Raw genomic sequence first — 55,845 nt, 5'->3', positions numbered from 1 at the left:
GTTAATACCACCTGTGCGCCAAGCGCGCGTAAATGGAAGATCTTCTCACGGCTCATTTTGTCCGGCACGACCAGCGTCAGGGCATAACCTTTTTGCGCGGCGATCAGCGCCAGCCCCAGCCCGGTGTTGCCCGCCGTCGCTTCAATAATCGTGCCGCCGGGTTTTAGCAGCCCCTGTCTTTCCGCTTCATTGATCATAGAAAGTGCGACGCGATCTTTAATCGAACCGCCTGGATTCTGGTTCTCCAGTTTCAAAAAGAGTTCGCTTACGCCGCTATTCAGCTTATGCAACTGAAGCAGCGGCGTATTGCCAATCAGTTCCGTTACGGAGTGAAACGTTGTCATGGTGAATATCCGTCAGTGAATAACATGACGAAATAATAGGGTTGCCAAAATGCACGCCTAAAGAATGTTTGTCTGTGAATAAGAACAGAATGGAATATAAAACGCTATTTGGATGGCAGGACGTTTAGCCGTGCAGTCGTCTGGCGGTGTTGATGGCCGAATTACCCTGTTTTTGTCGATTAATTCAACAGTTTACGCTGCTCGCGTTAAGGATAATGCCGCTCCCCGCATAAAGGTTGCCGAAATTGTACTAAAGCCATTTTCCCGCGCTGCGCCTCTCTTATTCCTTGTGGATATATCAAATTCCTTTTTGGTCATTTAAAAGCAGAAACACCCTGATTACACTCGTTTGGACATCCATACTGCTAAACAGCTAAAAGCACTGGCAGGATAACCATAAGCAGCAGCGGATACGATAACGATATGATCGTCCTGAAAAATATTTCGAAAGTTTTTACGCCCGGCAAGCTGTCCATTACCGCAGTGGATAACGTTAATCTGACGGTTGAACAGGGACAAATTTACGGGATTATTGGCTACAGCGGCGCCGGAAAGAGTACGTTGATTCGTTTGCTGAACGGTCTGGAAAAACCGACCGTGGGCAGCGTGACCATCAATGGTCATGATATTTCAGCGGCGACAGGAGAGTCCCTGCGCCAGGCGAGGCTGAAAATCAGCATGGTGTTTCAGCACTTTAATTTGCTGTGGTCGCGTACCGTCAGCGAAAACATCGCTTTTTCTATGCAAATCGCGGGCGCGCCAAAAGCAAAAATCAAGGCGCGGGTGGCGGAGCTGATCGACCTGGTGGGGTTAACCGGGCGTGAGAATGCTTACCCATCCCAACTGAGCGGCGGGCAAAAGCAACGTGTGGGGATTGCCCGTGCGCTGGCAAATAACCCGGATGTGCTGCTCTGCGACGAGGCGACTTCCGCGCTGGACCCGCAAACCACCGATCAGATTCTGGATCTGCTGCTCGATATTAATCGCCGCTTCCAGCTCACGATTGTGCTTATTACCCACGAGATGCATGTGGTGCGCAAAATCTGCGATCGCGTTGCGGTGATGGAAAACGGCAGAGTGGTGGAGGAAGGCGATGTGCTGAACGTCTTTACTCATCCGCAACAGCCGATTACCCGGCAGTTTGTCCGCCAGGTAAGTCAGTATGCCGAAGAGGAGGCGTTTAACCCGCAGCTGGCGAGCGAGCTGGGCGGGACGGTGATTAAGCTGACCTTCACCGGGCACAGTACGCATCAGCCGATCGTAGGGGAGCTTACCCTGCGTTACGGCCTGCCTTTCAATATCTTACACGGCAAGATGACGCAAACCGCGCATGGCGTGTTTGGCCAACTGTGGCTGCACGTCGTGGCGACGGAAGAGCAACTGAATAATATTCTGGCGGATTTGCGGCAGAGCGATATTGAAGGTGAGGTAGTACAACATGGTTGAGAATCTGTTTCCCCATCTGAAATGGGAACAACTTTTTGCGGCAACGCAGGAAACGCTCTATATGACGGCGCTTTCCGGTATCGCGACGTTTGTGCTGGGGATTGTACTGGGGCTGGCGCTATTTTTGACCGCGCGCGGCGGGCTGTTTCAGAACCGCACGCTGTATAGCGTCATTTCGCTGGTGGTGAATATTTTCCGCTCGATCCCGTTCATCATTTTGATCGTCTTACTGATCCCGTTTACCAAGGCGCTGGTCGGCACCATTCTCGGCGCGAACGCTGCGCTGCCAGCGCTGATTGTCGGGGCGGCGCCGTTTTATGCGCGTCTGGTTGAAATCGCACTGCGCGAGGTCGACAGAGGCGTGATTGAAGCCACGCGTTCGATGGGCGCACGTCTCAGCACACTTATTTTTCGGGTTTTACTGCCTGAATCATCACCCGCACTGGTGTCCGGGATCACCGTGACGCTGATTGCGCTGGTCAGTTACAGCGCGATGGCCGGAGTGATTGGGGCAGGCGGTTTAGGGAACTTGGCTTATCTGGAAGGATTCCAGCGCAACCACAACGACGTCACGCTGGTGGCGACGGTGACTATCCTGATCATCGTCTTCATTATCCAGTTCTGCGGCGATGTGATCACCTCTCTGTTAGATAAACGCTAATAAAATACGGAAACCATTATCATGAAAAAATCACTGACATTACTCGCCGCAGCAACCTTAAGCGCCCTGAGCTTTGCCTCCTGGGCGGATACGCTGACCGTTGGCGCCTCTAACGTACCGCATGCGGAAATCCTTGAGCAGGCGAAACCGATTCTGGCGAAACAGGGGATCGATCTGGAGATTAAACCTTTCCAGGATTACATTCTGCCGAATACCGCGCTGGCCGGTCGTGAAATCGACGCCAACTACTTCCAGCATATCCCGTACCTGAATAGCGTGCTGAAAGATCATGCGGGTGATAAAACCTATGATTTCGTCAGCGCCGGGGCGATTCATATTGAGCCGATCGGCATCTACTCTAAAAAATACAAATCGCTGAAAGATCTGCCGGAAGGCGGCAGGATCATTATGCGTGACGCGGTCTCTGAAGAGGGACGTATTCTGTCGATTTTTGAAAAAGAGGGCGTGATCAAACTGAAGCCGGACGTGGATAAGGTCAGCGCGCGCATCAGCGACATCGTGGATAACCCGAAAAAACTGAAGTTCCTGCCGAACGTGGAAGCGGCGCTGTTACCACAGATGTACAACAACGATGAAGGCGATGCGGTGGTGATTAACGCCAACTACGCTATCGACGCAGGTCTGGACCCGGTTAACGATCCGATCGCCGTTGAGAGCGGAGAAAACAATCCGTACGCCAACATCATTACCGTACATCGTGGCGACGAGAAGAAAAAAGACATCGTGGCGCTGGTTGACGTTCTGCACTCAAAAGAGATTCAGGACTGGATCCGCACGAAGTACAAAGGCGCGGTGATTCCGGTCAATAACTAATACCACGTAGTGCCGGATAGCGTGACGCTTATCCGGCCTATAAAAGAGCCTGGCCGAACGGGTGAGCAAGTTACAGAGTGTGAGGTGACGGATATCGGTTAAGTTGAATAGTCACTCTGTTTATTTGTTTGATTTATTTGAGTTTTGTCTTCATGGTTAGAGTGATATATGCTGTTTGTTTGTGCTGGCGATGAGAGACAATAATGGGAAACCTGACAAAAGACGACGAACTGTACCGTGAGATGTGCAGAGTGGTTGGCAAAGTGGTTCTGGAGATGCGCGACCTGGGGCAAGAGCCAAAGCATATCGTGATTGCGGGAGTGTTACGAACCGCCATGGCGAACCAGCGACTCCAGCGCAGCGAACTTGAAAAACAGGCGATGGAAACGGTTATCAAAGCCCTGGCAGGATAATTCTCTCAGGGATGGCGCTCGCTTCGTCATCCCTTATTCCCGGTATTTAAATTCTTCACCTTGTAAATAATCAGATATCGCGTTTATATTAATATCGATATGTATATTAATATATAACGAAGGCGATTGATATTAATAATGGGAACGAGGTCACATTATTAATTATTAATAGATTGCCGTGTTTTATATCCTCTAAATGATAATAAATATCACTCCGCTTTTATTATTTCACTTCCGGTTTTTAATTGATAACGATCAAAGTTAATAGCACTGAATAACCACATTATTTATGTACCTAACTCTTTGGGATTAGTCTATTTGTATTTAATGATATGACGTATGCGATCCGGTTAGGGCAAAACATCGGGTGTTGTCAGCACTGTGTTTGCGAAGAGGATGCGAAATAAATGAACCAGGTCGAACGTCCAATATTAGATTTTGGCTTAACGCGGCTCGAATTTCTGCGTATATCAGGAAAGGGTCTGGCAGGATTAACTATCGCTCCCGCGCTGCTGTCACTTTTTGGCTGCAAACAGGAAGACGTTGATAGCGGTACGGTAGGACTGATAAACACGCCCAAAGGGGTATTAGTGACTCAACGCGCCCGCTGCACAGGCTGCCATCGCTGCGAAATCTCCTGCACCAATTACAACGATGGTGCCGTGGGCTCGTTTTTCTCCCGCATTAAGATTCACCGTAATTACTTCTTTGGCGACAATGGCGTTGGCTCCGGCGGCGGCCTGTATGGCGATTTAAACTACACCGCAGATACCTGTCGCCAGTGTAAGGACCCGCAGTGCATGGAGGTCTGCCCAATCGGCGCAATTACCTGGAAACAGGACGATGGCTGCATCGCGGTTGATCATAAGCGGTGTATTGGCTGTAGCGCCTGCACCACTGCCTGCCCCTGGATGATGGCTACCGTAAACAGCGAAACGAAAAAATCGTCAAAATGTGTTTTATGCGGCGAGTGCGCCAGCGCCTGTCCAACAGGGGCGCTGAAAGTTATCGAGTGGAAAGATATTACTGTTTGAATCTTGCAAAGGAAAACATTATGGCTAACGGTTGGACAGGTAATATATTACGGGTCAATCTTACAACAGGCGATATTACCCTCGAAGATTCCAGTAAATATAAAAAATTTGTCGGTGGAATGGGGTTCGGCTACAAAATTATGTATGACGAAGTCCCGCCAGGCACGAAACCTTTCGATGAAGGAAATAAACTGGTATTTGCCACCGGCCCGCTGACCGGATCTGGCGCGCCCTGTAGTTCCCGCGTCAATATCACTTCGCTCTCTACGTTTACTAAAGGTAATTTGGTTGTCGACGCGCATATGGGCGGCTTCTTTGCGGCACAAATGAAATTTGCCGGGTACGACGCGATTATTATTGAGGGTAAATCCGCTTCGCCTGTGTGGATCAATATTAAAGATGACAAGGTCAGCCTCGAAAAAGCAGATTTTCTGTGGGGCAAAGGGACGCGCGCCACGACCGAAGAGATCTGCCGTATGACCAGTCCGGAGACCTGCGTGGCGGCCATTGGTCAGGCGGGTGAAAACCTGGTGCCGCTCTCCTGTATGCTCAACAGCCGTAACCACAGCGGCGGGGCGGGAACCGGCGCGGTGATGGGGTCGAAAAATCTCAAGGCCATTGCCGTTGAAGGCACCAAAGGGGTCAATATTGCCGATCGCAAAGAGATGAAGCGGCTGAATGACTACATGATGACGGAGCTGATTGGCGCCAATAATAATCATGTTGTGCCGAGCACCCCGCAGGCATGGGCGGAATTTTCCTCACCGGCCTCGCGCTGGACGGCGCGTAAAGGCTTGTTCTGGGGGGCCGCAGAGGGCGGGCCTGTTGAAACCGGCGAGATCCCGCCGGGTAATCAGAATACGGTCGGCTTTCGCACCTATAAATCCGTGTTTGACTTAGGTCCGGCGGCTGAAAAATACACCGTGAAAATGAGCGGTTGCCACTCATGCCCGATCCGCTGCATGTCGCAGCTCAATATTCCACGGGTAAAGGATTTTGGCGTACCGAGCACCGGGGGGAATACCTGCGTGGCAAACTTTGTCCATACCACGATCTTCCCGCACGGCCCGAAAGATTTTGACGACAAGGACGATGGCCGCGTTATCGGCAATCTGATCGGTCTGAACCTGTTTGACGACTACGGTATCTGGTGTAACTACGGGCAGTTGCACCGTGACTTCACGTATTGCTACAGCAAAGGCGTGTTCAAGCGCGTGCTTCCGGCTGAGGAATATGCGGAGATCCGCTGGGATCAACTGGAAGCGGGCGATCCCAACTTTATCAAGGATTTCTACTATCGCCTGGCGCATCGCAAAGGAGAGTTGAGCCATCTTGCGGATGGTTCATACGCCATTGCCGAGCGCTGGAATCTGGGTGAGGAATACTGGGCGTACGATAAAAACAAACTGTGGTCGCCGTTTGGCTATCCGGTACACCATGCTAACGAAGCGTCGGCGCAGGTGGGGGCAATTACCAACTGCATGTTTAACCGTGACTGCATGACCCACACCCACATCAACTTTATTGGTTCTGGTTTACCGCTGAAGCTACAGCGAGAGGTCGCGGCGGAACTGTTTGGTTCTGAAGACGCCTACGACGAGACTAAAAATTACACGCCGATCAACGCGGCGAAAATCAAGTATGCCAAATGGACGCTGCTCAAAGTTTGCCTGCATAACGCCGTGACGCTGTGCAACTGGGTCTGGCCGATGACCGTTTCGCCGTTAAAGAGCCGAAATTATCGTGGGGATCTGGACCTGGAAGCGAAATTTTTCCAGGCGGTGACCGGGGATGAAACCACCCAGGCGAGCCTTGATTTAGCCGCAGAACGTATCTTCACGCTCCATCGCGCCTATACCGTCAAACTGATGCAGACCAAAGACATGCGCAATGAACACGATCTCATCTGTTCGTGGGTTTTTGACAAGGACCCCAACATTCCGGTGTTCACTGAAGGGACTGACAAAATGGATCGCGACGATATGCGTGAATCCCTGACGCTCTTTTATACCGAGATGGGCTGGGACCCTGAACTGGGATGCCCGACGCGAGAAACGTTGCATCGCCTCGGTCTTGAGGATGTCGCCGCCGATCTGGCCGCGCAGAATCTGCTGCCAGCGTAAGGAAGGTGAGATGAGTCATTCAGAGGGCGAACACTCCACGCCTGAGGTGGATATTGAAAAGCGGCAGTGGCTGCAAGGCTTACATCAGCATGAAAGGCGAGTGGATGAACCTGCGCCTCCCGCGAGTCCGGCAGAGATCATGGCGGAGTTCATCCGCCAGCATTCTGCTTCAGGCCAGCTGGTGGCTCGCGCGCTTTTCCTGCAACCGCCGTATTCAGTGGAGGAAGAGGCGTTAATGCCGCTGCTGGAGACGCTGCTTCAGAGCGAGACAGGGGCGGATATCGCCTGCGTGCAGGGTGCTCAGGATGATTATTACTACTCGACGCAAACCATGACCGCTAACTATGCCGACATGTGTGTGCAGGTGGTGGAGAACGATATTTGCCGGGCTATCGCACAGGCGGTGCGTTTTGATTGCCAGACCTATCCGCGACCCTACAAGGTCGCCATGCTGGAACAACCGCCATACCGCTTTGCGCCGCAGCAAATAGAGACAGCCCTTGCCGCGATCGACACGCACCCGGATTACGCGGATATTCGCCGTGTGGCGTCGTCCAACGACGTGCCGTATCTGTTTAGCGAACGTTTTATGAGCTACGGCAAGGCATATGGCTTATGCGAATGGCTTGAGGTTGAGCAGTTTCAGAATCCCTGATTGTTCAGGGTGATGTCATGGAAAGCGTGGGCGATCGCTGCCACCGGATTAGAGGATAACCAGATGTCCTTCACTCGACGAAAATTTGTGCTTGGTATGGGGACGGTGATTTTTTTCAGCGGGCCCGGCCAAAATTTGTTAGCGAACACGAAGAATAGCAAAGCGGTGCGTTATGCCATGATTCATGACGAATCCCGGTGTAACGGCTGCAATCTCTGCGCCCGGGCGTGTCGCAAGACCAACCATGTTCCGGCTCAGGGCAGTCGTTTATCCATCGCGCATATTCCTGTTTCGGATAATGAAAACGAAACCGTTTATCACTATTTCCGCCAGTCCTGCCAGCACTGTGAAGATGCGCCCTGTATCGATGTTTGCCCGACTGGTGCCTCCTGGCGTGATGAGCGCGGTATTGTGCGGGTAGATGAATCGCGTTGTATCGGCTGTAGCTACTGTATAGGCGCTTGTCCGTATCAGGTGCGTTATCTCAATCCACAAACCAAAGTGGCGGATAAATGCGACTTTTGCGCCGAATCTCGCCTGGCAAAGGGGTTCCCGCCGATTTGCGTGAATGCTTGCCCGGAGCACGCATTGATTTTTGGTCGTGAAGACAGCCCGGAAATTCAGACCTGGCTGAAGGAGAACAAATTCTATCAACACCAACTCGCAGGCGCCGGAAAACCGCACCTGTATCGCCGGTTCGGTCAACATTTGATTAAAAAGGAAAATGTATGAACGCGTCGCAGAATGCTGAACAGTTCCATGTCCAACTGGCGAACTATGTCCCCGTGTTTTCTCCCGAATACTGGCCTGTCTGGTTAGTCATCGCCGGACTGATGCTGGTAGCGATGTGGCTGGTGTTGGGGCTGCATGCCATGCTGCGGTTTCGCGCCGCCAACAAAGCCGCGGCCGGTCACGGTGAAAAGGTTTACCTGTACTCAAAAGCGGTGAGATTGTGGCACTGGTCGAACGCGCTACTGTTTGTGCTCCTGCTTGGCAGTGGGCTGATCAATCATTTCTCGCTGGTTGGCGCGTCGGTGATGAAGAGCCTGCTGACGGTGCATGAGATCTGCGGTTTTCTGCTGCTGGCGTGTTGGCTGGGTTTTGTTTTGATCAACATGCTGGGCGGCAACGGACACCATTATATTATTCGCCGCGAGGGCTGGATTGGCCGGGCGATGAAGCAGACCCGCTTCTATCTGTTCGGCATTATGCAGGGTGAGGAACATCCGTTTCCCGCCACCACACAGTCTAAATTCAACCCGTTACAGCAGGCCGCTTATCTCGGGGTGATGTACGGCCTGGTGCCGCTGTTGCTGATAACCGGACTACTGTCGCTTTATCCGCAGGCGGCGGGCGATCTGTTCCCCGGCGTGCGTTACTGGCTGTTGCAGGCGCATTTCGCGCTGGCGATCGTTAGTCTCTTTTTTATCTTCGGTCATCTTTACCTTTGCACGACAGGTCGTACGCCCGGTGAGACCTTCCGCTGCATGGTTGATGGCTATCATCGGCACTAACGGATGATCATTACGCGAGAGGATTTACGTACCTGGCGAGTCGGGCCCGTCATCTATCGTTGGTTTGTCCGTCGTTTTCCGAATGGCGGCAGCTACGCCGACGTGCATCGGGCGCTGAGCAGTGAAGGCTATCTCGACTGGGCAAATAGTCTGGTGGAATATGCCTGGTCGCGCTGGCTGGATGAGGAGAGCTTTGCGCGTCAGGATATCAGCGCGATGGACAGCCTGGTGAATGCGCAGTCGCACCACGGTAATAGCGAACACATTGCCTGCGCGGACGATAACGTTCATCTGGGATGTGCGGGCGATAACGTCAAAATTGCCAGCGTGGGGTACGCTTCGCAGATTGCCAGCGCGGGGTACTGCGCGCGCATTGGCAGCGCAGGCTACAACACGCATATAGGCTGTTCCGGCGATCGCGCGCGGGTGGCGGTGGCTGGGAACTCAACCCGCGTAAGCTGCGCCGGTGACGGGAGTCGTATTGCCAGCGCGGGAATGCGGGTGCGCATCAGCACGCTGGGTGACAGGAGCAATATTGCCAGCAATGGCGATCTGGCGCAGGTTGTCAGCTTTGGCGCCAATGCCAGAATTGCCAACAGCGGAGAGAATGTTCATCTCGTTACCAGCGGTGACAATGCGGTCATCGCCAGCACCGGGCACGTTGACTCCCTGATACTGGGGCCCGGCGGCTGTGCCGCGCTGGCGTATCACGATGGCGAACGTACCCGTTTCGCCGTTGCCATTGAAGGCGAGAACAACATACGCGCCGGGGTAAAATATCGCCTCAACGAACAACATCAGTTTGTTGAGTGTTGAGCCGTTTATCGGATGGCAAATCGTCGACGGGTGAATCTCTCCAGGCCAAAACAGAGCAGGTAATAGACCAGTCCGGTAAAGATAAAAATGGCCGCCGGGTAAATCTGTACCCGGTTATTCACCTGACCGGCGACGGTAGTCAGTTCAGGAACATTAACAATAAACGCCAGCGACGTGTCTTTCAGCAGGCCGATAAAAATGCCGGTCAATGACGGCATTACATTGCGTAGCACCTGGGGAAGCAGAATGAGCCATAATGCCTGAAACGGGCGAAATCCCTGCACTACCGAGGCGTCGTACTGCCCGGCAGGAAGCGCGTTTATGCCAGCATAAACGGAGTGCATCACCGATGCCGCAGTAAACCAGGCCAGCGCCAGCGTGACGGTAACGGCGCCGGGAAGATCGCTTCCGGTAAGCATTGGCAGCAAATACCACATCCAGAAGATCACGAAGATCAGCGGAATGCCGCGAATAAATTCCGCCCAGAGAAACAGCCCATTACGGATAACGCCCGGAAATCGCCAGGCAAGACAGGCGAGAACCACCCCGCCGGGAAGCGCCAGCACGCCAGCACCCAGCGCCATCAACAATGTGAGAAGCACGCCGCCGGGTTGACCATCAGCAGCGCGTCCCCACAGCAGGTAATCCAGATTGTCGGTAATGACCGAAATATTAGCGATCATGGTGTGGACTCCTGAGGCTGAAAATACGCGTTTTGGGCTTCACTCTTTTGGTCGGGGCGGGGTTTAGCCGCGCCAGTAGCAGACCCAATACAATGCCGGTCAGCAAATAGAGCGCGGTGCCGACGGCAAAGGCTTCCAGAGCATGGGCGTTATAGCTTTCAATTTGTCGCACCTGATAGGTCAGTTCGGCAAAGCCGATACCGCTGGCAAGCGATGAAAGTTTCATCAGGTTAAGGTATTGCCCCACGATGGGTTGCCAGGCGTTTGCCAGCCCTTGGGGGAGCAGAATATGGCGGAGGGTCGTCCATGCGGAAAAACCTTGCGATACCGCGGCCTCTCGCTGCCCGGCGGATACCGCCTGCAACCCCGAGGCGATCTCCTCAACCAGGAAGGCCGATGTGAATACCCCCAGACCCCATGCGGAGCAGAGGAATTCTGGCGTCAGCCACCAGACATCGCCAGGCAGGATCGACCAAAAATGGTCGGTATTAACGAAATCAATCACGTCACGGGGCAGAAAATTCCATGCTGCGAAGTACCAGAACATCAACTGCACAAGCAGAGGCGTATTGCGAAACAGCGAGACCCAGGCGGCGACCAGACGGCGACCGAATGCGTTGCCGGAGAGACGTAGCGCGAGCAGGATAATCGCCAGCAGTGTCGACAGCAAAACGCCTGCCAGCGTGACCCAGAGCGTGGTCAAAAAACCCGAGATGACCCATTGCAGAGGTTGCCCGCTCAGCACCCCCTGCCAGTCCAGAGTAAGCATTATAACGATGACTCCTGGTGTAACGGATCGAGCACTTTCTTCAGGAAGCGCTGGGTTCTGGGGTGCTGCGGACGGGTAAAAAATGCTTCAGGCGAGGCGACTTCCAGAATATCGCCGCCGTCGATAAACACGACACGGTCGGCAATTTCGCGCGCGAAGTGCATCTCGTGCGTAACGACGATCATGGTGATCCCGCTGTGGGCAAGGTTCTTCATGACCTGTAAGACTTCGCCGATCATTTCCGGGTCCAGCGCGGATGTTGGCTCATCAAAAAGGATAATTTGCGGAGAGGAGGCCAGCGCGCGGGCAATGGCGACGCGCTGCTGCTGTCCACCAGAGAGCTGGGCGGCAAATGCGTCGGCTTTTTCAGCCAGACCCACCTGGTCCAGCAACTCGCGGGCTCGCTGGCGGGCGGCCTCTTTATTCCAGCCATGCACATATTCCAGCGCCAGCGTAATGTTCTGCTGCGCCGTCAGATGGGCGTAAAGGTTGAATTGCTGGAATACGAATCCGATGCGGCTGCGTAACTGGCGCAGCGCTGCGCCCTTGAGCTGACCAATGGGCTTATCGTCGATAAAAATATCGCCGCCGCTTAATGACTCAAGCTGGTTGATGAGTCGAATAAGCGTGGATTTTCCCGAACCGGATGGCCCAAGGATGGTAACGACTTCTCCGGGTTCCACCGTCAGATTGACACCGTTTAATACCCGGTGCCCGTCGTACTGTTTGATCACATCGCGCAGTTCAACGCGCGCCTGACGCAAATGCGTAAAATCCGCAGCCGAAGCTGCGGAGCGGGTAAACAAACCTGAGAGCATATTACTTCGCTTCTATTTTAAAGGCGCGCGGCTGTGGATTTTTGGTTTCGGGGCCGAACCAGACGTCATAGATTTTAGCCGCCTGTCCGGTGGCCTCGAGCTTCAGCAGTTCATCGTTCACCGCCTTTAACAGCGCGGGTTCGCCTTTTTTCACCCCGACGCCGATTTCCTCTTTGCTCAGCAGGTCGGGTAGGATTTTAAAGTTGGCTTTGTCCGGCGCCCCGCTTAACAGACCCGCCAGAATGGTGCTGTCCTGGGTGATCGCCTGAACGTTGCCATTACGCAGCGCGGTCAGCGCCAGCGGGATATCATCATAGGCCAGCACGCGGGATTGCGGGAAACGCTGGTGCAACGCCTGTTCCCCCGTTGTTCCTTTCACCGCGCCAATTCGCGCGCGGCTGTACTCATCCAGCTTGTCGGGGGAGGTCGCCGGAACCAGGAATTGTTGCCCGGTGACAAAATAGGGAACGGAAAAGTCGATAACCTGGGCGCGCTCCGGGGTGATAGTAATATCTGCGACGATCAGATCGGCCTTACCCGATTGCAGTAACGGGATACGGTTGGCTGGGTTGGTGGCGACCAGCTCCAGTTTGACTCCCAACGATTTGGCCAGCGCTTCGGCAAAATCAACGTCGTAACCAACGATTTTATGCGTTTGCGGATCGACGGAGCCAAACGGCGGATTCGCATCGAACGTGGCCACTTTCACTACGCCGGCGGCTTTAATATCCGCCAGTTGATCGGCCTGGGCGGGTAACGCGGCAATACCGGATGCGAATAGCGCACTTAATGCCAGTAATGTTTTTTTAGTGCTGTGAATTGTCGTTGCCATCATCTTCTTTGATATCCCTGTAGAGACGCTAAATAATTCATGTCGCGGTCAAAAAGGCCGCTGCATTCGCGACATGATTGGGTTTGTCTTTTTACGCTCCCACAACTCGCCGTCGTCACCAAATAAGAAAAGATTCTTATCTATATACAAAAAGATATTAGTAAAACAGATGTTAATGGTCGGTGAATTAAGATGGGCTGGTCTAATGCAATAAATGCACAAGGATGGCAGGATTTCGTATTTCATTTTTTCACGCGAATGCGCTGCAATAAAACGCATCCAGCATACAGACAGAGGGGCGGAGAAGATGAATGGGTTTAAACGTCTTTGGCATACTGTGGTGAAGGCACGTCCACAGACCCGACAGTACGATGCGGAGCCTCATCTTCAGCGTATTGTTGAGTCTGTTCTTCCTGTTGCCAGCCTGTATGGCGTGGATATCGCCAACATTGATCCGGAGTGGTTCCGTGATAAAACAGAACGCTGAACATCGACAAACGCGCGAGGCATACTGGAACGAAATCTGCGCGCTTTCTGCGGCTTAATCCTGAATAAAAAACCGGCATTACGCCGGTTCTGTCGTTATATTTTGCAGGCATCGCCGCAGTCATCATCCGCAATAACCGCCTGGGCTTTTTTATCTGCATCTTCCAGACGTTCAGCGTTACGCTCTTGCGCTTCCTCCAGCCCGTCAAAGACCAGATTGTTGAGATCAATATCCATCAATCACCTGTTTAGTTCAGTGTTTGCCAGCTTTCCAGTATAGGGCAAAATCTGTGATTGATGCACCTTGCGCTATTGGCGATCGGTGCGGTTGCCAGCAGGGAAAGTGGAAATCCCGCCATCCCTGCCAATAGGTTACTGCTCGGTGAGTTCCATATCAGCGATAAAGGGGAGATGATCGCTTGCCGACGACCAGGTGAAAGCAGGGGAGTTATGCGGAATGTCTATCTTCTTCACATCCCATTTTTGCCCCTTGAAAGTGAATATGTGGTCAATATCAATCGCCGGGTTAACCGCAGGCCATGTACGATAATCTGTCCCCTGTTTCTCAACCGGATTAAAGAAATAGCTAATTTCTTTTAACGGCTGTTCGTCACGGGTAGAGTTGAAATCGCCAGCCAGAATTTTTATTGAAGAGGCGATATCTTTAAAATCGGATGACGCATCGCCAATACTGATATCCAGCAGATGGCGGACTTGCTCAATTCGCATGGTGGGATCTTTTTGCCAGTCGAGGTGGGTAACCATGACCAGTACCGGCGTATCGAAACCTGGAACCTCAATTTGCGCCAGTAATGCTACCCGTTGTTCTGCATCGCCTGAGGGTAAATTGATAACCTGAGTATGCTGAATTTTGTATTTCGATAAAATGCCGAGCCCGTATTCACCACCGTCAAAATCCAGCGCCTTACCAAAGGCATAGTGATAGTTATTTGCATCAGCGATCGTTTTCAATTGATCAATCTTTTGGCTTCTTTCGGTTTTATTATCAACCTCTGGAACCGCAATGATATCAGCTGCAATTTTTTTGATAGCGGCGTTAAGCGACGTGAAATCAGCTACATTTTCGGACGCTTCATTTTTGCCGATGTTATAGGTCGCAATTCTTAAATGAGGCTTGTTGCTTTCATAAATCTTATCCGGGACACCGCCTTTCTGAACGGCGAGAATTTCATTACCGGCAAGTTTTTCACTGGCTATAGCGTGCGTGGAAAGGCAGCTTAGCGCGAGGAATGTCAGTGTAAAGATGTTTTTCATAACGAATAGAGGCCTTGTTTATTTGCTGTTGTCGCCACTATAACGCGCATAAAAATAGGTTACTGTGAGACTTTGCACAAACTTATATTGTTTTGCGAAATAAGTGATTAAAGTACATTCACCAGAATTTTAAATGTGAATGAAGGCCGTAACGGTTTACTTGACCCGCAGAGCCTTTCGGGTAACTGTATGTAATGTTGTAAAAATCTGAATTTCACCTGTAAAAAAAGGAATAACGAAGAGATGTATGGCCGTGAGTATCGAAACGGGCGTCGTCGCATGGCGCCGTTTTTAGCGATCTCTTGCATTACTTTGCTGTATGGCGCGAAAGGGTATGCCAGGCCGGATATGGAGCCGCTGGGACCGAATATCGCCGATCGGGGTTCCGCGTTTTACCATTTCAGGGTTGAAAATTTCGACTCCGCCGACGGAAAAAGGCATTACAAGGTCTGGACCGGCGTTCCTGATAAAACGCCGCCAGCGTCGGGTTATCCGGTTCTGTATATGCTGGATGGCAACGCGGTGATGGACCGCCTGACGGAGGACTTGCTGAAACAACTGGCGGAAAAAACGCCCCCCGTTATTGTCGCCATCGGCTACCAGACCCACTTACCCTTTGATCTGAACGGCAGAGCCTATGATTATACGCCCGCGCTGGAAGTGAAAAGCGGGGCGGAGGGACGCTACCGTCGACCGGGTGGCGGCAGTGGGGACTTCCGTCGACTGCTGGAGACGCGTATCGCGCCGCAAACGGAACAAGGACTCAACATCGATCCTGAACGACGCGGCGTATGGGGACACTCCTACGGCGGCTTATTCGTCCTTGATTCGTGGCTGTCGTCGTCATTTTTTCGGTTTTACTACAGCGCCAGCCCATCGCTGGGAAGAGACAATTCCTCGTTGTTAACCCGGTTAACCACAATGGATGCCGCGAAAAATTACCATAAACGTTTATTTTTCATGGAGGGTTCCGCTTCACCGGGGAAAAACGCGCAGACTCCGGTTTCCGATATCCTGAATAAAACCCGCGACGCCGTTTCCGCCCTGCAAAAAAATGGGCTTGCGGTTGCCTGGTGGAATTACCCGGGGTTGACGCACGGGCCGATGTTCACCGCCTCTTTTCAGAGCGCGTTACTGAATATGAGCGCGGAGGAGACTCCCGGGGCAGCGCGCTGCGATTAACCGGGCAGTGAGTGAAGAGGGCGGCGGGAAGCCGCCCTTAGCCATTACACTATGATGCGTGTCTGGTGGTCGTCAGAAGTGCAGTCCCACCTGCATGTAGTAGGTGCGGCCAGGTTCGTTATAGGTGTTCGCACCGGCTCCCCACAGATACGCGCCCGTGGTGGCGTTACCGGTAGTCTGGGCATTTCCTTCACGGAAGTGGCGCTTGTCGAACAGGTTATCGATCCCTGCGGTTACATCCACATATTTCGTCACCGCGTAAGTCGCACTCATGCCCACCAGCGCATAAGGCGATACCTGTCGGGTTTCGCTGCCCGAAGTGGGGTTCCCTTGATAAGTGTATTTTTTCGGTTTCTGGCGGCCATACCACGTCAGCGTACCCTGCACCGACAGATCGTTAGCGGCCTGCCACTCCAGCGTTGAGTTGATGGTGTATTTGGGAATAACCGACAGGTAATCTCCACTCTTCTTATTCTTGTTCTCGATGATATAGGTGAAGTTATTTTTCATCTTCAGCGTATCGGCGAGCGGGAAATTGAACGTCCCTTCCAGCCCCTGAACGACGGCTTTTGGCACGTTTTCCCATTGATAAATATTTGCGGAGGTGGCTTTGCCCGCAACCGAGTCACCGGCTGCAATCTTGTCATGGTAGTCGTTGCGATACCAGGTCAGCCCGGCCTGCACTTCATCATGATTATATTCAATCCCTACCTCTTTATTGACGCTGGTTTCTGCTTTCAGATCGCGGTTGCCTTGCAGATAGCAGGCGCCGCCGCCGTAGCATCCCTGGCCTTTACTGAACAACAGGTAGTTGGGGTTGGTTTGATACAGGTTTGGTGCTTTCCATGCGCGGGCAATACCCAGTTTTAACGTGAAGTCACCGCCCAGTTCCTGGGAGAGGTTCAGTGACGGACTCCAGTTACTGCCGCTAATACTCTGGTGGTTGAAGCGAACGGCAGGGGTCAGACGGGTGCTGTCCGTCAGTTCAAGGTTATCTTCCGCAAAGATGCCGTAAATATCCGCTGAGCTGTATTTGCTGCGCCCGGTATCGGCAATCCCCGGAACCGAGCCCCCGCCGGTGGTGGATTCGGTATTCGACGACGGATCTTTCATCGCCTGGTGGTTAAATTCCGCGCCAAAGGTCAGCGTCTGGCTAACCCACAGGTCAAGCGGGATATTCACTTCCGAGTGCAGGTTGGTGTCATACAACGAAATGGTCGAGAACCCTTCATTTGACGGGCTGAAAATCCCCGAGATGCCGCCAGAGAGGCCTTCATTGAGGCGGGTATTACGCGTTTTTTCAAACTGCACATAGTTATTGGTGGTGACGCCGCTGTCCCAGGCGCCGGTATATTTCAGGCTGAGCGTCTGGCGGTAGAGAACGTTTGTTTCTTTGCCATAATATTTTTTTACCAGCGCGTTGCTGTTGGTGTTTTGCGTATCACCGGCATACAGGTTGCCGTGGCGACTGTAGCCGGCCCCCAGTTCCAGCGCCTGCATCGGCATAAATTCCCAGCGCAGAGCTGAATTGATATCTTTATTGATAAAACCTTCACGGCCAGCGGGGTAGCTACCGGCATAAGAACCGATACGCGGGGTCGTGTGGTTTTCGTTGATATCCTGGGCATCAGCCTGCGTTTTATTCCAGTTACCGTAGACCCGCAGGGTCAGATTATCCGCCAGCGCGCCGCTTAAACTGCCGTTATAGCGTTTGGTGCTGCCTTCGGATTTGTGCTGTGGAAAGTTGTAATAGGTATTTAAACTGCCGTGCCATTCGTCCGTCGCCGGTTTGGTGATGATATTGACGACCCCGCCCATTGCGCCACTGCCGTACATCGCGGCGGCCGGGCCACGGATGACCTCAATGCGCTCGATCATTTCTGGCGGCACCCAGTTGGTGTCGCCACGGGTATCGCGCTCATCGCTCCAGCCATAGCGCACCGAGTTGCGGCTGGAGACAGGCATACCGTCAATCAGAATCAGAGTGTTCTCCGGCCCCATGCCGCGGATATCAATCTGGCGGTTATTCCCGCGTTGTCCGCTGTTAGAGTTCCCGGTGAGATTGACGCCCGGCATGGTGCGAATGATCTCAGCGACGTCGCGCTGTATTGGCCGTTTTTTAATGGCCTCGCTGTCAATGATAGAGACGCCGGGGGCCTGGAGCGTCTGTTCTTTGGCCGTCACGACCATGGTTTCGCCGCTGTTTATTTCTTTGTCGCGGGCAGCCTGTTTCTCCGGTGGGTTACTGGCGTTTGTTTGTTCTGCTTTCTGGTTTGCCGCTGTTTTGATGTCGTCAGCCTGTACCGCAGGAATTGCCAGACTCCCTGCAATAAGCGAACTCAAAAGCGATAATTTATATGCCTTTTTTATCATGATATTAATCACTTGCCATTGTTAAAAGAGAAATTGCGTGAAATAAATTATTAGCAATATTTCTCATTTGCAACACAATAATGATTATCATTTACATTTTTAGGCGTGTGAGCGCGCTGCCGTTAGCGGCAATTTCAGGTTATTAAATAGAATAAAATCAGTAAGATAATTAATATCAGGGCAGCAGGCGTGAAGGGACAGTTGCGGTTGTTGGTCTGTACAACGGTCAAACCATGAATTCAGGAAAGATTTGTGGGGACAATGCGCTGTGGGAACAATGTGCTGTGTGGATAAAGAATGGTGCGTCTGAATGGACTCGAACCATCGACCCCCACCATGTCAAGGTGGTGCTCTAACCAACTGAGCTACAGACGCAGGATGGTGCGTTCAATTGGACTCGAACCAACGACCCCCACCATGTCAAGGTGGTGCTCTAACCAACTGAGCTATGAACGCAATGTTGCAGGTGACAACGGGGACGAATATTAGCGGCAGAGCCGGAATGAGGCAAGAGGGAAAACGTAATTTTCTTCCTGATTTCACTCGATTGCAGAGGAAACGCGCAAAATGTCGAGAGAATAGCCGCCATCCGGCGGCTATTGCTGATTTATCGCGCAGCGCGCTGCAAAATAATCGCTGATGACTGGCGTTGCAGGTATCGCATACGCAGCATCATCATAATAGCCGCAGACGTCAGGCCGATAATAAAGCCCATCCAGAACCCGGCCGGTCCCATGCGATCCACCACCAGATCGGTCAGCGCGAGGATATAACCGCTCGGTAATCCCAGCACCCAGTAAGCTGTAAAGGTAATAAAGAAAATCGATCGCGTATCTTTATAACCACGCAAAATACCGCTGCCGATAACCTGGATCGAATCGGAAATTTGATACACCGCCGCCAGCAGCATCAGTTGCGCGGCGAGCGTGACCACTTCAGGATTGTCGTTATAGAGCAGGGCGATAGGCTCACGCAGCGTCACGGTAAAAATTGCGGTGATAACGGCCATGCAAACCCCGACGCCCAGTCCGGTTCTGGCGGCTGTCTGGGCATCCAGCGTTGAGCCCTGGCCAAGTCGATAGCCCACGCGGATGGTAACCGCAGCCGCTAGCGACATCGGCAATACGAACATCAGCGAACTGAAGTTCAGGGCAATCTGGTGGCCTGCGACATCCACAATACCCAGCGGTGAAACCAACAGCGCCACCACGGCAAACAGGGTGACTTCAAAAAACAGCGCCAGGGCGATCGGCAAACCTAGCTGTACCAGACGTTTCATGACCGCCGTATCCGGCTTGCTGAATCCGCGCTCGTTGCGAATATCGCGCATTGAACGCGCACGTTTCACATACGAGGCCATCGCGATAAACATCACCCAATAGACCGCCGCCGTGGCAACGCCGCAGCCCACGCCGCCGAGTTCCGGCATGCCGAAGTGACCGTAGATGAATATATAGTTCACCGGAATGTTGACCAGCAGGCCAAGGAAGCCTATGACCATGCCGGGTTTGGTTTTTGCCAGACCTTCGCACTGGTTACGCGCAACCTGAAAGAACAGGTATCCCGGCGCGCCCCACAGGAGCGCGCGAAGATAGCCCACAGCTTTATCCGCCAGCGCAGGATCAATGTTATGCATAGAACGGATAATGTATCCGGCATTCCATAGCACAAACATAATGAGAACGGACACACAGCCCGCCAGCCAGAAGCCTTGTCGCACCTGGTGAGCGATGCGTTCGCGGCGGCCAGATCCGTTGAGCTGCGCGATAACCGGGGTCAGAGCCAGTAACAGCCCATGACCAAACAGAATGGCGGGCAGCCAGATAGATGTGCCGATAGCGACGGCAGCCATATCCGTGGCGCTGTACCCGCCAGCCATCACGGTATCGACGAATCCCATCGCGGTTTGGGCGATTTGCGCAAGAATCACCGGTATTGCCAGAGCTAATAACTGACGCGCTTCACTGATATACTTCTGCACGTATACACCTATTATTTGTTGTTATTTGAGAGACTAAAAAAGCCGCCTTAAATGGCAGCAAGAAGAAAATGCAGGGGAAATTTCAGTCTATTGTAGCGAGGAATACGTAATTCTCCAGTGAAAAAACAGGTGCTTTTAGCGCTTTGCTGGCAACCTGATTTTCCACCTGCTATTGTGCTGGGCAGAGATGTATTAACTGATTTCAGGAGTTGCAGGTATGTTTACAGGTATTGTGCAGGGCACCGCGAAACTGGTGTCGATTGATGAAAAACCGAATTTCCGCACGCATGTCGTGGAATTACCTGAACACATGCTGGACGCGCTGGAGACGGGCGCATCGGTGGCGCACAACGGCTGTTGCCTGACCGTCACTGAAATAAACGGTAATCAGATCAGCTTTGACCTGATGAAAGAGACGTTACGCATTACCAATCTTGGCGATCTGAGCGTCGGCGATCTCGTTAACGTGGAGCGTGCGGCGAAATTCAGCGATGAGATTGGCGGGCATTTAATGTCGGGTCACATTATGACCACGGCTGAAATTTCGAAAATTCTGACCTCTGAGAATAATCGTCAGGTCTGGTTTAAAGTTCAGGACCCGCAGCTGATGAAATATATCCTGTATAAGGGATTCATCGGCATCGATGGCATCAGTCTGACGGTAGGGGAAGTGACGCCAACGCGTTTTTGCGTTCATCTGATCCCGGAGACGCTGGAACGCACCACGCTGGGTAAGAAAAAACTGGGCGCTCGCGTTAATATCGAAATTGATCCGCAAACCCAGGCGGTTGTTGACACCGTCGAGCGCGTGCTGGCGGCACGGGAAAGCGCGGCGAATCTGCATGCAGGCGACGCGTAACCCGACGTAAAAACCCCCGCAGCGCGGGGGTTATCAGGATTAGCGGGGAATACGCAGGCCGTGTTCGACGCCGCGAGAAAAAACCACCTGCCATAGCTGTATATCACGGGCGCGAAACGCCCCGGCGCATGCATTCAGATAATAACTGAACATGCGTTTAAACCGTTCGGTGTAATTATCTGCAATTTCCGGCCAGCCGTTGATAAAGCGAGAATACCAGGCCATCAGGGTGGTGTCGTAATCTGCGCCAAAGTTGTGCCAGTCTTCCATCACGAAATGCGATTCGCTGGCATTCGCAATCTGGCGAACAGACGGCAGGCACCCGTTCGGAAAAATATACTTATTGATCCACGGATCGACATTATTATCCGTCTTTTTGGAACCGATAGTGTGGAGCAGGAAAATACCGTCCGGTTTCAAATTACGGTCGACCACTTCAAAATAGGTTTTATAGTTCTTCGGCCCGACGTGTTCAAACATACCAACGGACACAATGCGATCAAACTGATCGTTAAGGTCGCGGTAATCCTGTAGCCGAATAGAAACGTCCAGCCCTGCGCAACGTTCCTGGGCCATCTTTTGCTGCTCGGTGGAAATCGTGACGCCAACGACGCTGACGTCATAATTGGACGCCATAAACTGGGACAAGCCACCCCAGCCGCATCCGATATCCAGCACGCGCATACCCGGCTGCAACTGTAATTTTTCACAAATGAGCTTCAGCTTCGCTTGCTGGGCGGATTCCAGTGTGTCGGCATCTTTCCAGTAAGCGCAGGAATATTGCATATATGGGTCGAGCATGCGGGAGAAAAGATCGTTGCCGAGATCGTAATGTTCTTTCCCGACTATCCAGGCGCGTTTTTTACTTTGTAAGTTGAACAGGCGTGCGCCCGCGATACGCAGCGTATCTTTGAAATGGTGGGGGAGTTGGTTTTCGAGCCCGGCTCGTAAGACTTTACTAAAAAACATGTCCAGTCGGTCGCATTCCCACCAGCCATCCATATAACTTTCACCTAACCCCAGCGATCCTTCCTGTAATACACGTTTGAAAAAATCGGGGTTTTTAACACGAATATCCGCTGGGGCAGTGCCATTGATGGCGATACCCGCACGGCCCAGCAATTCGTTGGTGATACGATACCAGTCATCATCTGGTACGCTGACTTCTTCTATACACGATGAACTCATAGCTTCTCCATCACTTGGTCGGTGATCAGAACCTTAAAACAGCGTAGACGCTTTTTGGGCTTTGTGAGAAATCTCACGGAATAATTCCGCGAGTCTATTATCCGACGTAGAACAGAGGAAGGGAGGAACCCTTACCGAAAAGGCCATCCGTGGTGAAACGGGAACGCTCCGGTTCCCGTTAACGCATAATAATTATCGTAATATTAACAACCGAAATTTAGTATAGGCCTCAAAATTCGATGATACAACCGAAAATTGTTAGCGAGCTAATTACCTGTTGTTGAACATTTTTAGTGAGATTCGCTGTGCGCAACTTCGGTGTTTGCTGCGCGCGCGGCCGGTTCCTGCGCCTGAAGTTGCAGCCAGTATCCCAGCGCCGCCAGAGCCACCGTCGACAGCATTACGCTGGTGGTGGTAAGCAGCGGCGTACTGATCAGCCACGAAACGACCAGGCTTGCCAGGAAACACAGACCCAGTTGCAGCGTGTTCTGTAAGGCTGCTGCGCGTCCGGTCGCTTGCGGGAAGGGGCGCAGCGCCTGGGCGACCACGATAGGGTAGATCGCGCCGTTCGCGATAGCCATCACACAGAATGGAATCAGGATCTCCGTCAGCGAAACATGGCTGATGAAGCTGGCGCCCCAGGTGGCGACCACGCTCAGCGCATAGAGAACCAGTAACCAGGGCAACAGCTGTTGACCCTGCCATTTTTGCAGCGCCGCGCGGCAACCGTAACCGCCCACCAGGAACGCGATGGTCTGCGGTACATAACTCAGGCCAATTACCGCCGGGCTATAGCCCATTTCGCTGAGGATAAACGGGGAACCCGTCAGCCAGGCAAAAAAGCTGGCGGAGCAGGCGGCGTAAATCAGGACGTTGCCGCGATAAGTTTGTGAACGCAGCAGGCTGGCGAAGGTCAGTTTTTCCTGGCTGTGGTCATGTGCTTTTGTTGTTGGCTTTAAGCGTAAGGCGGGCAGCATCAATATCAGCGTAATGATGAACAGCGTGGCAAAAATGGCCTGCCAGGAAAAATGCGTCAGGATCCAACTGCCGAGTAAAGGCGCAAGGGCGGGCGATAAACCGACCAGCGGCATAATGGTGGCGAAGATGCGATTAATTTTTTGCGTTGGATAATAATCCGTCACCAGCGCCTGCCAGATCACCGTAGCGGCACAAACCCCCACCGCCTGAATAAAACGCAATACCAGCAGCCCGGTAGCGCTTTCGACCCACATCATCCCCAGACTGCCCAGCGCAAAGATGGAGAGACCCAGCAGCAAAATGGGTTTACGCCCGTAGCGGTCTGACAGCGGCCCCCACAGCAGTTGCGCGACGGCGAAACCGGCCAGGAACAGACTGAGGCTGGCGCTGACAGCCGCCGCCGGTGTTTGCAGGTCGGCCTGAATTGCCGCGAACGCGGGCAGATACATATCTGTTGCCAGAAAGCCCAGCACGCTGAGACCCGCCAGCCAGACTAAAAAACCTTTTCCGGGTTGCATAATTGTTTCTCTTTTCCAGAAGTAAGACATTGCCGCTGAGTGTAGGGAGTGAAATTCTGCTTGTGAAACGCTAATATTTGGCCACTGGATTCAAAATTTTTGCAGGCAGAATATGTGGTCAGAATATTCACTCGAAGTGGTTGATGCCGTTGCCCGTAATGGCAGCTTTAGTTCTGCGGCGCAGGAGTTGCACCGCGTGCCTTCTGCGGTGAGCTACACCGTCCGTCAACTGGAGGAGTGGCTGGCGGTGCCGCTTTTCGAACGACGCCATCGGGATGTTGAACTGACCCCCGCCGGGGCATGGTTTTTAAAGGAAGGGCGCTCTGTTATCAAAAAAATGCAGATCACCCGACAGCAATGCCAGCAGATCGCCAACGGCTGGCGGGGTCAACTGGCGATTGCGGTCGACAATATTGTTAAGCCGGAGCGCACCCGGCAGATGATTGTTGATTTTTATCGTCATTTTGATGATGTGGAATTGCTGGTCTTTCAGGAGGTATTTAACGGCGTCTGGGATGCGCTGTCGGACGGGCGCGTGGAGCTGGCTATCGGCGCGACGCAGGCCATTCCGGTTGGAGGACGCTACACCTTTCGCGATATGGGGATGCTGAGCTGGAGCTGCGTGGTCGCCCGCCATCATCCGCTGGCGTCAATGGCTGGCCCGCTCAGTGACGACACGTTGCGCAACTGGCCGTCGCTGGTCCGGGAGGATACCTCGCGTACGCTTCCGAAGCGCATCACCTGGCTGCTGGATAACCAAAAACGCGTGGTGGTGCCTGACTGGGAATCTTCAGCGACCTGCCTCTCAGCGGGACTGTGTGTGGGAATGGTGCCGACCCACTTTGCTAAGCCGTGGATCGACAGCGGGAAATGGGTGGCGCTACAGCTTGAGAATCCGTTTCCTGATGCGGCGTGCTGTCTGACGTGGCAGCAGAACGACACGTCACCCGCGCTGGCCTGGCTACTGGACTATCTGGGCGACAGCGAAACGCTGAATAAAGAGTGGTTACGGGAGCCGGAAGAGGCTCCCGCAGAAGGGGATTAACGGCGATAGTCGCGGAACGGGCCATCGGCGACAGAGCGACGCTCAATCAGACGCGGATGCACCTCAATGGACTGCGACTCTTCGCGTTTATTGACGATACGGTCAAGCAGCATATTGAAGGCCGTTTCACCCAGAGAATCTTTCGGCTGGTGAATCGTCGTCAGCGCAGGCGTAAAGTAACGCGCGTTGCGCACGTTGTCGTAGCCGATGACCGAGATATCCTGCGGTACGCGCAGCCCCATCTCGTCAGCGGCGCACAACGCGCCCATCGCCATAATGTCGCCACCGCAGAATACGGCCGTCGGGCGGTGAGACTGGGAGATCATTTGCTGCATCGCGCGGTAGCCTGATTCCGGCTCGAAATCACCCTGAACGATCCAGTTTTCCGGCACGTTTATCAGCGCTTCTTCCATCGCTTTCATAAAGCCAGCCAGACGACCTGCGCCGGTGTTGCGTTCCATTGGGCCAGGGATCACGCCAATTTCACGGTGCCCGCGTTCAACCAGATAACGACCGGCCATATAGCCGCCTGCAAAGGCGTTATCAATGACCGTATCGGTAAAGTCCGCTTTGGCTTCGCCCCAGTCCATCACCACCATCGGGATATGGCGATACTCTTCAAGCATAGAGAGCAGGGACTCAGGGTATTCGGAACACATGACCAGCAGGCCATCCACGCGCTTTTGCGCCATCATGGAGAGGTACGCGCGCTGCTTTTCCAGGTTGTTCCAGGCGTTGCCCAGAATCAGCGTATATCCTTTCTGGAAGCAGTTCTTTTCAACGGCTTCGATAATTTCAGCAAAATAGGCGGCTTCGCTGCTGGTCGCCAGCAAACCAATCGATTTGGTGTGGTTAACCTTCAGGCTGCGGGCAACCGCGCTGGGAGAGTAGTGCAGCTCTTTAATGGCTGCCCATACCGCGTTGCGCGTCTCTTCCGCAACGAAGCGCGTTTTGTTAATTACGTGTGATACGGTTGTAGTGGAAACGTTTGCTCGCTTCGCCACATCTTTAATTGTTGCCATTACATCTCACTCCAGACCATATCCTGAACTCCTGAAAATACTGTAAGTAAACGTTTGCCTTTACACACCTTGATCGCAACGTCAGGGTTGCGGCACGCCGGGAAAACGACACGGAACATCAGGAAGGGGGCAATGGCCGGTACGCTAATCAAGTAAGCGTGGAATTTTGTCTGATCTTGACGAAAAGGGGAAGAGTTAAAAGCGCTTATCAATATAAATCATGGGAGATTTTTGCATTCAAGTGTGTAAAAATGCGCAATATCACTTTTTGTGTGGGAATAAAAAGGAGAAAACTTGATGAGCACCGATCTGAAATTTTCGTTAGTGACCACCATTATTGTGCTGGGCCTGATTGTCGCGGGCGGTCTGACTGCCGCACTGAACTGATTTACCTCTGAGGGAGAGCATTCTCCCTCTGTCTTTCCTCTCTCTTCTTCCTCATTTTTAACCAAATCGTAAAAGTCTTTTGCTATTTTGCTTACTTTATTAGTTTTGTGATTGATGTCATGCTTTTGACTCTTTTGCGTGCCTCGTGACGGCACGAAGCTGCGGAGTCGATGTATGAAAATAAATTATCCCTTACTGGCGCTGGCAATTGGCGCATTTGGTATTGGAACCACCGAGTTCTCTCCTATGGGCTTGTTGCCCGTTATCGCTCGCGGCGTGGATGTCTCGATTCCTGCGGCCGGAATGCTAATCAGCGCGTATGCCGTTGGTGTGATGGTCGGCGCGCCGTTGATGACGCTGCTGCTTTCCCATCGCGCACGTCGTAATGCGCTTATTTTTTTGATGGCGATTTTTACCCTCGGAAATGTGCTGTCGGCCATCTCGCCGGATTACACTACGTTGATGCTGTCGCGGATTCTGACCAGCCTGAATCACGGCGCTTTCTTCGGTCTGGGGTCGGTGGTGGCGGCCAGCGTCGTACCCAAACATAAACAGGCCAGCGCGGTCGCCACCATGTTTATGGGGCTGACGATCGCCAATATTGGCGGTGTTCCTGCGGCGACCTGGCTGGGGGAAACCATTGGCTGGCGCATGTCCTTCATGGCGACGGCGGGGCTGGGCGTAATTTCAATGATTAGCCTCTTTTTCTCGTTGCCGAAAGGCGGTGCGGGAGAGCGCCCTGAGGTGCGCAAAGAGCTGGCGGTGCTGTTGCGACCACAAGTGTTATCGGCATTACTGACCACCGTTCTGGGCGCAGGCGCGATGTTTACGCTCTATACCTATATCGCCCCGGTGCTGCACAGCATTACGCATGCAACGCCTGCTTTCGTTACCGGTATGCTGGTACTGATTGGCGTTGGCTTTTCTATCGGCAACTACCTGGGTGGAAAACTGGCGGATCGTTCGGTTAACGGCACCCTGAAAGGATTTTTGCTGCTGCTGATGGTGATTATGCTGGCGATCCCGTTCCTGGCGCGCAACGAAGTGGGCGCCGCTATCAGCATGGTGGTATGGGGGGCGGCGACATTCGCGGTGGTTCCGCCTTTACAAATGCGCGTCATGCGGGTTGCCAGTGAAGCGCCAGGTCTCTCTTCATCGGTCAATATCGGTGCCTTTAATCTCGGTAATGCGCTTGGCGCAGCGGCGGGGGGCGCAGTGATTTCCGGTGGTTTGGGCTACAGTTTCGTACCGGTGATGGGGGCGATTGTGGCAGGGCTTGCGCTGTTGCTGGTCTTTGTCTCTGCGCGCAGACAGCCTGAAGACGTTTGCGTGGCGAACTAAGCGCAGCATTAAAACGCAGAAGGGACTCCCTTCTGCGTTATTCTCTTTATGCCGCGAAGTTTTTCGCCACAAAGTCCCAGTTTACCAGCGCCCAGAAGTGCTCCAGGTAGCCAGGACGGGCATTGCGGTAGTCGATATAGTAGGCATGTTCCCACACATCAACGGTCATCAACGGCGTGGCGTCGGTGGTCAGCGGCGTACCGGCATTCGACGTAGAGACGATAGCCAGTTTCCCATCCGTCCCTTTCACCAGCCAGGTCCAGCCGGAACCGAAGTTCTTAATTGCGGCGTCGGTGAACTGCGCTTTGAAATCGGCAACGCTGCCGAAGGACGCGACAATGGCGTCAGCCAGTTTACCCGTTGGTTCGCCGCCAGCATCTGGCGCCAGGCAGTTCCAGTAGAAGGTGTGGTTCCAGACCTGGGCCGCGTTATTGAAGACGCCGCCTTCAGCGCTGCGAACGATCTCTTCCAGTGATTTCCCCTCAAACGGCGTGCCTTTGATCAGGTTGTTAAGGTTGGTCACATAGGTCTGATGATGTTTGCCGTAATGATATTCCAGCGTCTCAGCAGAAATGTGCGGTGCAAGAGCATCTTTGGCATACGGTAATGCAGGTAATTCAAACGACATTGCTTCTCTCCTTATATTTATATTAGGTGCGCACAATAACCTTATTGTACGTAAGGATAGGGTAGCAAATTGAAAGGTGATACAAAAGAAGAACTTACCCTGTAGCCATACTACAGGGTAACGTTTTATCGAATGGTTTTCGGCGTCATGACCCGGCGTGCGCCCACGTAATGGCGCTGCCAGTAATCTTCGCTAAGAGAGGTAATCTGTATTTCCTGACCGCTGCGCGGAGACTGAATAAATTTGCCGTTGCCAACGTAAACGCCAACGTGATCGGCAGTACCGCGACCCTGAGTACGGAAGAACACGAGATCGCCATTTTTCAGTTCGCCACGTTCAATCGGCGCGGCATCACGCAAATGATACATTTCATTTGCAGTACGCGGGATGCGGAATTTCACCAGATCCTTATACGCGTAATAAACCAGACCGCTGCAATCAAAACCGGTTCGTGGAGACGTTCCGCCCCAACGATACGGTTTGCCAATCTGATTCATTAATTTATTCATCGCCGTGTTGGTGGCTTTCTGCATTTTCGCTTTATGCGCATCGGCAATGGCAAGCGGGGCGCCTTTTACTTTGACACAATGCGGCTTACGACCCTTGCGCGGCGTACATTTTTCCGTCCAGGTTACGGCGGCGGTTTGTGTGGTGGCGGGTTTGCTACGACGGCTTGCAGTTTTGCTGGTTTTCGCAGGGGAGGCAATGCGTTTTTTCGATGTGGAGGCCGTTTTACTTTGGGTTTTACTCACGGCTTTTTTTGCAGTCTTCGTTTTTTTCTTGCTGGTCGCGGTGTTCTTCTGCTTATCTGCCGTTTTCGTGACATGCGCGGCAGGCGTCGCCCTGGCTTGCCGGGAGGCATGCGCCATTGACGTAAAAGGGAGCGTGGTAAAAAGCAAAGCACAGAGCGTGATCGAGATCCGGTTTATCCGCGCCACTGAGCAATCCTCTGGTTAAGGGCAGGTCGAATTCATGCCTGCGTATGATTTACAAAACGCATCGATTCTAATCTATAAAATCCCCGGAAGTTAATAGCTTTTGTCATCTAAAATCGCGTTTCGTTATTGAGTGCAAAAAAAAGCAGCAACAAAAGCGGAAACGGGTCAACAGATAAACAATTCCATACTGTTTAAGTGGATAAGAGATATTTAGAATGCAACTTCAGGCTTCAGACGATAAAATAGTAAAGCGTGATGAAAATGTTATTTTCCGTTGCCAGCCTGACCCGCTACAATGTCAGACTACTGCCGTAAAGAAGTTTAAGGAAGCAAGACAATGAGCACCACTATCGAAAAAATCCAGCGCCAGATCGCTGAAAACCCGATTCTCCTGTACATGAAAGGCTCTCCAAAACTGCCAAGCTGCGGTTTTTCCGCACAGGCTGTTCAGGCGCTTTCTGCCTGTGGTGAACGTTTTGCCTATGTCGATATTCTGCAAAACCCGGACATTCGCGCCGAGCTGCCGAAATATGCAAACTGGCCGACCTTCCCGCAACTGTGGGTGGACGGTGAGCTGGTTGGCGGCTGCGATATCTTAATTGAAATGTACCAGCGCGGTGAGTTGCAGCAGTTGATCAAAGAGACTGCGGCAAAATACAAAACCGAAGAGCCTGACGCTGAGTAATTCAGCCGAAATAAAAAAGCGACCAGATGGTCGCTTTTTTTTGCTGAAAACGCGGTTGCCTGATGGCGCATCGCTTATCAGGACGCGCGGGCATCGCCACCCGACACGATTATGCCTCTTCTGGTACCGGCAACGGCCAGCCGCCAAGACGCTTCCAGCGGTTAACGATTTCGCAAAACAGAACGGCCGTTCGTTCGGTGTCGTATAGCGCAGAGTGCGCCTGCGTTCCATCAAACTCCATTCCTGCCGCCAGACACGCTTTTGACAGTACGGTCTGTCCCAGCGCCAGGCCGCTCAGGGCCGCAGTGTCAAAGGTCACGAAGGGGTGGAAGGGGTTACGTTTCAGCGAAGCGCGCTCAGCGGCGGCCATCATAAAACTGTGATCGAACGTGGCGTTATGGGCGACCATGATCGCACGATTGCAACCGCTGTCTTTAATTCCCTTGCGCACCATTTTGAAAATAGCATGCAGCGCATCGTACTCGCTGACCGCGCCGCGCAGCGGGTTAGAAGGATCGATTCCGTTAAAGGCAAGCGCTTCAGGCTGTAAGTTTGCGCCTTCGAACGGCTCAACATGGAAATGCAGCGTCGTGTCCGGCATCAGCCAGCCTTGTTCATCCATTTTCAGCGTGATGGCGGCAACCTCAAGCAGCGCATCGGTTTTGGCATTGAATCCCGCCGTTTCGACATCAATGACGACAGGATAAAAACCACGAAAACGGTCGCACAGACCGGAAAGTTGAGCGTTATCGGACATCTGGGTCTCTTAATACGGAAAAATTGCAGCGCGCATTATGGCAAATTTTACGCTGAGATGCAGTAAAACAACGGGCACAGAGAGTCTGCGCCCGGCGGGAGATTAGTTGCCCAGACCGCGACCGGCGTCTTTGGCTTCAATCAGCTCAATTTTGTAGCCATCAGGATCTTCAACAAACGCGATGACGGTGGAGCCGCCTTTTACCGGACCCGCTTCACGCGTGACGTTACCGCCGTTCTGGCGAATGCGCTCGCAGGCTTCGGCAGCATTGTCGACGCTCAGGGCGATATGGCCATAGGCCGTGCCCAGCTCGTACTTATCAACGCCCCAGTTGTAAGTTAACTCGATCACCGCTTCTTCGCTTTCCGGGCCGTAACCCACGAATGCCAGAGAGTATTTGTATTCCGGGTTTTCGCTGGTGCGCAGCAGCTTCATGCCCAGTACGTTGGTGTAGAATTCGATGGAACGCTGCAAGTCGCCAACACGCAGCATGGTATGAAGTAAACGCATCTTTTTCCCCTCAAAAGTGCTGAATGGTCAATACATTCAAAATGTTGTTCTAGTATAGCGGCGTTTTTACGCCGCTACCAACGCAGGATTACAGGGTAGGATAGTCCGTGTAACCTTCAGCGCCGCCGCCGTAGAAGCTTTCTGCGCGTTGTGGATTCAGTTCTGCTTTGCGTTGCAGACGAGCTACCAGGTCCGGGTTAGCGATATACGCCCGGCCAAACGCGACGGCGTCTATCAGGCCCTTATTGAGCAAGTCTTCCGCTTTTTCTGGCGTATAGGCGCCTGCGCCAATGATCGGGCCGTGGAAGCGGGCGCGAACTTTCTCACGGAAGGCGTCAGTATACGGTTCGCCGCCAGCCCAGTCAGGTTCGGACATGTGCAGATAGGCAATGCCGCGTTTACCCAGTTCCTCAATCAGATAGAGCGCATCGGCTTCTTCATTCGGGCCATTGTCGACATTCTGGAATGTGCCGATAGGGGAAACACGGATACCAATTCGATCTGCCCCCCATTCCTGAATACCGGCATCGACGACTTCCAGCACCAGACGCGCGCGGTTCTCAACGCTGCCGCCGTACTGGTCAGTACGATGGTTTGACGTCGGGGAAAGGAACTGGTGCAGCAGATAGCCATGGGCGGAATGCAGTTCTACCAGGTCGAAACCGGCTTCACGCGCATTGGCGATAGCCTGACGGAAATCGTTGACGATGCCTGGGATCTCGTCGGTTTCCAGCGCGCGCGGCATTGAGGTGTCGACACGAATGGCCTGACCGTTTTCATCGCGCAGCGAGGTACGGGTGCCAGCGCCGATCGCAGACGCGGAGACGGGAGGCTGGCCACCGGGTTGCAGGCTGGAATGAGAGATTCGACCGGTATGCCAGAGTTGAACAGCAATGTGCCCCTGTTCGGCATGAACGCCAGCGGTAATTTTTTTCCATGCCTCGATCTGTTCCGCGCTGTGCAGACCCGGCGCGCCCGCATAGCCTTTCGCCTGTGCGGAGATCTGCGTCGCTTCACTGATGATTAGCCCGGCGCTGGCGCGTTGACGATAATACTCGGCCATTAACGGGGTGGGAATGTCGCCCGGTTCAATGCTGCGCAAACGCGTCAGAGGGGCCATGAACACACGGTTTGCTGCCGTAATTGCGCCCACTTTCAGCGGGGTAAACAGTTTCTCAGATGACATAATGGCTCCTGGTATAAGTAGACCGGTCGTCTAGTGATAAGGAAAATAAAAACGCCCGTTAAGCCGCAGGCGTTGCGATAATCGTTTTTACATGTGCCAGCGCGCTTTCAAGCGGGGCGGCACTGCGAGAAATTTTGGCGTGCAGATTCGCGCCTAACCACAGCGCATACAGGATCTGCGCCTGTTGCAGCGGCTCGCCAGCAAAAGAGAGACAGCGGGCTTCGCGTCCTTTTTCCAACGCTTGCGCTAACAGCGTAATAATATGCCGCGCGCCTTTGTCCATCGCAGTGCGCATATCTTCTGAGAGATCGCACACTTCGGCGGACAGCTTTACGGTCAAACAGCCGCTGATAGTGCCTTGCTGGCAAAACTGATTCAGGGTTTCCTGATAGTAAGCCAGAATGCGGTCACGGTAGTTGCCCGCTCCGGCGTCAAAATGCGTTGCCAGCCGCTGATGATATCCGGCGTAATGCCGTTCCAGCATGGCGACGCCAAACGCTTCTTTGGAACGAAAATAGTGATAAAACGACCCCTTCGGCACTTCGGCGGTTTTGAGCAGCTCGCTCAATCCCATTCCGGTGAAGCCACGCTGCATACAAAGCTGCTCGCCGGTAGCCAGAAGATGTTCGCGGGTGTCATGTTCAGTCTGTTTGTTCATGCCGCTGAGTGTAATAGACCAATCGGTCTAATGCAAGTCAGGTTGCCAGAAAGCCAGTTAGCGTCTTCAATAAGCATAAGTGCTTTCGTTGAGGAGAGAGTGTGGCCGAGCAGTTAGAGTTTTTTCCCGTCCCAAGCCCGTGCAGGGGGATCTGTCAGTCGGATGAGCGCGGATTTTGTCGCGGCTGTCTGCGCAGTCGGGATGAACGTTTCAACTGGCAAAAAATGAGCGACGCCGAGAAGCAGGACGTGTTGCGGCTTTGTCGTCAGCGTCTTATGCGCAAATTACGCGCAAACAAACCGAACCCGCAGGAAGAACCTCAACAACCCTCACTCTTTTGAAACCGTAATTGCGTATACTCGCTAAACATCTATATATGAGGAAGCGGTTATGGTTCAGCGTATCACTATTGCCCCGCAAGGCCCGGAATTTTCGCGCTTCGTGATGGGTTACTGGCGTCTGATGGACTGGAATATGTCTGCGCGTCAGCTGGTCAGCTTTATTGAAGAGCATCTTGATCTGGGCGTCACGACCGTTGACCATGCGGATATCTACGGCGGTTATCAATGTGAGGCCGCGTTTGGCGAAGCGTTGAAACTGGCGCCGCACCTGCGTGAGCGGATGCAGATCGTAACGAAGTGTGGTATCGCCACGACCGCCCGGGCTGAAAATGTACTCGGCCATTACATCACTGACCGCGACCACATTGTCGCCAGCGCTGAACAGTCCCTGAAAAATCTGGCGACCGACCGTCTTGATCTGCTGCTCATCCATCGTCCCGACCCGTTAATGGATGCGGACGACGTAGCGGAAGCATTCCAGCATCTCCACCAGAGCGGAAAAGTGCGCCACTTTGGCGTCTCTAACTTTACCCCGGCCCAGTTTACGCTGCTGCAATCGCGTCTGCCGTTTACCCTTGCCACGAACCAGGTTGAGATTTCACCGGTTCATCAGCCGCTGCTACTGGACGGCACGCTGGATCAGCTACAGCAACTGCGTATTCGACCGATGGCGTGGTCCTGTCTTGGCGGCGGTCGTCTGTTTAATGATGATGAATTCGCGCCGCTGCGCAACGAACTTGCTGCGATTGCGGAAGAGCTGAACGCGACCACGATTGAGCAGGTGGTATATGCGTGGATTTTACGCCTGCCGTCTCAGCCGTTGCCGATTATCGGCTCCGGTAAAATTGAGCGCGTACGCGCAGCGATTGAGGCGGAGTCTCTGACGATGTCGCGTCAGCAATGGTTCCGTATCCGCAAGGCGGCGCTAGGTTACGACGTGCCGTAATGCTCCGTTTTCGGCTTTCCGTTCAAAATTGTGTCACTGGTTTACACTTAACCGGGTAAACACATTTGACGGAGGTCTTATGAAGCGTTTGAGTCTGGCAATGTTAACCCTGCTGGCCTGTGCGGGTGCACAGGCCGCCAGTGAAGAAGTGACGATGAATCTGGTGACTTCGCAAGGCGTCGGGCAGTCGATTGGCAGCGTAACTATTGCCGAAACGGATAAAGGGCTGGAGTTTACTCCCGATCTGAAAGCGCTGCCGCCGGGTGAACATGGTTTTCATATCCATGCTAACGGCAGTTGCCAGCCTGCGATTAAAGAGGGTAAAGCCTCGGCGGCAGAGGCGGCGGGCGGGCATTTCGACCCGCACAATACCGGGAAGCACGAGGGGCCGGAAGGCGCCGGGCATATGGGCGATCTTCCCGTGCTGGTGGTCAATAATGACGGGATAGCCACCACGCCTGTTACTGCGCCGCGCCTGAAATCTCTTGATGAAATCAAAGATAAAGCGCTGATGATCCACGTCGGCGGCGATAACATGTCCGATCAGCCGAAACCGCTTGGCGGTGGTGGCGAGCGTTACGCCTGCGGCGTCATCAAATAGTCAGGACGTCAGTGAACCCTGCGGCGGCGCTTGCTCAAGCTGTGACAGCGAGCAGTGTAATCGCCAGATGAGCGCCGCCAGTTCCTGAGCCGCAGGTTGATGATGATGCGACAGCGTGTTGCAAATACGCTGTAGCTCCTGGAGCGTGGCCGCCAGCGGTCGTTGCTGTACGCCGCGCTCGCTCATCACGTCGCGCAACAAGGCAATACAGATATCCCGGACGCGCGAAAGCGGGTCGGAGCGGGTTTCCCAGGCACGCAGTTGCCACACCACATGTGAACAATTCAGCAGTACCACTCCCCAGCGTAACAGCCAGCGTCGCGCCAGCGCATCCTGGCTATTGCTGAGTTGACTGATGTGATGATAGGTCAGCGATTCAAACTCATTCTCGCTGTGTGATGGATGACGACTGAGCTGATCGACAAAATCTCTGCGCAATGCGCGGATATGGCGACGGCTTTTGCGGGCATCCGAACCCGGACGCAGGATCGCAAACGCCAGCCACGACAGCGCGACCCCGGCAATTTTAGCCGTATTGTCATTAAGAAAATCAGCAAAGTCATACACGGGGGGATTGGTGACGGCGATAAACGATCCCATAAAAACGATCAACTGCCCCCAAAGTCCGGCGAGTTTCGGCATTTGCAGCTTCAGCAGTTGCATCGTGGCCAGCAAAGGAAACAGAAACAGCAAAAACTGCCAGAGATCGGTTATCTGCACCATCAAACCGAATTTGACGACGAAGCTGAATAACGAGAGCAGAATCAGCGTGCGCATCAATAAAGAGAGTGATTTAAACGGCGTGGCGACGGCGGAATAGAGTACGCAACTGATGGCCGCCAGCGTTAACGCCCCTGAACCGGATTCCCATTGTGAACCGATACTCCACGCGCCAATCACCATGAGGGTGGTAAATGTGCGCAATCCGCTCCATATCGCTTCGGCGTTGTCCGTATGGCGAGCCAGACCGGGGCTGTGCGTTACTTTGATCTCATCGACTGCGGCGCCGTTTTCCAGCAACCGTAGCTGATGGCTGTTGTGTAAGTAGAGCTGGCAGAAATAGCGCAATCGCTGCCAGAAGGCGACGTGGCGGTAATCCTGTCGGTTTTTCGGATGTAGCGGGGCAATAATGCGCGCGACGGTATAACTGTCGGTACGCGGATTAGCCAGCGCGGCCAACAGTTGTTCAATCACATCGCGGGTCTGCTCCGGCGGGTTGGGCCAGTTCAGCAACATCCTGCGGAGGCTGGAAATGACGCTGGTCAGGCGAAGCTGCTGATGCAGCAGAGCGTTAAGCAGCGCGTTCTGGCGACGAAAACGGTAGTGACTCCAGAATGCCTGAATGCGCAGCAGGTTCATCGTCAGAATTTGGCCGATAACCCCTTCATGGGCGGAACGTATCGCATCGGTGGTTTCCGGCTGCCAGAGCAGGCTGGCGTGCTCCAGCAGCCGTGCGTGCATATTTTTCAGCGCGGTCAACAGCGCCGTGCCGTCAGAGGTGCTGGGCAGGATCATCATCATCATGCCGCCGCAAAGAATACCAACGATCACCTCGCAGACCCTGGCCTGGGCGATATCCCACAACTGTGTGACCTCGATGATGTTGACCATGGGAAAGGCGATGATGGCGGCCGTGTAACCCGCCAGCTGGAAGGCATAGGCGATGTTATTGGTGAAATGGGCGCAGGCCCAGGTGCAAAAGCCAATCCAGGCCGCCATGCTTAATAAAAAGAGCCAGGGTTCGTTTAGCGTGTGACCTGCGATGATGAGCGCGGCGGTGGCGCCAAGTAAACTCCCGGCAATACGCCCCAGACTTTTACTGATCACGCCGCCTACCGTCGGAAAACTTACCACGGCGGCAGAGGTCATCGCCCAGTATGGCTCATCCAGATTGATGTAGTAGGCGAACGTCAGCGCCAGGCACATGGCGAGGGTATTGCGCAATGCATAGCGCCATTGCCCAGAGGTTGCTTTGAACCAGGGCGTATCGCGCCAGGTCAGGTGAGGGAGCTTCATTAGCGCTGACCGATAGCCACGCTGCATGTTGTGCCCGAAACCAGCGTGACATCATGGGGTAACGCATCAAATTCGATACGCACCGGCACGCGCTGCGCCAGACGAACCCAGGGAACGTTAGGTTTAATGTCAGGGACCAGGCCGGAATCGCTCTCCACGCTTTGATCATAAATCGCCCGGCCAATACTGGCAACGTGACCCTGTAACTTTACGTTGCCGCTGTAGAGGGTGATCTGCGCCGGAGCGCCTTCGCGAATATGGCGCAGTTTCGTCTCTTCGAAATATCCCATGACGTAGAACGAGTGGCTGTCGACCAGCGCAAACAGCGGTTGGCCGGTGGCGGCGTAATCCCCCGTGCGCGTTGAGAGGTTTGTCACCCAGCCCGCGACCGGCGCGCGAACGTCGGTCTGGGCTAATTGCCATTGCGCCTGTTTTAATGACGCTTCCGCCGCTTCGACGCTGGCCTGCATCGCTTTAACGTTCAGGTTTGCGGTGTCCATATCTTCGGCAGAAATGTAATTTTGTGATAAATGGCGACGCCGGTTGGCTTCATTATTGGCTTTCGCTAAATCGGAGCGGGCTTTAGCCAATTCTGCCTGCGCATTAAGCTCAGCGATGTGAAAAGGGGTCTTATCGATAGAAAAGAGCAGATCGCCTGCATTCACGAACTGGTTATCTTTTATATTGAGTTCGGTGATGCTGCCGGAGACCTGAGGCGTAATGCTCACCTGTTCCGCCCGTACTTTACCGTCGCGTGTCCACGGAGACTGCATGTAGTAATTCCATAGCCACCAACCGGCCAGAACCGCGATGGCCGCAACCACAATCGTTGAAAAGTATTTCATTGTTTTAAGCGACATAATCACCACGCAATCAGCAAAATAAGGCTCAGGCACACGCAAAGTGCAAATATCGACAGATCCATCAGCAGGGGATGCCAGATTTCACCCGAGTAAATCCAGTCGCGTAGCAGGCGATGCGCCAGCAGCCAGATAACAAATCCAAGCGCGAATGCTTTGAAAAGCGGAGGGAAATAGACAGATGCGCCGATCACCAGATCTTGTAGGGGCAATCCTGTTGCAGTGGGTATAAACGTCACAAGCAAGAATCCTTTGCGTTAAACAGCGTTGCTATAGGTTTAGTAAAAACCGAGGTACAGCACGTCTTTTCCGCATAATGTCTGAAAAAATGTCTACCTGTAAGCAAATTTAGCAATACATTTGTTTTGAGCATATAAATGCTGCACACTATTCTAAAATCAGTATAATATCTTAGCAAGCTAATTATAAGGAGATGAAATTGGAATCGCCACTAGGTTCTGATCTGGCACGGTTGGTGCGCATTTGGCGTGCTCTGATTGACCATCGCCTGAAACCTCTGGAGTTGACGCAGACACACTGGGTAACGCTGCATAATATTCACCAACTTCCGCCGGATCAGTCGCAAATACAGTTAGCCAAAGCGATTGGCATTGAACAACCGTCTCTGGTGCGTACGCTGGATCAGCTTGAAGACAAAGGGCTTATCTCACGACAAACCTGCGCCAGCGATCGTCGCGCCAAGCGAATTAAGCTGACGGAGAAGGCGGAACCGCTCATCACAGAGATGGAAGCCGTGATCAATAAAACGCGTGGAGAGATTCTGGAAGGGATTTCGCCGCAGGAACTTGAGCTGTTAATTAAGCTGATTGCGAAACTTGAGCACAATATTATTGAGTTGCAGTCTCAGAACTAAGAGCAGAAGAAAGGCGTGTGGCCAGAGGCTGACCACACGTCTGTTGGATTAGCGCGGAGAAACAGTAACCTGGCTGCCGTTGCTGGCCAGAACAACACGCTGACCTGCGGAGAAACGGGTATCGCCCTGTTTCTGTACCACCATGATGGTGTTGCCGTCATCCTTACGGATTTCCAGTTCCACACCCTGAGTTTTGTTCATCGCGCCCTGGACGCCTTGTCCCGCTACGCCACCTGCGACTGCGCCAGCGGCCGTCGCCAGTGAACGACCCGTCCCGCCACCGATGGTATTACCGAGGAAACCACCGAGCACTGCACCACCGATAGCGCCGATCACGTTGGAGTCATCACCGCCCTGGATTTGCACCGGACGAACGTTAACGACAGTGCCGTATGTGACATTCTGCACTTGTTTCGCCTCGGACGCGGTATAGACATCACCGGACAGGCTATCGTTATTCACACAACCCGCTAAAGATAAGCCCATCAGTGAAACGATCAGCACACGTTTAATCATCTATAAATCTCCTGTTCACCATGAAACGCCACAAAGCATCCCTCATGGTTAAATTATATGGCATATACGACCGTAAAGGCACATGTTCTGCTGGAACAATGTGAAAATCATAATCAGATTTGGGTTAACCAAGTATAAACGAATCATCCATGAGATTTATCAGAACAGAGTGTCAGCGTCTGCATCGAAGGGTAAAAATGCTTAATGAAGCATGGTATTAGCGGAAACTTTGTGGTTGAGTGGTAGCGCTAAAATCATGCTTAACACGCTAAAAGGAAGATGTATGAAATCGGGCCGTTTTATCGGCGTTATGTCTGGAACCAGCCTTGATGGCGTCGATGTTGTGCTGGCGGCAATTGATGAAACGATGGTCGCACAGCAGGCGAGCCTGACCTGGCCCATCCCCGTTCATCTTAAACAAGCCATTCTGGATATTTGCCAGGGGCAACAACTCACGCTTTCCCAGTTTGGCCAGTTGGATACGCAGCTCGGGCAGCTTTTTGCCGACGCGGTGAACGCGCTGCTGGCGCAGGAAAAACTGCGGCCGCGGGATATTGTCGCCATCGGCTGTCATGGTCAGACGGTCTGGCATGAACCTACCGGCGCTGCACCGCATACCTTACAAATCGGTGATAACAACCAAATTGTCGCGCGAACCGGGATAACGGTTGTCGGTGATTTTCGTCGTCGCGATATTGCGCTGGGCGGGCAAGGCGCGCCGCTGGTTCCCGCGTTTCACCAGGCGCTGCTGGCGCACCCGACAGAGCGTCGGATGGTGCTGAACATTGGCGGTATCGCCAACCTGTCTTTGCTCATACCGGGTCAACCGGTAAGAGGGTACGATACAGGACCAGGCAATATGCTCATGGATGCCTGGATCTGGCGGCAGTGCGCTAAGCCTTATGATAAAGACGCGCAATGGGCCAGCGAAGGGAAAGTGATAATTCCGCTGCTGCAAAATATGTTGAGCGATCCCTATTTTTCAGCGCCCGCGCCGAAAAGCACCGGGCGTGAGTATTTCAACTATGGCTGGATAGAACGCCACCTTTCGGCCTTTCCTGGCCTCGCTCCCCGTGATATTCAGGCAACGCTGGCTGAGCTGACCGCGGTGACAATTTCTGAACAGGTTCTGTTAAGCGGCGGCTGCGAGCGGCTGATGGTGTGCGGCGGCGGGAGTCGTAACCCTTTGCTGATGGCGCGTCTGGCCGGGTTGCTGCCGGGTACAGAAGTTACCAGCACGGATGAAGCCGGGATCAGTGGCGATGATATGGAAGCGCTGGCGTTTGCCTGGCTGGCGTGGCGCACGCTCGCCGGGTTGCCGGGGAACCTCCCTTCGGTGACGGGGGCCACAGAATCCAGCATTCTGGGGGCCATTTTCCCGGCGAACCCACGAACTCAGAGTTAACTGAATTTTTCCGGGCCTGTCTGCCGTTAAACTGAAAGGGTTAGGAAGGGCGTATTTGCCCTTCGGACCAGGAAAGTCTTCGGGATATGTCTATGAAAAAACTGCTCATTGTATGTCTGCCTGTGCTCCTGAGCGGTTGTAGCGTCTACAACCAATTGCTTGAGCGTATGCAAACGGACACGCTGGAATATCAGTGTGATGAAAAACCGCTTACCGTAAAAATGAACAATACCCGGCAAGAGGTGAATTTTGTTTACGACAATAAACTGCTGAACCTCAAACAGGGCATGTCTGCGTCGGGAGCACGTTACACGGACGGCATCTACGTCTTTTGGTCAAAAGGCGATGGCGCAACGGTCTATAAACGCGACAGAATTGTGCTGAATAACTGCCAGTTACAAAACCCGAAGCGTTGAGATTTTCACCTGGGCGGCGCACAATAGCGCCACCCACTGACAATCCGTAGCGAACACCATGTCTGATAACGACGAATTGCAGCAAATCGCGCATCTGCGCCGTGAATACACCAGAGGCGGCCTGCGTCGCCACGATCTTCCCGCTGAACCGTTAACCCTTTTTGAACGCTGGCTGGGTCAGGCATGTGATGCCAGACTGGCGGACCCGACCGCGATGGTGGTCGCCACCGTCGATGAAAACGGCCAGCCTTATCAACGCATTGTGCTGCTTAAACATTACGATGAAAAAGGGATGGTGTTTTACACCAACCTGGGCAGCCGTAAGGCGCATCACCTCGAAAATAATCCGCGTATCAGTCTGTTGTTCCCGTGGCATATGCTGGAACGGCAGGTGATGGTGACTGGTAAAGCGGAACGCCTTTCCACGCTTGAAGTGGTGAAATACTTCCACAGCCGCCCGCGCGACAGCCAGATTGGCGCCTGGGTGTCTAAACAATCCAGCCGAATCTCTGCGCGCGGCATTCTGGAAAGCAAGTTCCTTGAGCTGAAGCAGAAGTTCCAGCAAGGGGAAGTCCCGTTGCCCAGCTTCTGGGGCGGATTCCGCGTCAATATTGAACAGATGGAGTTCTGGCAGGGCGGCGAACACCGTTTACACGACCGCTTTTTATACCAGCGCGAAAACAACGCGTGGAAAATTGACCGGCTTGCTCCTTAAACCCCGAAATTTGTTGTGTTAAGCGCTAGCGCTGCGTGCGTCAGCGCTTTATTCTATATACCTTTCGCGTCTGGCGAAAAGTCGTGTACCGGCAAAGGTGCAGTCGTTTTATACATGGAGATTTTGATGGCAAGCAGTAACTTGATTAAACAATTGCAAGAGCGGGGGCTGGTGGCCCAGGTAACGGACGAGGAAGCGTTAGCAGAGCGACTGGCGCAAGGCCCGATCGCGCTCTATTGCGGCTTCGACCCTACCGCTGACAGCTTGCATTTGGGGCATCTTGTTCCATTGTTATGCCTGAAACGCTTCCAGCAGGCGGGTCACAAGCCTGTTGCGCTGGTAGGCGGCGCGACCGGTCTGATTGGCGACCCGAGCTTTAAAGCCGCTGAGCGTAAACTGAACACCGAAGATACTGTGCAGGAGTGGGTGGATAAAATCCGCAAGCAGGTTGCACCGTTCCTCGATTTTGACTGTGGTGACAATTCCGCCATTGCCGCGAATAACTACGACTGGTTTGGCGGCATGAATGTGCTGACCTTCCTGCGCGACATCGGCAAGCACTTCTCCGTCAATCAGATGATCAACAAAGAAGCGGTGAAGCAACGTCTGAACCGTGACGATCAGGGTATCTCCTTTACCGAGTTCTCCTATAACCTGTTACAGGGTTATGACTTTGCCTGCCTGAATAAACTGCACGGCGTTACGCTGCAAATTGGCGGCTCTGACCAGTGGGGCAACATCACCTCCGGTATCGATCTAACCCGTCGTCTGCATCAGAACCAGGTGTTCGGCCTGACCGTACCGCTGATCACCAAAGCAGATGGCACCAAGTTTGGTAAAACCGAAGGCGGCGCGGTATGGCTGGACCCGAAAAAGACCAGTCCGTACAAGTTCTACCAGTTCTGGATCAACACCGCAGATGCTGACGTGTACCGCTTCCTGAAATTCTTCACCTTCATGGACATTGCCGAGATCAATGCGCTGGAAGAAGAAGATAAGAACAGCGGTAAAGCGCCGCGTGCCCAGTATGTGCTGGCAGAGCAGGTCACGCGCCTGGTGCATGGCGAAGAAGGTCTGGTTGCGGCGAAACGTATCACTGAAAGCCTGTTCAACGGTAATCTGAGCGATCTCAGCGAAGCCGATTTCGAACAACTGGCTCAGGATGGCGTGCCGATGATCGAGATGGAAAAAGGTGCCGATCTGATGCAGGCGCTGGTGGATTCCGAACTGCAACCGTCTCGTGGTCAGGCGCGTAAAACCATCGCCTCTAATGCGGTGACCATCAACGGTGAAAAACAGTCAGACCCGGAATATTTCTTCCAGGACAGCGACATTTTATTCGGGCGCTACACGCTGTTGCGCCGCGGTAAAAAGAATTACTGTCTGATTTGCTGGAAATAATAAAAAGTCAGCAGGGGCGTGGGAAACCACGCCCCTTTATTATTTTAGGGTTATGGTAAACATGAAGAATATCCTCGCCATCCAGTCGCATGTTGTGTTCGGCCATGCGGGCAACAGTGCTGCTGAATTTCCGATGCGCCGTCTTGGCGCGAATGTCTGGCCGCTCAACACCGTTCAGTTTTCTAACCACACGCAGTATGGCAAATGGACTGGTTGCGTTATGCCGCCCGAACATTTGACTGAAATTGTTCAGGGTATTGCGGATATCGATAAACTTCAGACGTGCGATGCGGTTCTTAGCGGCTATCTGGGTTCCGCAGAGCAGGGTGAGCATATTCTGGGGATTGTCCGTAAAGTAAAAGCGGCGAATCCACAGGCGAAATATTTCTGCGATCCGGTCATGGGGCATCCTGAAAAAGGGTGCATCGTGGCGCCTGGCGTCGCTGAGTTCCACGTTCGTCATGCGCTCCCGGCCAGCGACATTATCGCGCCCAATCTGGTGGAGCTGGAAATTCTCTGTGAACATGCGGTCAATAATGTTAATGAAGCCGTACTGGCTGCCAGGGAACTGATTGCGGAAGGGCCGCAAGTTGTGCTGGTTAAACATCTCGCCCGGGCAGGATACAGCCCCGACCGCTTTGAGATGTTGCTGGTGACGGCGGATGAAGCCTGGCATATTAGCCGTCCGCTTGTTGATTTCGGGATGCGTCAGCCGGTGGGTGTCGGGGATGTGACCAGCGGTTTGTTGCTGGTAAAACTGTTGCAGGGCGCAACGTTGCAGCAAGCGCTTGAACACGTTACTGCGGCGGTATATGAAATTATGATCGCCACGAAAAATATGCAGGAATACGAGTTGCAGGTGGTGGCCGCGCAGGATCGCATTGCTAAACCTGAACACTATTTCAGCGCGACGCAGCTGTGAGTTTTACCGAAGCGCCCGGTGGCGCTAACGCTTACCGGGCCTACGGGTTGTTCTGTAGGCCGGATAAGGCGTAGCCGTCATCCGGCAAAGTGCCCGGAGGCGCTAACGCTTACCGGGCCTACGGGGTGTTCTGTAGGCCGGATAAGGCGCAGCCGCCATCCGGCAAAGCGCCCGGTGGCGCTAACGCTAACCGGGCCTACGGGCTGTTTTGTAGGCCGGATAAGGCGCAGCCGCCATCCGGCAAAGCGCCCGGAGGCGCTAACGCTTACCGGGCCTACGGGGTGTTTTACAGGCCGGATAAGGCGTAGCCGCCATCCGGCGCAACAACCATTAGTTCAAACCTTCCGCCTTCAGCGCCGCCGCCACGCAGGGGCGTTCAGCGACCCGCGCCATATAAACGTCGATATGGCTTAATCCTTCCATATTCAGCTTCACCGCTTTCGCCCAGCGCAATACGGTAAAAAGGTAGGCATCTGCGATCGTGAAACGCTGGCCGCAAAGACACTGGCCTTCCTGGAGCGCATCATTCACGTAGCGCAATTTTTTCTCCAGCTGCGCACGGACAATCGGTTTATATTCCTCTGGCGTATCCGGGCGGAAGAGTGGCGTAAAACCTTTGTGCAACTCCGTGGCAATATAGTTGAGCCATTCCAGCGTTTTGTAGCGGGAGATGGTGCCTGTCGGTGCCAACAGCTGACGATCGGGCACGCTATCTGCCAGATATTGCATAATCGCAACGCCTTCGGTCAGTAAGGTGCCATCGTCCAGCAGCAGAGCCGGAACCTGTCCTTTTGGGTTTACCGCGAAATAATCATCGCCGTTTTCCAGACGCTTTTTCGCCAGATCAACGCCATCCAGCGTGAAATCAATACCGCTTTCCCGCAGGGTGATGTGAGAAGCAAGAGAACAGGCGCCCGGTTTGTAGAACAGTTTCATCGGTAACTCCTTTTTGCTGAGGTTTAACGTATGGTAGTGCGGCATCAGGCAAAAAAAAAGCCGCTAACGCACGTTAGCGGCCTGAATATCAGTTTCCCTGAAAATTACGCGGTAGCGGTTTTGGCGGCCTTCGCGTTTTCTTCATTATCCTGAGTCATGCGATTCAGTTTCGGCGCGGTGATAAGCATCAGCGCGGCGATAACCGCAGTGGCGACACCGATTTGCAGGAATACGCGACCGTAAACTTCCAGAGACATCAGCGGGTCAGTAACGTTTTCCGGCACTGCCATCATGCCAGCCACGTAGCCACCAATCAGGTTGGCGCCCGCCGTAGTCAGGAACCAGCTACCCATGATGAAGCCCATCAGACGCTGCGGAACCAGCTGGGCAACCATTGCCAGACCCAGGCCGGAGATCATCAGTTCACCGATACTTTGCAGACCGTAGCTGAGGATGAGCCAGTTAACAGACACAATGCCTGCATCTGTAGCGAATTTCGCGCCCAGCGGCAGAACGAGGAACGCGCCAGAGCACAGAACCATACCGATAGCGAATTTGGTCGGCATCGGCAGCGTATCACCCATCTTGTTATAGATGGCCGCCAGAATCGGGCTGCCAATGATGATCCAGAACGGGTTCAGCGCCTGATACTGCTCCGGTTCAACCGCGATACCGAGGATAGTGTGTTCAACGTTACGGATTGCGAAGAAGTTCAGTGACGTCGGCATCTGGCTGTACAGCACAAAGAAGATAATCGCTTCCAGCATCAGGATGAATGCGACGATCATTTTACGACGTGCCGCGCCCTGCATCGCGAACGCTTCTTTACCAAAGATAATCACGATACCCAGAGCGATCACGCCCAGAACCATACGTGCAATGCCCTGGTTGTGCAGCAGCCAGGTCGCGATAGCGATCAGCACGATAACGCCTGCGATAGTCGCCAGCAATTTACCGAAATGTACCGCTTCGAAGTCTGGTTTTGAGCCGTAATCTTTAACCCAACTGCGGCAGAACAGGAAGTTAACCACCGTGATGAGCATACCGACGAAGCTCAGGGCAAACGCCACGCTCCAGCCGAATTTTGCGGCAAGCCACGGCGTCGCCAGCATAGAGAAGAAGGAACCGATGTTGATGGACATGTAGTACATGGTGAATGCACCGTCCAGACGCGGGTCATCTTTGGCATAGCAGGTCGACAGCAGAGAAGACGGGTTCGCTTTGAACAGACCGTTACCTACGGCGATGGTCGCCATCCCCATATAGACGATCGCAACGTCATGACCGGACCAGGCGACCAGGCCATAACCAATCGCCAGTACGATAGCACCCAGCAGAATGACGCGTTTGGTGCCCAGAACTTTATCCCCTAACCAGCCGCCAATGGCGACCAGACCATACACCAGGGCGCTAAAGGAAGAGAAAAGGGTGATGGAATCCGCTTCTGACATACCCAGTTGTTTAACCAGGTAGACGGCCATAATTCCTTGCAGGCCGTAATAACCAAAACGCTCCCATAACTCAATAGAGAAAATGAGATAGAACGATTTCGGTTGTTTGAAAGCGTTCAAACTGACGCTTTCAGTTGGTTTATTGTTTGCAGTAGACACTTTTACCTCTTTTTTTACATCCCATATTAACGGGGGTGTTCTGGCGCGTGATGAGTCAAGTTCATCCGTCCGATTGTTATAGTGGGAGGGGAAACGGCAAGTAATGTTCACTATCTTTCCCTTCCATACAAGGGGTTTGTAATATTCTGTTACATATATCTTGCGTGGTGGAATCATCGGGACTGAGAAATGTTATGTAGCGTTAAATTTCTTCATTTGTAAAATGGCAGTTTTTTACACTACAGGGATGGGCGAAAAAGCGGATGGTGGCGATATGTTCTGCTATTTGAGGTTTAAAGTAGTGATATAGGCCATTATCTGAAAAATAGCCAGTGTAATGTTTTGTATTGAAAAGGCATCATCAGGTCATCTGGTTGTAATTTTAACCGTATTTGATAAAAAATTTTACACGAAGTTATCAACGTGATCTGGATCACGTATAGATAGAAATTTCAGTTTCTAAAAAAACGATTAACCTGGTGAAGTGTTAAATCAAAAGAACATTGCATTAAGAAAGCGAAGCGGGCCGGTATCATAGTCGGGTAAACAGGTGAGCCGAAGTGGATAACAAATTGTTATGCGTCGGGGCGTACGGCGTCGCCCCTGGCGCATCAGATATCGACTTTCTCTTTGTATTCGCAAAGATCTTCAATAATGCAGGAGCCGCAGCGTGGTTTACGGGCAATGCAGGTGTAGCGGCCATGCAGAATTAACCAGTGGTGGCAATCGACTTTAAATTCCGCTGGAACGACCTTGAGCAGTTTTTCTTCCACCTGCTCGACGTTTTTACCGGGGGCGAACTGTGTCCGGTTACAGACGCGGAAAATATGCGTATCGACAGCGATAGTTGGCCAGCCAAATGCGGTATTGAGCACCACGTTGGCTGTTTTACGCCCGACGCCGGGCAGCGCTTCCAGAGCCGCCCGATCCTCTGGAACCTCGCCATTGTGCAGTTCAAGCAACATCCGGCAGGTCTTAATCACATTCTCCGCTTTGCTGTTGAACAGGCCGATAGTCTTGATATACGACTTTACGCCCTCGACGCCAAGCTCCAGCATGGCCGCCGGGGTATTGGCGATGGGATAAAGCTTTGCGGTTGCTTTATTCACGCTGACGTCCGTGGCCTGTGCTGACAGCAATACGGCGATGAGTAGCTCAAACGGCGAGGTGAAATTTAACTCCGTTGTGGGGTGCGGATTGTTGTCACGCAGGCGCGTTAATATTTCCAGTCGTTTTGTTTTGTTCATTACACATTCCCTGTTTCACCTGACGGAAGCTCAGCGGCAACGGCTTCGGCGCGGCGTTTTTTCATTTTCTCGTCAATAAGGTACTTCACGGCCAGCATCAGCCCCAGGCCAATAAAAGCGCCGGGCGGCAGCATCGCCAGCAGGAAAGGCGAGTCAGTATGAAAAATCTCCACGCGCAGCACTTTCGCCCAGTCGCCCAGCAGACCGTCAGCGCCATCAAACAACGTGCCATTGCCGATGATTTCACGCATGGAGCCGAGGACAAACATGGCGCCGGTCGCCCCCATGCCAATGGAAAAACCGTCCAGCGCGGACAGCGCCGGGCCTTTTTTCGCGGCAAAAGCCTCTGCGCGCCCCACAACGATGCAGTTGGTCACAATCAGCGGAATGAAGATCCCCAGCGACTGATACAAGCCGAAGGCATAAGCGTTGATCAGCATCTGTACTGCACTGACCACGGACGCGATGATCATTACGTAGATTGGGATGCGGATTTCCGCTGGCGTCCAGCGGCGCAGGGCGGAAATTGTCAGGTTGGTCAGCGTCAACACCAGCGTGGTGGCGAGGCCGAGGCCTAATGCGTTCGTGGCGGTGGAGGTCACTGCCAGTAGCGGGCACATGCCAAGCAGCTGTACAAGCGCTGAGTTGTTTTTCCACAAGCCCTGAACGATAACGTCTTTAATTTCGCTCATGGTTTATTCTCCACAGGCGGTAAGTTGAGGAAGTTGTGCCGGTAAGGTCTGTGCGTACAGGCCCGCACGTTTCACCGCGTTGACCACTGCCCGGGGGGTAATGGTTGCGCCGGTAAACTGGTCAAAATCACCGCCGTCTTTTTTCACTGCCCAGTGAGCATCGTTCTCAGCGCCGATGGTCTTCCCGCTGAAGTGGGTGATCCAGTCGGATAAGCGCAGCTCAATTTTATCGCCCAGGCCAGGCGTCTCATGATGTTCTGTCACGCGTGCACCCAGCACAGTGCCGCTGAAATCAGCGCCAACCAGGAGCTGTATGGCGCCAGAATAGCCGTCCGGCGCCGTGGCTTCAAGAATGGCGGCGACGGGCTTATCGTCCTGACGGGCGATATAGATGCGGTGTGTACCTTTGCCCAGCGCCGGAGCATTCACCAGAAAGCAGCTGTCCTGCAAGGTATTATTGTAGCGATCGGCAGGCAGAACCTGATCAAATAACGCTTTTTGCTGGAGAACCGCTTGTTCGGCAATCGTCGATTTAGTGACCAGGTTAATGGCCGCCGTCAGCCCCGTCGAGCCTGCGGCAAACAGCGCCAGCGTGATACCGTGTTTACGAATCGTTTTCAGCATGGGGTGTCCTTAGCGATGCCCGTAGACGCGAGGTCGGGTGTAGTAATCAATCAAAGGCACCGTGATATTCGCCAACAGTACGGCGAACGCCACACCGTCCGGGTATCCCCCGAAACTGCGAATCAACCACACTAACAAACCCGCCAGCGCGCCAAAAATCAGACGACCACGATTGGTTGTCGAGGCGGTGACAGGATCGGTCAGAATAAAGAACGCGCCCAGCATTGTCGCGCCAGAAAGCAGATGCAACTGCGGAGACGCCAGTGAATCCCCGGCGAATGCCCATCCCAGAGTGGAGCAGACAGCCAGCGTCACTAAAAAGCTGACCGGAATGTGCCAGCGGATCGCTTTTTGCCAGAGCAGCCACACGCCGCCAATAAGCCAGGCGATGTTTACCCACTGCCAGCCCGCACCGGCCAGCATGCCGCTGTAGATGGGGTACTGCATAATCTGTTCAACGGCGTGCCCGGCATGTAACGCAGTCTTGAACGTATCGAGCGGCGTAGCCTGGCTGATGCCGTCAATGCCCATGCGTAACGTATTCATGTCGCCGCCGCTGGCGGTGTGTCCGGTGAAGATGACCTGCAACGCATCCAGAAGGCCTGGCGCCGTTGCGGCGATGTCATGCGGCGGGAGCCAGCTTGTCATCTGTACCGGGAATGAAATCAACAGAACGACATAACCAATCATCGCTGGGTTGAATGGGTTTTGCCCCAGACCGCCGTAAAGCTGCTTGGCGATAATGACGGCAAATACGGTGCCCAATACCACCATCCACCACGGAGCGAGAGGCGGTATGCTCACAGCGAGCAGTAAACCGGTCAGCAATGCTGAATTGTCTTTTAAGATAGCGGCGATCGGCTGTTTACGCAGTTGAAGCACGGCGGCTTCTGCGGCCAGCGCGCTGACTGCGGCTAGTATAATCTGGAACAATGTGCCCCAACCGAAAAACCATAGCTGAGTGGCAATCCCCGGCAGCGCGGCGATTAACACCAGCATCATGATACGCGATGTCTGGCGCTGGTTATGGGTATAAGGCGAGCTTGCGATTCTGAATACCATTTATTCCTCGTTAACAACCTGCTGCTGTGCTGCTTTTTTTGCCTGAACGCGGGCAATCGCCGCTGCGACGGCGGCTTTGCGCGGATCGACCGGCTCGGCGGGTTCCGCAGCGGCCTGCTGTTCCTGCTTGCGCGCTTTGGCGCGGGCAATTGCCGCTTCGACGGCGGCTTTGCGCGGGTCGACCGGTTCGGTAGGTTCCGCAGCGGCCTGCTGTTCCTGCTTGCGCGCTTTGGCGCGGGCGATTGCCGCTTCGACAGCGGCTTTGCGCGGGTCGACCGGCTCGGCGGGTTCCGCAGCGGCGTTCTCCGCCTGTCTGGCGCGCGCCTGCGCTTTACGCGCTTCACGGGCAGCAATAACCGCGCTGTTATCCGGCTTCTCTCCCGCGTTAATGACAACAGGCTGAGTCGCCTGTGCCTGTTTCTCTTTTACGCGCGCCAGCGCTGCGGCGATGGCATCCTGATCTTTTGCCGCAGGTTGTGCAGCCGCATTTTTATGGCGCTCAAGGCGTGCGGCTTTCTCACGCTCCAGTCGCGCCTGTCTGGCCTCAAAACGCGCTTTCGCTTCAGCCGCGCGTTTTTCTTCTTGCGCGATCGCGTAAATCTCCGCTTTTTCCTGACGGAAATACTGCACAAGCGGAATACTGCTGGGGCATACCCAGGCGCAAGCACCGCACTCAATGCAGTCGGCAATGTTATGCGCGGTGGCTTTATCGTGCTGTTGGCCTTTGCTGAACCAGTACAACTGCTGGGGCAACAAATCGGCGGGACAGGCATCGGCACAGGCGCTACAGCGGATACAACCTTGCTCTTCCGGCGTTTCGCCCATTTCCGTAGCGGAAGGCGCGAGAAGGCAGTTAGTGATCTTCACGACGGGAACATCAAGCCAGGGCAGGGTAAAGCCCATCAGCGGGCCGCCCATAATCACCATTTGATCGGCTGAAGAACAGAAGCCCGCATCATTAAGCAGGTGGCTGACAGGCGTCCCCAGCCTGGCCCAGACGTTACCGGGACGGCTGACGGACTCTCCGGTCAAGGTCACAACGCGCTCGGTGATCGGTTCCCCGTCAATCACTGCGCGTTTGACGGCATAAGCCGTACCAACGTTTTGCATCAGCACGCCGATATCAGAAGAGCGACCGCCGTGCGGAACCTGTTTCCCGGTCAGGATCTGGGTAAGTTGTTTTGCGCCGCCGGAAGGGTATTTCGTTGGGATAACGCGTAACGCGATATCATGCGCATCGGCCAGAACGGCACGCAGCATTGAAATGGCCTGCGGCTTGTTATCTTCGATACCTATCAGGACCTCACGCGGTTGCAGAATATGGGCAAGGATACGAATGCCTTCCACCACCTGCGCGGCGCAATCCTGCATTAAGCGGTCATCAGCGGTGATATAGGGTTCACACTCCGCCGCGTTGATGATCAGCGTTTCAATCTTATCGCCGCCGCCCTGTAATTTGACGCCGGTCGGGAACCCCGCGCCGCCGAGCCCGGCAACGCCGAACTGGTGAATCCGGGTAATTAGCTCTTCGCGGCTGCGACGCTGATAATCCGCCCAGCCGTCGCGTTCGATCCAGCGATCTTCGCCATCGGCATCAATCATCACGCTAAGCTCAGCCAGGGCCGACGGGTGCGCGGTAGAGTGGGGCGCAATCGCGATAACCTTCCCGGACGTCGGCGCATGGACGGGCAGCATGCGGCCGCGACCACGGGTCAGCGGCTGGCCTCGCAGGACGCGATCGCCCACGTTAACGCACAGCTCGCCCTCAGCGCCAATATGCTGCTTAAGAGGAATGATAAAGCGCGGCGCCAGTGGAACCTGTCGCAGAGGCGTACCGTTTGACTGGGTTTTCATTTCCGGCGGATGAATGCCGCCATCGAAATCCCAGATTTTATCTTTTCTGAATGCAGAGAATAACTTAAGCATGTTGTTCCACGGGAATGATACGAACGGGGATGGTGTTCAAATCCCACTTCCAACTGTCAGGTGTTTCCGCTACCGGGCGTAATTCAATGCATTGCGTCGGGCACGGGTCAACGCACAGATTACAGCCGGTGCAGAGATCGCTCATGACCGTATGCATCGCGCGCGTGGCGCCCACAATGGCATCCACCGGGCATGCCTGAATACATTTAGTGCAGCCGATGCAATTGTTTTCATCGATGACCGCCAGCATACGCACTGGCGCAACTTCCTGTTCATCACCATCGATAGGTTGCGGATCGACGTTCAGTAACGTTGCGATTTTCAACATCACCGCTTCGCCGCCTGGCGCACAGCGGTTAATTTTTTCACCCTGACTACCGATGGCTTCAGCATAAGGGCGGCAGCCAGGATAGCCGCACTGCCCACACTGGCTCTGCGGTAAAATTTCGTCGATTTTCTCGACAACGGGGTCGTCTTCCACGGCAAACCGGCGGGAGGCGTACCCCAGGATGGCGCCGAATGCCAGGCCCAGCAGGCTCACGGCGACTACGGCAATCCAGATAGCATTCATTACAACTTCACCAAACCACTAAAGCCCATAAAGGCCAGGGACATTAAACCTGCGGTAATCAGCGCAATCGCGTTACCGCGAAAAGGGGCAGGAACGTCTGCCACGGCGAGGCGCTCGCGAATCGCCGCGAACAGCACCATCACCAGAGAGAAGCCGACGGCGGCGGAAAAACCGTACAACGCCGACTGCAAAAAATTATGACCGAGGTTAATGTTCAACAGCGCCACGCCGAGCACCGCGCAGTTGGTGGTGATGAGCGGCAGGAAGATCCCCAGCAGGCGATACAATGCCGGACTGGTTTTACGCACCACCATCTCAGTAAATTGCACTACTACCGCGATGACCAGAATAAACGCCAGCGTCCGCAGGTAGATGAGATCGAGCGGAATCAAAATCCAGGTGTCAATCAGCCAGGCGCAGATAGACGCCAGCGTCATCACAAACGTGGTGGCGAGCCCCATACCCATTGCGGTTTCCAGCTTTTTGGAAACCCCCATAAACGGGCAGAGACCCAGAAACTTGACCAGTACAAAGTTATTGACCAGTACAGTTCCGACAAAGAGCAGCAGGTAATCAGTCATTTTTCGGCCTGAAATAAAAAAGCCGCCTATTATCTGTCAATCTACAGCAGGCGACAACAGGTTAACTGTAAGGGTATTACGGGTTCACAAACGTTGCTTTAACGCGCGCCGAACGTTTGAAATAGGGTACGATCAGCGCGGCCGCCAGTAACGGGAACAACAGCTGGCGAACCGCAAACGCGTCTGAGACTGGCGAAAAGGCAAAGGCTTTAATTGCCAGCAAGACCGACACCAGCAGCCAGATAATATAATGTTTAGGCACGCAGTGGCGGCGCTTGAAGAAGGCGATGGTCAACCATAAGGTGTAATACCACATTGCGATGGCGGTAATAAACGAAACGCCCCACAACAACAGGTTGCCGGTACTTTGCTCACTGAGCATATGGAATGTCTGCGGCGTAGCCAGCGCAGTAGCATAGAGCAATAACGCGAGCGAGGCGCTCAGCAACGCGACTAACAGCCAGGCCAGTGGGCCAAGCAACCAGCCCCCGATGCGTTGTGCCGGTGTTGTGGTCATATCTTCTCCAGATTTGCCAGCGCGAACAGGCAGACTATTTCATTTTGGGGCCAGTATTATAAAGCTTTTAACGCCGATCGCTACTTTCTTTATTGTACGTAATGCCAGACTGATTTTGGCACCTGACCGACATCATACAGACGACCGCCCGAGACCAGTTCCGCGCGACGATGATCTGCGGCGCGATACATATTGATGATCTCCCGATCGTCAGAGAGGGTGTAGTTAAGGTGATCAAACAGTTTTTCCAGGCTCTCAAGCGAACTGATTTTGCGGAATTTTAATAAATAATCCTGAACTGTCATAAATAGCGATCCATATTAAACAAATAACACCAACGGAGTAGTGAATATAAAAATAAACAAAACGACACCGGAAAGAATAATCGGCGCGCAAGGGTAAATAAGCGTATTCTTACGTGTCATGAATCAGGTGGGCAGAGCACCTGCCGGAAGGGTAACGCGCTTCATGACAACTGGCAATAAGCGTGCGGCCAGCAGACGGCATATTTCGCTTTTTTTGCCGCTTTTCATCTTTTCCTGATTTTTCTGGCTGTAAACCGAAACCATTTCTGACGATATGTAGCTATGCCGCAACTGGCCAGGACACGCTTATTTTTTCTGAACGGAGACCGTCGGTTCAGGGGGCTGGTAATTATCGATATGGCTGGCGACGCCTAAGAGGATCACTGAGACAACGAGAACAATCCAACCGGTTAATTCAATAAGGCGATTCATTACTGACGACATTTTTTTTGCTTTGATTTATCCATAAACACAGGATGCAAATGTTACTCATCAATAAATAAGACGGCAAGGGTGTCGGGAACGATTTCAGCGACTTTTTCGCCGCAGGAGAGCCCAAAGTCACTGATGTTTGACTTAAGTTAAGCAACAACCTTTATAACCTGGCGGTTATTAAACTATTGTGAGTGGTTAAGGGATAGTGTGAAATGACCCCGTTCTGACATGAGAGGCAAAGACATGAGTGACAACATCCGGGTAGGGCTAATTGGTTATGGTTATGCCAGCAAGACTTTCCATGCGCCCTTAATCGTGGGGACGCCGGGTCTGGAACTGGCGGCGGTTTCCAGTAGTGATGAAACAAAAGTGAAGGCGGACTGGCCTTCTGTGGCGGTTGTCTCAGAGCCTAAGCATCTTTTTAACGATCCGAATATCGACCTTATCGTCATTCCTACGCCCAACGACACCCATTTTCCGCTGGCGAAAGCCGCGCTTGAAGCGGGAAAACATGTGGTTGTGGATAAACCCTTTACCGTGACACTGTCACAAGCCCGTGAGCTCGACGCCCTGGCGCGCAGCCTGGGGCGCGTGCTTTCTGTGTTCCATAACCGCCGTTGGGACAGTGATTTCCTGACGCTGAAAGGATTGCTGGCCGATGGCGTTCTGGGGGAAGTGGCTTACTTTGAATCCCATTTCGACCGTTTCCGCCCGCAGGTCCGCGATCGCTGGCGCGAACAGGGCGGCCCTGGCAGCGGTATCTGGTACGATCTGGCGCCGCATCTGCTGGATCAGGCGATCAATCTGTTCGGTTTGCCGGTCAGCATGACGGTGGATCTGGCGCAGCTTCGTCCTGGCGCGCAGTCGACGGATTATTTCCACGCGATATTATCCTACCCGCAGCGTCGGGTGATTCTGCACGGTACGATGCTGGCGGCGGCAGAATCAGCACGTTATATCGTGCATGGCTCACGCGGTAGTTACGTGAAATATGGCCTCGATCCACAAGAGGAGCGGCTGAAAAACGGTGAGCGACTGCCGCAGGAAGACTGGGGTTACGACATGCGTGACGGCGTGTTGACGCGCGTGGAAGGCGAAGACCGTGTGGAAGAGACCTGGCTGACGGTGCCGGGTAATTATCCGGCTTATTATGCGGGCATCCGTGACGCGCTGAATGGCAACGGTGAAAACCCGGTTCCGGCGAGCCAGGCGATCCAGATTATGGAGTTGATTGAGCTGGGGATTGAATCAGCGAAGCATCGCTCTACGCTGTGCTTCGCGTGATGACGGTGTACTCTTCTGGCGCCGGGTGTTGCCGGATGGCGGCGTAAACGCCTTATCCGGCCTACGGTTGTGCAGTTGTAGGCCTGATAAGCGCAGCGCCATC

60 protein-coding genes, 2 tRNA genes and 1 pseudogene (1 of these 63 running past the window's edge) are annotated in these 55,845 nt (G+C 53.5%); 27 read left to right on the top strand and 36 right to left on the bottom strand.

All coding sequences use genetic code 11. The features are described 5' to 3' along the window. Positions 1-344, bottom strand: the start of a protein-coding gene (locus tag OGX81_RS15260; RefSeq protein WP_071258175.1) for a pyridoxal-phosphate dependent enzyme. The gene continues 1,027 nt to the left of window position 1, outside the view; only the first 344 of its 1,371 coding nucleotides appear in the window; the start codon lies at positions 342-344; its stop codon lies beyond the left edge, outside the window. A 423-nt stretch (positions 345-767) separates the two neighbouring features. Here OGX81_RS15260 and OGX81_RS15255 point away from each other — a divergent pair, with 423 nt between their 5' ends. From OGX81_RS15255 to ydhT, 10 genes are all read left to right on the top strand, one after another. Beyond that, a complete protein-coding gene (locus OGX81_RS15255) occupies positions 768-1,790 on the top strand; it encodes a methionine ABC transporter ATP-binding protein (RefSeq protein ID WP_047457318.1) in 1,023 nt (340 codons plus the stop codon). Then, a complete protein-coding gene (locus OGX81_RS15250; protein ID WP_012132573.1) occupies positions 1,783-2,451 on the top strand; it encodes a methionine ABC transporter permease in 669 nt (222 codons plus the stop codon). The genes OGX81_RS15255 and OGX81_RS15250 overlap by 8 nt, the downstream gene beginning before the upstream one ends. A gap of 21 nt (positions 2,452-2,472) precedes the next feature. After that, positions 2,473-3,285 carry a MetQ/NlpA family ABC transporter substrate-binding protein gene (locus OGX81_RS15245; RefSeq protein WP_012132572.1) on the top strand — a complete coding sequence of 271 codons (813 nt, stop codon included), beginning with the start codon at positions 2,473-2,475 and terminating at the stop codon, positions 3,283-3,285. Between the two features lie 203 nt (positions 3,286-3,488). Next, on the top strand, positions 3,489-3,698 hold the full coding sequence (gene fumD / locus OGX81_RS15240) for a fumarate hydratase FumD (RefSeq protein ID WP_012132570.1): 210 nt from the start codon (positions 3,489-3,491) through the stop codon (positions 3,696-3,698). A gap of 407 nt (positions 3,699-4,105) precedes the next feature. Further along, positions 4,106-4,732 carry a ferredoxin-like protein gene (locus OGX81_RS15235; protein WP_104868718.1) on the top strand — a complete coding sequence of 209 codons (627 nt, stop codon included), beginning with the start codon at positions 4,106-4,108 and terminating at the stop codon, positions 4,730-4,732. A gap of 20 nt (positions 4,733-4,752) precedes the next feature. Then, a complete protein-coding gene (locus OGX81_RS15230; protein WP_047457312.1) occupies positions 4,753-6,855 on the top strand; it encodes an aldehyde ferredoxin oxidoreductase in 2,103 nt (700 codons plus the stop codon). A 10-nt stretch (positions 6,856-6,865) separates the two neighbouring features. Then, positions 6,866-7,510 (top strand): YdhW family putative oxidoreductase system protein, encoded by a 645-nt coding sequence (locus OGX81_RS15225; protein WP_104868717.1) that lies wholly within the window; start codon positions 6,866-6,868, stop codon positions 7,508-7,510. Between the two features lie 63 nt (positions 7,511-7,573). Further along, positions 7,574-8,242 carry a 4Fe-4S dicluster domain-containing protein gene (locus OGX81_RS15220; RefSeq protein ID WP_070518460.1) on the top strand — a complete coding sequence of 223 codons (669 nt, stop codon included), beginning with the start codon at positions 7,574-7,576 and terminating at the stop codon, positions 8,240-8,242. Next, positions 8,239-9,024 (top strand): thiosulfate reductase cytochrome B subunit, encoded by a 786-nt coding sequence (gene phsC / locus OGX81_RS15215; RefSeq protein ID WP_047457305.1) that lies wholly within the window; start codon positions 8,239-8,241, stop codon positions 9,022-9,024. Before OGX81_RS15220 ends, phsC begins: the two co-directional genes overlap by 4 nt. Before the next feature lie 3 nt (positions 9,025-9,027). After that, complete coding sequence (gene ydhT, locus OGX81_RS15210) at positions 9,028-9,840, top strand: protein YdhT (protein WP_104868716.1); 813 nt, start codon at positions 9,028-9,030, stop codon at positions 9,838-9,840. Between the two features lie 5 nt (positions 9,841-9,845). On the opposite strand, the gene OGX81_RS15205 is transcribed toward ydhT, so the two are convergent. Genes OGX81_RS15205 through OGX81_RS15190 form a run of 4 tightly spaced genes read right to left on the bottom strand, consistent with a single transcriptional unit; the run spans position 9,846 to position 12,945 of the window. Next, complete coding sequence (locus OGX81_RS15205) at positions 9,846-10,523, bottom strand: amino acid ABC transporter permease (protein WP_012132563.1); 678 nt, start codon at positions 10,521-10,523, stop codon at positions 9,846-9,848. After that, positions 10,513-11,292: an amino acid ABC transporter permease gene (locus tag OGX81_RS15200; RefSeq protein WP_049010155.1), complete on the bottom strand. Its 780-nt coding sequence runs from the start codon at positions 11,290-11,292 to the stop codon at positions 10,513-10,515. Before OGX81_RS15200 ends, OGX81_RS15205 begins: the two co-directional genes overlap by 11 nt. Next, complete coding sequence (locus OGX81_RS15195) at positions 11,292-12,110, bottom strand: amino acid ABC transporter ATP-binding protein (RefSeq protein WP_012132561.1); 819 nt, start codon at positions 12,108-12,110, stop codon at positions 11,292-11,294. The genes OGX81_RS15200 and OGX81_RS15195 overlap by 1 nt, the downstream gene beginning before the upstream one ends. A gap of 1 nt (position 12,111) precedes the next feature. Further along, the gene (locus tag OGX81_RS15190; RefSeq protein WP_104868715.1) at positions 12,112-12,945 is read right to left on the bottom strand and encodes an ABC transporter substrate-binding protein; all 834 of its coding nucleotides are present in this window, start codon (positions 12,943-12,945) and stop codon (positions 12,112-12,114) included. 304 nt (positions 12,946-13,249) lie between these two features. Between OGX81_RS15190 and OGX81_RS15185 the strand changes: the two genes are divergently transcribed. Beyond that, complete coding sequence (locus OGX81_RS15185; protein WP_024130375.1) at positions 13,250-13,429, top strand: hypothetical protein; 180 nt, start codon at positions 13,250-13,252, stop codon at positions 13,427-13,429. Between the two features lie 95 nt (positions 13,430-13,524). On the opposite strand, the gene OGX81_RS15180 is transcribed toward OGX81_RS15185, so the two are convergent. After that, positions 13,525-13,665, bottom strand: a complete 141-nt coding sequence (locus OGX81_RS15180) for a hypothetical protein (protein WP_104868714.1) — start codon at positions 13,663-13,665, stop codon at positions 13,525-13,527. A gap of 135 nt (positions 13,666-13,800) precedes the next feature. Continuing rightward, positions 13,801-14,703, bottom strand: coding sequence for an endonuclease/exonuclease/phosphatase family protein (locus tag OGX81_RS15175; protein WP_104868713.1), 903 nt, complete (start codon positions 14,701-14,703; stop codon positions 13,801-13,803). 243 nt (positions 14,704-14,946) lie between these two features. On the opposite strand from OGX81_RS15175, the gene OGX81_RS15170 reads away from it, so the two are divergent. Next, positions 14,947-15,885: an alpha/beta hydrolase gene (locus OGX81_RS15170; protein WP_104868712.1), complete on the top strand. Its 939-nt coding sequence runs from the start codon at positions 14,947-14,949 to the stop codon at positions 15,883-15,885. 72 nt (positions 15,886-15,957) lie between these two features. On the opposite strand, the gene OGX81_RS15165 is transcribed toward OGX81_RS15170, so the two are convergent. The 4 genes from OGX81_RS15165 to mdtK form a co-directional block, all read right to left on the bottom strand. Continuing rightward, the gene (locus OGX81_RS15165) at positions 15,958-18,258 is read right to left on the bottom strand and encodes a TonB-dependent siderophore receptor (protein WP_012132552.1); all 2,301 of its coding nucleotides are present in this window, start codon (positions 18,256-18,258) and stop codon (positions 15,958-15,960) included. Between the two features lie 298 nt (positions 18,259-18,556). Then, positions 18,557-18,633, bottom strand: a tRNA-Val gene (locus OGX81_RS15160). 4 nt (positions 18,634-18,637) lie between these two features. Continuing rightward, positions 18,638-18,714 (bottom strand) — tRNA-Val (locus tag OGX81_RS15155). A 151-nt stretch (positions 18,715-18,865) separates the two neighbouring features. Continuing rightward, positions 18,866-20,239 carry a multidrug efflux MATE transporter MdtK gene (mdtK, locus tag OGX81_RS15150; RefSeq protein ID WP_012132551.1) on the bottom strand — a complete coding sequence of 458 codons (1,374 nt, stop codon included), beginning with the start codon at positions 20,237-20,239 and terminating at the stop codon, positions 18,866-18,868. A 217-nt stretch (positions 20,240-20,456) separates the two neighbouring features. Between mdtK and OGX81_RS15145 the strand changes: the two genes are divergently transcribed. Next, a complete protein-coding gene (locus OGX81_RS15145) occupies positions 20,457-21,098 on the top strand; it encodes a riboflavin synthase (RefSeq protein ID WP_012132549.1) in 642 nt (213 codons plus the stop codon). Positions 21,099-21,137: 39 nt separating this feature from the next. Here OGX81_RS15145 and cfa read toward each other — a convergent pair whose 3' ends face one another. Next, on the bottom strand, positions 21,138-22,286 hold the full coding sequence (cfa, locus tag OGX81_RS15140; protein WP_286487582.1) for a cyclopropane fatty acyl phospholipid synthase: 1,149 nt from the start codon (positions 22,284-22,286) through the stop codon (positions 21,138-21,140). A gap of 290 nt (positions 22,287-22,576) precedes the next feature. Continuing rightward, entirely contained in the window at positions 22,577-23,782 is a 1,206-nt protein-coding gene (gene punC, locus OGX81_RS15135) for a purine nucleoside transporter PunC (protein ID WP_024130373.1), read from the bottom strand. Positions 23,783-23,894: 112 nt separating this feature from the next. On the opposite strand from punC, the gene punR reads away from it, so the two are divergent. Next, a complete protein-coding gene (gene punR / locus OGX81_RS15130; RefSeq protein WP_012132545.1) occupies positions 23,895-24,827 on the top strand; it encodes a DNA-binding transcriptional activator PunR in 933 nt (310 codons plus the stop codon). On the opposite strand, the gene purR is transcribed toward punR, so the two are convergent. Next, positions 24,824-25,849 carry an HTH-type transcriptional repressor PurR gene (purR, locus tag OGX81_RS15125; protein ID WP_012132544.1) on the bottom strand — a complete coding sequence of 342 codons (1,026 nt, stop codon included), beginning with the start codon at positions 25,847-25,849 and terminating at the stop codon, positions 24,824-24,826. The two genes, punR and purR, sit on opposite strands and share 4 nt — an antisense overlap. 297 nt (positions 25,850-26,146) lie before the next feature. Here purR and cydH point away from each other — a divergent pair, with 297 nt between their 5' ends. Together cydH and OGX81_RS15115 are read left to right on the top strand one after the other, a co-directional pair. Beyond that, entirely contained in the window at positions 26,147-26,236 is a 90-nt protein-coding gene (cydH, locus tag OGX81_RS15120; protein ID WP_096753851.1) for a cytochrome bd-I accessory subunit CydH, read from the top strand. A gap of 174 nt (positions 26,237-26,410) precedes the next feature. After that, the gene (locus OGX81_RS15115; RefSeq protein ID WP_012132541.1) at positions 26,411-27,577 is read left to right on the top strand and encodes an MFS transporter; all 1,167 of its coding nucleotides are present in this window, start codon (positions 26,411-26,413) and stop codon (positions 27,575-27,577) included. Between the two features lie 46 nt (positions 27,578-27,623). On the opposite strand, the gene sodB is transcribed toward OGX81_RS15115, so the two are convergent. Both sodB and OGX81_RS15105 read right to left on the bottom strand, forming a co-directional pair. Beyond that, positions 27,624-28,205, bottom strand: coding sequence for a superoxide dismutase [Fe] (gene sodB, locus OGX81_RS15110; RefSeq protein ID WP_012132540.1), 582 nt, complete (start codon positions 28,203-28,205; stop codon positions 27,624-27,626). 125 nt (positions 28,206-28,330) lie between these two features. Further along, positions 28,331-29,143 carry a C40 family peptidase gene (locus tag OGX81_RS15105; protein WP_024130372.1) on the bottom strand — a complete coding sequence of 271 codons (813 nt, stop codon included), beginning with the start codon at positions 29,141-29,143 and terminating at the stop codon, positions 28,331-28,333. Positions 29,144-29,480: 337 nt separating this feature from the next. Between OGX81_RS15105 and grxD the strand changes: the two genes are divergently transcribed. Then, positions 29,481-29,828 carry a monothiol glutaredoxin 4 gene (grxD, locus tag OGX81_RS15100; protein WP_003832760.1) on the top strand — a complete coding sequence of 116 codons (348 nt, stop codon included), beginning with the start codon at positions 29,481-29,483 and terminating at the stop codon, positions 29,826-29,828. A 109-nt stretch (positions 29,829-29,937) separates the two neighbouring features. Here grxD and rnt read toward each other — a convergent pair whose 3' ends face one another. From rnt to OGX81_RS15080, 4 genes are all read right to left on the bottom strand, one after another. Further along, a complete protein-coding gene (gene rnt, locus OGX81_RS15095; protein WP_012132536.1) occupies positions 29,938-30,585 on the bottom strand; it encodes a ribonuclease T in 648 nt (215 codons plus the stop codon). Positions 30,586-30,687: 102 nt separating this feature from the next. After that, positions 30,688-31,095 (bottom strand): lactoylglutathione lyase, encoded by a 408-nt coding sequence (gloA, locus tag OGX81_RS15090; protein ID WP_024130371.1) that lies wholly within the window; start codon positions 31,093-31,095, stop codon positions 30,688-30,690. A gap of 88 nt (positions 31,096-31,183) precedes the next feature. Further along, positions 31,184-32,281 (bottom strand): alkene reductase, encoded by a 1,098-nt coding sequence (locus OGX81_RS15085; RefSeq protein ID WP_049008642.1) that lies wholly within the window; start codon positions 32,279-32,281, stop codon positions 31,184-31,186. Between the two features lie 58 nt (positions 32,282-32,339). Then, complete coding sequence (locus OGX81_RS15080; protein WP_047457263.1) at positions 32,340-32,939, bottom strand: TetR/AcrR family transcriptional regulator; 600 nt, start codon at positions 32,937-32,939, stop codon at positions 32,340-32,342. A 101-nt stretch (positions 32,940-33,040) separates the two neighbouring features. Here OGX81_RS15080 and OGX81_RS15075 point away from each other — a divergent pair, with 101 nt between their 5' ends. The 3 genes from OGX81_RS15075 to sodC all read left to right on the top strand — a co-directional run bounded on the left by OGX81_RS15075 (position 33,041) and on the right by sodC (position 34,827). Then, complete coding sequence (locus OGX81_RS15075) at positions 33,041-33,280, top strand: DUF1289 domain-containing protein (RefSeq protein WP_012132532.1); 240 nt, start codon at positions 33,041-33,043, stop codon at positions 33,278-33,280. A gap of 49 nt (positions 33,281-33,329) precedes the next feature. Then, entirely contained in the window at positions 33,330-34,226 is an 897-nt protein-coding gene (locus OGX81_RS15070; protein ID WP_012132531.1) for an aldo/keto reductase, read from the top strand. A 79-nt stretch (positions 34,227-34,305) separates the two neighbouring features. Continuing rightward, positions 34,306-34,827, top strand: a complete 522-nt coding sequence (sodC, locus tag OGX81_RS15065; RefSeq protein WP_012132530.1) for a superoxide dismutase [Cu-Zn] SodC — start codon at positions 34,306-34,308, stop codon at positions 34,825-34,827. Here the strand turns inward: sodC and OGX81_RS15060 are convergent. The 3 genes and pseudogenes from OGX81_RS15060 to OGX81_RS15050 all read right to left on the bottom strand — a co-directional run bounded on the left by OGX81_RS15060 (position 34,803) and on the right by OGX81_RS15050 (position 37,942). Continuing rightward, positions 34,803-36,843: pseudogene (locus tag OGX81_RS15060) on the bottom strand (FUSC family protein). The gene sodC and the pseudogene OGX81_RS15060 sit on opposite strands and share 25 nt — an antisense overlap. Next, a complete protein-coding gene (locus OGX81_RS15055) occupies positions 36,843-37,703 on the bottom strand; it encodes an efflux RND transporter periplasmic adaptor subunit (protein WP_104868708.1) in 861 nt (286 codons plus the stop codon). Before OGX81_RS15055 ends, OGX81_RS15060 begins: the two are co-directional and overlap by 1 nt. Positions 37,704-37,705: 2 nt before the next feature. After that, positions 37,706-37,942 carry a DUF1656 domain-containing protein gene (locus OGX81_RS15050; RefSeq protein ID WP_012132527.1) on the bottom strand — a complete coding sequence of 79 codons (237 nt, stop codon included), beginning with the start codon at positions 37,940-37,942 and terminating at the stop codon, positions 37,706-37,708. Between the two features lie 194 nt (positions 37,943-38,136). On the opposite strand from OGX81_RS15050, the gene slyA reads away from it, so the two are divergent. Then, positions 38,137-38,577, top strand: coding sequence for a transcriptional regulator SlyA (gene slyA / locus OGX81_RS15045; protein WP_012132526.1), 441 nt, complete (start codon positions 38,137-38,139; stop codon positions 38,575-38,577). 48 nt (positions 38,578-38,625) lie between these two features. Here slyA and slyB read toward each other — a convergent pair whose 3' ends face one another. Continuing rightward, the gene (gene slyB, locus OGX81_RS15040) at positions 38,626-39,093 is read right to left on the bottom strand and encodes an outer membrane lipoprotein SlyB (RefSeq protein ID WP_012132525.1); all 468 of its coding nucleotides are present in this window, start codon (positions 39,091-39,093) and stop codon (positions 38,626-38,628) included. Positions 39,094-39,376: 283 nt separating this feature from the next. On the opposite strand from slyB, the gene anmK reads away from it, so the two are divergent. The 5 genes from anmK to pdxY all read left to right on the top strand — a co-directional run bounded on the left by anmK (position 39,377) and on the right by pdxY (position 43,952). Continuing rightward, a complete protein-coding gene (anmK, locus tag OGX81_RS15035; protein WP_058669075.1) occupies positions 39,377-40,498 on the top strand; it encodes an anhydro-N-acetylmuramic acid kinase in 1,122 nt (373 codons plus the stop codon). A gap of 86 nt (positions 40,499-40,584) precedes the next feature. Then, positions 40,585-40,914 carry a C-type lysozyme inhibitor gene (mliC, locus tag OGX81_RS15030; protein ID WP_012132523.1) on the top strand — a complete coding sequence of 110 codons (330 nt, stop codon included), beginning with the start codon at positions 40,585-40,587 and terminating at the stop codon, positions 40,912-40,914. A gap of 58 nt (positions 40,915-40,972) precedes the next feature. Continuing rightward, a complete protein-coding gene (gene pdxH, locus OGX81_RS15025; RefSeq protein WP_049011113.1) occupies positions 40,973-41,629 on the top strand; it encodes a pyridoxamine 5'-phosphate oxidase in 657 nt (218 codons plus the stop codon). 126 nt (positions 41,630-41,755) lie between these two features. Then, positions 41,756-43,030 carry a tyrosine--tRNA ligase gene (gene tyrS, locus OGX81_RS15020; RefSeq protein WP_024130365.1) on the top strand — a complete coding sequence of 425 codons (1,275 nt, stop codon included), beginning with the start codon at positions 41,756-41,758 and terminating at the stop codon, positions 43,028-43,030. Between the two features lie 61 nt (positions 43,031-43,091). Next, entirely contained in the window at positions 43,092-43,952 is an 861-nt protein-coding gene (gene pdxY, locus OGX81_RS15015; RefSeq protein WP_058669168.1) for a pyridoxal kinase PdxY, read from the top strand. 330 nt (positions 43,953-44,282) lie between these two features. Here the strand turns inward: pdxY and gstA are convergent, their stop codons facing one another. The 12 genes from gstA to blr all read right to left on the bottom strand — a co-directional run bounded on the left by gstA (position 44,283) and on the right by blr (position 54,455). Beyond that, positions 44,283-44,888 (bottom strand): glutathione transferase GstA, encoded by a 606-nt coding sequence (gene gstA, locus OGX81_RS15010; RefSeq protein ID WP_104868707.1) that lies wholly within the window; start codon positions 44,886-44,888, stop codon positions 44,283-44,285. Positions 44,889-44,992: 104 nt separating this feature from the next. Then, positions 44,993-46,498 carry a dipeptide/tripeptide permease DtpA gene (dtpA, locus tag OGX81_RS15005; RefSeq protein WP_286487581.1) on the bottom strand — a complete coding sequence of 502 codons (1,506 nt, stop codon included), beginning with the start codon at positions 46,496-46,498 and terminating at the stop codon, positions 44,993-44,995. Positions 46,499-47,109: 611 nt separating this feature from the next. Beyond that, on the bottom strand, positions 47,110-47,745 hold the full coding sequence (gene nth / locus OGX81_RS15000; RefSeq protein WP_012132517.1) for an endonuclease III: 636 nt from the start codon (positions 47,743-47,745) through the stop codon (positions 47,110-47,112). Continuing rightward, positions 47,745-48,437, bottom strand: coding sequence for an electron transport complex subunit E (locus OGX81_RS14995; protein WP_012132516.1), 693 nt, complete (start codon positions 48,435-48,437; stop codon positions 47,745-47,747). Before OGX81_RS14995 ends, nth begins: the two co-directional genes overlap by 1 nt. A gap of 3 nt (positions 48,438-48,440) precedes the next feature. Further along, positions 48,441-49,061, bottom strand: coding sequence for an electron transport complex subunit RsxG (rsxG, locus tag OGX81_RS14990; RefSeq protein ID WP_071258158.1), 621 nt, complete (start codon positions 49,059-49,061; stop codon positions 48,441-48,443). A gap of 9 nt (positions 49,062-49,070) precedes the next feature. Further along, entirely contained in the window at positions 49,071-50,123 is a 1,053-nt protein-coding gene (gene rsxD, locus OGX81_RS14985) for an electron transport complex subunit RsxD (protein WP_104868706.1), read from the bottom strand. Further along, a complete protein-coding gene (gene rsxC / locus OGX81_RS14980; protein ID WP_104868705.1) occupies positions 50,124-52,049 on the bottom strand; it encodes an electron transport complex subunit RsxC in 1,926 nt (641 codons plus the stop codon). Continuing rightward, positions 52,042-52,620, bottom strand: coding sequence for an electron transport complex subunit RsxB (rsxB, locus tag OGX81_RS14975; protein WP_012132512.1), 579 nt, complete (start codon positions 52,618-52,620; stop codon positions 52,042-52,044). Before rsxB ends, rsxC begins: the two co-directional genes overlap by 8 nt. Beyond that, positions 52,620-53,201 carry an electron transport complex subunit RsxA gene (rsxA, locus tag OGX81_RS14970; RefSeq protein WP_005121199.1) on the bottom strand — a complete coding sequence of 194 codons (582 nt, stop codon included), beginning with the start codon at positions 53,199-53,201 and terminating at the stop codon, positions 52,620-52,622. The genes rsxB and rsxA overlap by 1 nt, the downstream gene beginning before the upstream one ends. A gap of 76 nt (positions 53,202-53,277) precedes the next feature. Continuing rightward, on the bottom strand, positions 53,278-53,718 hold the full coding sequence (locus tag OGX81_RS14965; protein ID WP_012132511.1) for a DUF2569 domain-containing protein: 441 nt from the start codon (positions 53,716-53,718) through the stop codon (positions 53,278-53,280). Between the two features lie 89 nt (positions 53,719-53,807). After that, complete coding sequence (gene ydgT, locus OGX81_RS14960; protein WP_024130361.1) at positions 53,808-54,023, bottom strand: transcription modulator YdgT; 216 nt, start codon at positions 54,021-54,023, stop codon at positions 53,808-53,810. Positions 54,024-54,329: 306 nt separating this feature from the next. Then, positions 54,330-54,455 carry a division septum protein Blr gene (gene blr, locus OGX81_RS14955; protein WP_047457235.1) on the bottom strand — a complete coding sequence of 42 codons (126 nt, stop codon included), beginning with the start codon at positions 54,453-54,455 and terminating at the stop codon, positions 54,330-54,332. 246 nt (positions 54,456-54,701) lie between these two features. Between blr and OGX81_RS14950 the strand changes: the two genes are divergently transcribed. Beyond that, the gene (locus OGX81_RS14950) at positions 54,702-55,742 is read left to right on the top strand and encodes an oxidoreductase (RefSeq protein WP_104868704.1); all 1,041 of its coding nucleotides are present in this window, start codon (positions 54,702-54,704) and stop codon (positions 55,740-55,742) included. Positions 55,743-55,845: the final 103 nt, after the last annotated feature.

Origin of the sequence: Citrobacter sp. CK206, from assembly GCF_030333125.1 — a bacterium.
GTDB lineage: Bacteria > Pseudomonadota > Gammaproteobacteria > Enterobacterales > Enterobacteriaceae > Citrobacter_B > Citrobacter_B koseri.
Note: the sequence above shows the minus strand (reverse complement) of the source record. Positions and strands in the feature narration are given on the sequence as shown.

Excerpts from the sequence above, each read along its gene's own strand:
- OGX81_RS15255 (WP_047457318.1), top strand. The coding sequence starts at position 768 with ATGATCGTCCTGAAAAATATTTCGAAAGTTTTTACGCCCGGCAAGCTG.
- OGX81_RS15250 (WP_012132573.1), top strand. The coding sequence starts at position 1,783 with ATGGTTGAGAATCTGTTTCCCCATCTGAAATGGGAACAACTTTTTGCG.
- OGX81_RS15245 (WP_012132572.1), top strand. The coding sequence starts at position 2,473 with ATGAAAAAATCACTGACATTACTCGCCGCAGCAACCTTAAGCGCCCTG.
- fumD (WP_012132570.1), top strand. The coding sequence starts at position 3,489 with ATGGGAAACCTGACAAAAGACGACGAACTGTACCGTGAGATGTGCAGA.
- OGX81_RS15235 (WP_104868718.1), top strand. The coding sequence starts at position 4,106 with ATGAACCAGGTCGAACGTCCAATATTAGATTTTGGCTTAACGCGGCTC.
- OGX81_RS15230 (WP_047457312.1), top strand. The coding sequence starts at position 4,753 with ATGGCTAACGGTTGGACAGGTAATATATTACGGGTCAATCTTACAACA.
- OGX81_RS15225 (WP_104868717.1), top strand. The coding sequence starts at position 6,866 with ATGAGTCATTCAGAGGGCGAACACTCCACGCCTGAGGTGGATATTGAA.
- OGX81_RS15220 (WP_070518460.1), top strand. The coding sequence starts at position 7,574 with ATGTCCTTCACTCGACGAAAATTTGTGCTTGGTATGGGGACGGTGATT.
- phsC (WP_047457305.1), top strand. The coding sequence starts at position 8,239 with ATGAACGCGTCGCAGAATGCTGAACAGTTCCATGTCCAACTGGCGAAC.
- ydhT (WP_104868716.1), top strand. The coding sequence starts at position 9,028 with ATGATCATTACGCGAGAGGATTTACGTACCTGGCGAGTCGGGCCCGTC.
- OGX81_RS15205 (WP_012132563.1), bottom strand. The coding sequence starts at position 10,523 with ATGATCGCTAATATTTCGGTCATTACCGACAATCTGGATTACCTGCTG.
- OGX81_RS15200 (WP_049010155.1), bottom strand. The coding sequence starts at position 11,292 with ATGCTTACTCTGGACTGGCAGGGGGTGCTGAGCGGGCAACCTCTGCAA.
- OGX81_RS15195 (WP_012132561.1), bottom strand. The coding sequence starts at position 12,110 with ATGCTCTCAGGTTTGTTTACCCGCTCCGCAGCTTCGGCTGCGGATTTT.
- OGX81_RS15190 (WP_104868715.1), bottom strand. The coding sequence starts at position 12,945 with ATGATGGCAACGACAATTCACAGCACTAAAAAAACATTACTGGCATTA.
- OGX81_RS15185 (WP_024130375.1), top strand. The coding sequence starts at position 13,250 with ATGAATGGGTTTAAACGTCTTTGGCATACTGTGGTGAAGGCACGTCCA.
- OGX81_RS15180 (WP_104868714.1), bottom strand. The coding sequence starts at position 13,665 with ATGGATATTGATCTCAACAATCTGGTCTTTGACGGGCTGGAGGAAGCG.
- OGX81_RS15175 (WP_104868713.1), bottom strand. The coding sequence starts at position 14,703 with ATGAAAAACATCTTTACACTGACATTCCTCGCGCTAAGCTGCCTTTCC.
- OGX81_RS15170 (WP_104868712.1), top strand. The coding sequence starts at position 14,947 with ATGTATGGCCGTGAGTATCGAAACGGGCGTCGTCGCATGGCGCCGTTT.
- OGX81_RS15165 (WP_012132552.1), bottom strand. The coding sequence starts at position 18,258 with ATGATAAAAAAGGCATATAAATTATCGCTTTTGAGTTCGCTTATTGCA.
- OGX81_RS15145 (WP_012132549.1), top strand. The coding sequence starts at position 20,457 with ATGTTTACAGGTATTGTGCAGGGCACCGCGAAACTGGTGTCGATTGAT.
- cfa (WP_286487582.1), bottom strand. The coding sequence starts at position 22,286 with ATGAGTTCATCGTGTATAGAAGAAGTCAGCGTACCAGATGATGACTGG.
- punC (WP_024130373.1), bottom strand. The coding sequence starts at position 23,782 with ATGCAACCCGGAAAAGGTTTTTTAGTCTGGCTGGCGGGTCTCAGCGTG.
- punR (WP_012132545.1), top strand. The coding sequence starts at position 23,895 with ATGTGGTCAGAATATTCACTCGAAGTGGTTGATGCCGTTGCCCGTAAT.
- purR (WP_012132544.1), bottom strand. The coding sequence starts at position 25,849 with ATGGCAACAATTAAAGATGTGGCGAAGCGAGCAAACGTTTCCACTACA.
- cydH (WP_096753851.1), top strand. The coding sequence starts at position 26,147 with ATGAGCACCGATCTGAAATTTTCGTTAGTGACCACCATTATTGTGCTG.
- OGX81_RS15115 (WP_012132541.1), top strand. The coding sequence starts at position 26,411 with ATGAAAATAAATTATCCCTTACTGGCGCTGGCAATTGGCGCATTTGGT.
- sodB (WP_012132540.1), bottom strand. The coding sequence starts at position 28,205 with ATGTCGTTTGAATTACCTGCATTACCGTATGCCAAAGATGCTCTTGCA.
- grxD (WP_003832760.1), top strand. The coding sequence starts at position 29,481 with ATGAGCACCACTATCGAAAAAATCCAGCGCCAGATCGCTGAAAACCCG.
- rnt (WP_012132536.1), bottom strand. The coding sequence starts at position 30,585 with ATGTCCGATAACGCTCAACTTTCCGGTCTGTGCGACCGTTTTCGTGGT.
- gloA (WP_024130371.1), bottom strand. The coding sequence starts at position 31,095 with ATGCGTTTACTTCATACCATGCTGCGTGTTGGCGACTTGCAGCGTTCC.
- OGX81_RS15085 (WP_049008642.1), bottom strand. The coding sequence starts at position 32,281 with ATGTCATCTGAGAAACTGTTTACCCCGCTGAAAGTGGGCGCAATTACG.
- OGX81_RS15080 (WP_047457263.1), bottom strand. The coding sequence starts at position 32,939 with ATGAACAAACAGACTGAACATGACACCCGCGAACATCTTCTGGCTACC.
- OGX81_RS15070 (WP_012132531.1), top strand. The coding sequence starts at position 33,330 with ATGGTTCAGCGTATCACTATTGCCCCGCAAGGCCCGGAATTTTCGCGC.
- sodC (WP_012132530.1), top strand. The coding sequence starts at position 34,306 with ATGAAGCGTTTGAGTCTGGCAATGTTAACCCTGCTGGCCTGTGCGGGT.
- OGX81_RS15055 (WP_104868708.1), bottom strand. The coding sequence starts at position 37,703 with ATGTCGCTTAAAACAATGAAATACTTTTCAACGATTGTGGTTGCGGCC.
- slyA (WP_012132526.1), top strand. The coding sequence starts at position 38,137 with ATGAAATTGGAATCGCCACTAGGTTCTGATCTGGCACGGTTGGTGCGC.
- slyB (WP_012132525.1), bottom strand. The coding sequence starts at position 39,093 with ATGATTAAACGTGTGCTGATCGTTTCACTGATGGGCTTATCTTTAGCG.
- anmK (WP_058669075.1), top strand. The coding sequence starts at position 39,377 with ATGAAATCGGGCCGTTTTATCGGCGTTATGTCTGGAACCAGCCTTGAT.
- mliC (WP_012132523.1), top strand. The coding sequence starts at position 40,585 with ATGTCTATGAAAAAACTGCTCATTGTATGTCTGCCTGTGCTCCTGAGC.
- pdxH (WP_049011113.1), top strand. The coding sequence starts at position 40,973 with ATGTCTGATAACGACGAATTGCAGCAAATCGCGCATCTGCGCCGTGAA.
- tyrS (WP_024130365.1), top strand. The coding sequence starts at position 41,756 with ATGGCAAGCAGTAACTTGATTAAACAATTGCAAGAGCGGGGGCTGGTG.
- pdxY (WP_058669168.1), top strand. The coding sequence starts at position 43,092 with ATGAAGAATATCCTCGCCATCCAGTCGCATGTTGTGTTCGGCCATGCG.
- gstA (WP_104868707.1), bottom strand. The coding sequence starts at position 44,888 with ATGAAACTGTTCTACAAACCGGGCGCCTGTTCTCTTGCTTCTCACATC.
- nth (WP_012132517.1), bottom strand. The coding sequence starts at position 47,745 with ATGAACAAAACAAAACGACTGGAAATATTAACGCGCCTGCGTGACAAC.
- OGX81_RS14995 (WP_012132516.1), bottom strand. The coding sequence starts at position 48,437 with ATGAGCGAAATTAAAGACGTTATCGTTCAGGGCTTGTGGAAAAACAAC.
- rsxG (WP_071258158.1), bottom strand. The coding sequence starts at position 49,061 with ATGCTGAAAACGATTCGTAAACACGGTATCACGCTGGCGCTGTTTGCC.
- rsxD (WP_104868706.1), bottom strand. The coding sequence starts at position 50,123 with ATGGTATTCAGAATCGCAAGCTCGCCTTATACCCATAACCAGCGCCAG.
- rsxC (WP_104868705.1), bottom strand. The coding sequence starts at position 52,049 with ATGCTTAAGTTATTCTCTGCATTCAGAAAAGATAAAATCTGGGATTTC.
- rsxB (WP_012132512.1), bottom strand. The coding sequence starts at position 52,620 with ATGAATGCTATCTGGATTGCCGTAGTCGCCGTGAGCCTGCTGGGCCTG.
- rsxA (WP_005121199.1), bottom strand. The coding sequence starts at position 53,201 with ATGACTGATTACCTGCTGCTCTTTGTCGGAACTGTACTGGTCAATAAC.
- OGX81_RS14965 (WP_012132511.1), bottom strand. The coding sequence starts at position 53,718 with ATGACCACAACACCGGCACAACGCATCGGGGGCTGGTTGCTTGGCCCA.
- ydgT (WP_024130361.1), bottom strand. The coding sequence starts at position 54,023 with ATGACAGTTCAGGATTATTTATTAAAATTCCGCAAAATCAGTTCGCTT.
- blr (WP_047457235.1), bottom strand. The coding sequence starts at position 54,455 with ATGAATCGCCTTATTGAATTAACCGGTTGGATTGTTCTCGTTGTCTCA.
- OGX81_RS14950 (WP_104868704.1), top strand. The coding sequence starts at position 54,702 with ATGAGTGACAACATCCGGGTAGGGCTAATTGGTTATGGTTATGCCAGC.